The following is a 57,671-nucleotide window of genomic DNA, read 5'->3' on the forward strand; positions in this document are numbered from 1 at the left end:
GATGATGTCATCGATGTTAGCAATATGGCCGTACTGCAAATAGCTCGCATACGGAGAGGCGGTGTTTGGATTCGCCAGGCGCTGCCAGCTATACACGAAATCTTCAGCGGTAACCGGCGTGCCGTCAGACCACTTCGCATCTTTACGCAGATGGAAGGTCCAGACTTTGAAATCTTTGTTGTCCCATTTTTCCGCGACACCCGGAGCCGGGTGGCCGTCAACGTCGGTGACCAGCAGACCTTCAAAGAGGTCACGGTTTACGTTTGACTCAGGAACACCTTCAATTTTGTGCGGATCAAGAGACTGAACTTCCGCACCGTTGTTACGTACCAGCGTCTGTTTTTCAGCCAGCTGTACCCCTGCCGGAACGTCCGCAGCCATTGCAGCGTTGCCCGCGATTAGCGCTGTAAGAATTCCCGCAGCTACCAGACTTTTTTTTGTGATGATGGACATTGTGTTGATACTCCACTCATTATAATGACTGGCCTTCGCCAGCTGTGTATTCCCCTGTTGGGGCCTGTACAGCGCAGGAGTTTTTTTTGCTGCTGTCAGGTTCTTTTTTTACTTCTGCTATCACCGACTTTTTTATTACTGACCGCTCGTATGGCCGTCTTGCGTCGATTCTTTCCACGCCTCCCCTGTAATGAGGCATGTGATGAATTACTGAGATGAATCTATATGAAAATAATTATCATCTACTTGTTTACTGCCGCGAAATATAAGGCCGGAAAGTACCAAATGGTGCAAAGTCACGCCAATACATTTTGCAAATTTGTTAAGCAATTCTCTTTTACGGCGATTGCCGTGACTATGTGGGCTGCCCTGCCAGACATCGAATATCATTAAAAAATCATAATATTCAATGGGATAGACAAAAATTTCTCTCTGAGCACGTCGCTGCGCTCGCGATGACAGATTTTGTACGAAAATTTAACAATTGATTATTATTTAGCACATTCATCTAACGGAACGTTGAAATTACTAATATCATTTCAGTTATCTCTCAGCAAGCCCCAGAGTATCGTGTGATAAAAATAACAGATCGATTGCATGGTTTCTGTGCAGGCGCGCGCGCGAAGAAAAGCTAACTCGTTGAAATAAAAGCTATCGCGATTATTAGTAGAATTTATTATGGCTTATCCGCTATTCAACTTTATTTATATGATTTGCTGATAATGACGTAAAAAAAACGGAGCCACTGGCTCCGTTGTTTCATATGAAATCGTTAGTGTAATAATCCGGGGAAGATGCTCTTTATTCCCGTTACGATAAATTCAATCCCCAACGCCATCAACAACAGCCCCATGATACGGGTGATTACGTTGATGCCGGTCTGCCCCAGCAAACGCACCAGCCAGGGCGCCATGCGGAACACGCCCCAACAGCACAGCGCGAAGAGCGCAATCGCCACCGAAAAACCAATCAGGTGCATAATATTGTGATAGCGCGTACCCCATACAATGGTAGAACTGATGGCGCCGGGACCCGCCATCAGGGGCAATGCTAAAGGCACCACGCCGATGCTTTCGCGGATCGCCGTTTCTGATTTTTCCTGCTTGTTCTGTTTGTCTTCGCCAAGCTTACCGCTGATCATCGACATCGCGATAGTGACCACAAGGATCCCGCCCGCGATGCGGAATGAATCAATGGAGATCCCAAAGATTTGCAAAATCGCGTCACCCAGATAAAGCGACGTCAGCAAAATGATGGCAACCGAGAGGTTAGCCGTCAGGTTGGTTTTGTTTCTGGCAGCCGCCGTCTGGTAGCTGGTCATACTAATGAAGACAGGGATAATCCCTACCGGGTTAACTAAGGCAAACAGACCGATGAAAAACTTGAAATATGTGGGGAAATCAAAGAGCGACTGAATCACGTTTAGTTCCGCTTATAAGCATGGCCAGGGACAGATAATGAGTGATAATAAAACCGCGCTGAAGATACGCTTTTTATTAGCACACTTCACCAGAAATCTACGTCAAAACGACATCATTTCGCGATGTTAACCATTTGTGTATTCAATGATAGCGCCACTTCCAATAGTTACTTAATTATTTAACACTGGATAATTCTGAACGAAATAACCCCTGCTGAAAGGTATCAGCTTGGGGTAAAATTGACTCAGATCATGATTTTCGTACTCAGAAGTGAGTAATCTTGATTACGCCCCCAGGGGTGAACCTATCAAAAAAGGATGATGCTTAGGTAAGGCTCTTTTAGTAAATTAGTGCGCTGGAGTGTAAAGTAACCCGTTGTTTTACTGTATGTTACGCAAGTGGTATCGGCTCTGACTATACTGTCTGACGTATCGAGCGCTGGTTTACTAATAGAGTTTAAACATTATCAGGAGAGCATTATGGCTGTTACTAATATCGCTGAACTGAACGCACTCGTCGAGCGCGTGAAAAAAGCCCAGCGTGAATATGCCAATTTCACCCAAGAACAGGTTGATAAAATCTTCCGCGCGGCCGCTCTGGCTGCTGCAGATGCTCGAATCCCTCTCGCTAAAATGGCCGTTGCCGAATCCGGTATGGGTATCGTTGAAGATAAAGTGATCAAAAACCACTTTGCTTCTGAGTATATCTACAACGCCTATAAAGATGAGAAAACCTGTGGCGTGCTGTCTGAAGACGACACTTTTGGTACCATCACCATCGCTGAACCTATCGGTATTATCTGCGGTATCGTCCCAACCACTAACCCAACGTCTACTGCGATCTTCAAATCACTGATCAGCCTGAAGACCCGTAACGCAATCATCTTCTCCCCGCACCCACGTGCAAAAGATGCGACCAACAAAGCCGCAGATATCGTGTTGCAGGCAGCTATCGCTGCGGGCGCACCAAAAGATCTGATTGGCTGGATCGACCAACCTTCCGTTGAGCTGTCCAATGCGCTGATGCACCACCCGGACATTAACCTGATTCTGGCAACCGGTGGCCCTGGCATGGTTAAAGCAGCATACAGCTCCGGTAAACCAGCAATCGGCGTAGGCGCAGGTAACACCCCTGTAGTCATCGACGAAACCGCTGATATCAAACGTGCTGTTGCCTCTGTACTGATGTCCAAAACCTTCGATAACGGCGTAATTTGTGCTTCCGAGCAGTCCGTTGTTGTGGTTGATTCCGTCTACGACGCCGTTCGCGAACGTTTCGCAAGCCACGGCGGCTACATGCTGCAAGGCCACGAACTGAAAGCCGTTCAGGATATCATCCTGAAAAACGGCGCGCTGAACGCCGCTATCGTGGGTCAGCCAGCATACAAAATTGCTGAACTGGCAGGCTTTACCGTTCCGGCAACTACCAAAATTCTGATCGGTGAAGTGACCGTTGTTGACGAAAGCGAGCCGTTTGCTCACGAAAAACTGTCCCCTACTCTGGCAATGTACCGTGCGAAAGATTTCGAAGACGCGGTAGAGAAAGCAGAGAAACTGGTGGCCATGGGCGGTATCGGTCACACCTCTTGCCTGTACACTGACCAGGACAACCAGCCAGAACGTGTTGCTCACTTCGGTCAGATGATGAAAACAGCGCGTATCCTGATCAACACCCCTGCTTCTCAGGGTGGTATCGGTGACCTGTACAACTTTAAACTCGCACCTTCCCTGACTTTGGGTTGTGGTTCATGGGGTGGTAACTCCATCTCTGAGAACGTTGGTCCTAAGCACCTGATCAACAAGAAAACCGTTGCTAAGCGAGCTGAAAACATGTTGTGGCATAAACTTCCGAAATCTATCTACTTCCGCCGTGGCTCTCTGCCAATCGCGCTGGATGAAGTGATTACTGATGGCCACAAACGTGCGCTCATCGTGACTGACCGTTTCCTGTTCAACAACGGCTATGCTGACCAGATCACCTCTGTTCTGAAAGCGGCTGGCGTCGAGACTGAAGTCTTCTTCGAAGTTGAAGCTGACCCAACCCTGACCGTAGTGCGTAAAGGTGCGGAACTGGCGAACTCCTTCAAACCAGATGTGATCATCGCACTGGGTGGCGGTTCCCCAATGGACGCCGCGAAAATCATGTGGGTCATGTACGAGCACCCAGAAACCCACTTCGAAGAGCTGGCGCTGCGCTTTATGGACATCCGTAAACGTATCTACAAGTTCCCGAAAATGGGTGTGAAAGCGAAAATGATCGCCGTGACCACTACCTCCGGTACGGGTTCAGAAGTAACGCCGTTTGCGGTTGTGACCGACGATGCAACAGGTCAGAAATACCCACTGGCTGACTACGCGCTGACTCCAGATATGGCTATCGTTGACGCCAACCTGGTGATGGATATGCCTAAGTCCCTGTGTGCGTTCGGTGGTCTGGATGCCGTGACTCACGCACTGGAAGCCTATGTGTCTGTACTGGCTTCTGAGTTCTCTGACGGCCAGGCTCTGCAAGCGCTGAAACTGCTGAAAGAAAACCTGCCAGCGTCCTACAACGAAGGGTCTAAAAACCCGGTAGCGCGTGAGCGTGTACACAGTGCAGCGACCATCGCCGGTATCGCGTTTGCGAACGCCTTCCTGGGTGTTTGTCACTCAATGGCGCACAAACTGGGCTCTCAGTTCCACATTCCTCACGGTCTGGCGAACGCCCTGTTGATCAGCAACGTTATCCGCTATAACGCTAACGACAACCCAACCAAGCAGACTGCGTTCAGCCAGTACGACCGTCCACAAGCGCGTCGTCGTTATGCTGAAATCGCAGACCACCTGGGTCTGAGCGCACCGGGCGACCGTACTGCTGCGAAGATTGAGAAACTGCTGGCATGGCTGGACAGCATCAAAGCTGAACTGGGTATTCCTAAATCTATCCGTGAAGCAGGCGTTCAGGAAGCTGACTTCCTTGCTCACGTTGATAAGCTGTCTGAAGATGCATTCGATGACCAGTGTACTGGTGCGAACCCGCGCTACCCACTGATTGCCGAGCTGAAACAGATCCTGCTGGATACCTACTACGGACGCGAGTACACCGAAGGTGAAACAGCCGTAGCGAAAGTTGAAGCACCGATTGTTAAAGCTGATAAAAAAGCGAAGAAAAGCGCTTAATTGACGCTCTACTAAAAAACCCGCCTTTTGGCGGGTTTTTTTATGTTCTAAAGGGCAATAGTGAAAAGAATATAACCTTTGTTTATTTCCGGTTATCGTTTTGGATGGCGGTCAACGAGCCGACAACCAGCGCTTCTTTATAATGTTTACGACATACCGAAACATAACGCTCATTGCCTCCTATAACCACCTGTTCCCCGTCTGCATAAGGTTTACCTGACTGATCGAGGCGAAGCACCATGCTGGCTTTACGGCCGCAGAAGCAGATGGTTTTTAATTCGACCAGCTTATCTGACCATGCAAGCAAATACTGGCTACCGGGGAATAGCTCTCCGCGAAAATCGGTACGCAGCCCGTAGCAGAGAACCGGAATATCCAGCTCATCCACCACGTCTGACAGCGCATGTACCTGCTCGCGCGTCAGGAACTGGCTCTCGTCCACCAGAACGCAATGTACGGGCCGTGAAGCGTGTTCTGCACGGATATCTGCCAGCAGGTCCGTCTGCGGGTTATAGAGCTTTGCAGGGGACGAGAGCCCTATACGTGAACTGACCTTACCTGCACCGAAGCGATCGTCAATCTCAGCGGTGTAAACAAGGGTATGCATTCCCCGCTCCTGATAATTGTAAGAAGACTGGAGCAGCGCGGTAGATTTCCCTGCATTCATTGCCGAATAGTAGAAATAAAGTTGTGCCATTGGCCGTAAAACCCTAATCAATGTGTAATATTCCCAATGAGTCATTGTACCATATTTTGCCTGTTCATCCGCGATACACCGCGCAGAACAAGGGTTTTAGACACCGGGACATGAAGCTTAGATATAGTAAAATAATGCGTTAAAACATGAAGTAATGGCATTCAGGCACATAAAACAGTTATCAGTAAAGTCCTGGATAACACTTGTTTTTATACTGGAATGTCGCTCCGGGAAAATTCACTATTTATTAACTATTACCAATGTAACGCCCCGTTTTCGGAGTAATACAAAAGGCTGATATTTATCCGCCGCAACTATAATTCCTGCGGTAAATGTCACAAAAACAAACATGTGCTCGGCCTGTTTATGCGGGTAGATGTGATAACAGGCGGTGCTGAGAAGAGATGAAATTTAAGTTAGCGTAATTAATTATACCTTCCGATATTTAGTATTTTTTGAATTCCTTACATTCCCACCTATTGCACAACTGAATTTATCGCTCTATTATTAGGACAACAAACCACCCCCCATTATAAGTTTGAGATTACTACAATGAGCGAAGCACTTAAAATTCTGAACAACATCCGTACTCTTCGTGCGCAGGCAAGAGAATGCACCCTCGAAACGCTTGAAGAAATGCTGGAAAAATTAGAAGTTGTAGTTAATGAGCGTCGTGAAGAAGAAAGCGCAGCAGCGGCTGAAATCGAAGAACGTACTCGCAAACTGCAACAATACCGCGAAATGCTGATTGCTGATGGTATCGATCCAAACGAATTACTGAACAGCATGGCTGCCGCTAAAACGGGTACCAAAGCAAAACGCGCTGCCCGTCCTGCTAAATATAGCTACATCGATGAGAACGGCGAAGAGAAAACCTGGACCGGCCAGGGTCGTACTCCTGCTGTTATCAAGAAAGCAATGGATGAGCAAGGTAAACAACTGGATGACTTCCTGATTAAGGATTAATCCGAAGTTATTCTAAGAATCCCGCTAAAGGCGGGATTTTTTTTGCCCAAATTCTGCCTGAACATCCCCTTACACTCTGACATATAGCGACAACGCTCTATTTAAGCAGTCTTACAAAACTCGCACGAGTATCCCTACTATTTTTTATGGGTATAAAAAAAACCGGTGGGCAACGCCACACCGGTTTAGTTCAAACTACGAGCGGATTATTTTTTAATATCCAGGCTCTCCTGGAGCCAGGATTTAAATTCTTCACCCAGTGAGTTGTGACGAATGCCATATTCAACAAACGCCTGCATATAACCGAGTTTATTACCGCAGTCGTGGCTCTTACCTTTCATATGGTAGGCTTCAACGGTCTCTTTCTCGATCAGCATATCAATAGCGTCGGTCAGCTGGATCTCGTCACCCGCTCCTGGAGGGGTTTTCGCCAGCAGTGGCCAGATCTCTGCGCTCAGAACATAACGACCCACCACAGCGAGGTTAGACGGCGCTACGTCCGCTTTAGGCTTCTCTACGACGCCAACCATCGGAACGCTTTCACCGGGTTCCAGGTTTACGCCTTTGCAGTCTACAACGCCGTATGCGGTCACATCCGCAACGGGTTCAACCATGATCTGGCTGCTGCCGGTTTCGTCGAAGCGTTTAATCATATCCGCCAGGTTGTCCTGAGACAGGTCAGATTCATATTCGTCCAGAATAACGTCCGGCAGAATAACAGCCACTGGCTCATTGCCCACAACCGGGTGCGCGCACAGAACGGCGTGGCCCAGACCTTTCGCCAGGCCCTGACGAACCTGCATAATGGTGACGTGCGGCGGGCAAATAGACTGAACTTCAGCCAGCAGCTGACGCTTAACGCGTTTTTCCAGCATGGCTTCAAGTTCGAAACTTGTATCGAAGTGGTTTTCAATAGAGTTTTTAGATGAATGCGTTACGAGGACAATTTCGGTAATTCCTGCGGCGATACATTCATTAACAACGTACTGGATTAATGGCTTATCAACCAACGGCAGCATCTCTTTAGGGATTGCCTTAGTCGCGGGTAGCATCCTGGTTCCCAATCCCGCTACCGGGATAACGGCCTTTCTGACTTTCGAATTTAGGGCAGCCATTGAAATTCTCCTGAGCTGTTCAAGTTTTGAACTTATTCATTAAATAACGCGTTGAGTATATCAGCCTCACCGGACAGTCCGGGTCTGAAAAGGACGCGTTGCCGATCAATTAGGACAAATACGCATAAATCTGGCAGTGATACTAGCACCGCCAGCAAAACTGCGGAAAAGCAATCTGACGAATAAAATTCAACTGCTTATTCCGTGGACAACATTAAACGTAAGCGGCCCCCTGCCCCCCAAATTTGGCACTGCCAGGAGGCGCAACGGTGGCTAATTTGATTTAGATAAGCCGTTCCTAATGTCCCAAGCGGAACACCGTTACTGACCTGTATTTGATGCTCCCCCGTATTAAGCGATGCGTTAAGCCCGGCAGATACGAGGATAAGATTTTGCAGCCCGCTGTGGTAATAACCCACCAGCAGTGGAAACTGGCCGGGTAAATTTGCCTGGCGGAAAAGATGATTAACCTGTTTGAGCAAACTTCCCAATTCGGGAAGCCGTTGCCCCTGATGTGACAACTGCTCCTGTAATAATCCGTTAAATAGCGCCCGAAGTAATAACGCGGCTAAAACACCGTTATCCCCCGCACGCGTCACGTCCAGACAATAAAACGCCAGGTCTGAATCGGATAATGGCGCAATATCGAGCACCAGTCCGGGCTGGTCAGCGGCAACCAGCTGGCGATAATTTACGCGACAATGGGAAATTGACTGCTGAACAGGCGGCTGAAGCTCCTGTAATAATTTCGAGGCGGCAAGCGGATTACTGACTAACGCATCCCAGTCCTGAAAAAGACGTTCTTCTTCCTCGACGCGGGAATTAAACATATTGGGATAGAGACAGGCCAATACGGTTTCACGCAGACGATTCAGATCTTTGAGCGGTTTTAACAGAATATCCTGGACGCCCAGCCGTAATGCTTTTGCAATATCGGCCATATTTTCCGTCGCGGAAATGACCAGAATCGGCATCTGATCGCCCTCATTGCGCAAATGCTCCACCAGCTTAAGACCGTCCATGCGCGGCATGTCGATATCACAAATCATCAGATCCGGGGTGATATTGAGCATTTTTTCCAGCGCATCGACGCCGTCTTCGGCCAGCGACGTATTTGCGCCTAATGAGGTTAACCACGAATCCAGCAGCGATCGGAAAACCGGCTCGTCTTCAACTATCAAAATATGTTTTCCGGCCAATGGCTGCGTCATGGTTCCTCCCCTGGCTGACAGTTATTCAATAGTGGCATGGGATCGGCACTATCGCCTGTCAGATTTTGCTGAAGTAATCAAAAAAAAGCGTACTCAGGCTGATGTCCGCACAAACGGCATCAGCTCATCCATTTTTTTCTCTACGGCTAACGAACCTGCGGCAATCGCGGCTTCGGCGCGATGAAAATCCAGAGTCGCAATTTGTGGACAATACGGTTGAATCAGAATGTCAGGCGGGTCGCCGGCCATTCGATTGCGCTTTAGGCGGTTTTCGAGCACCTGAATGGAGGTCGTCATGATCTCCATTGCCGTTGGGGCCGTGACGGAACGACGAGCCGCCATGCGCCCTATCCGTCCGCGCAGTCTTTCGTGCCAGGCGAGTTTTTCACCTTCGGGATCGTCATTTTGCATATTGACGGGAAGAAGCTCCTGCTGCATAAGATGCGCGTCGTGCTGAAGATCGACCGCAATAACGATATCGGCACCCATCGCTCGGGTGAGTGAAATAGGGATAGGGTTAACCACGCCGCCGTCGACCAGCCAATAGCCGTTGTGCGGCACCGGCGCCATCAATCCCGGCATACTACAGGATGCACGCACGGCAAGGTGGATGTCGCCTTCGGTAAACCACAGCTCGCGCCCGGTACTAAGGTTGGTTGCGACGGCACCGAAAGGCATTTGGCAGTCTTTGAAATCGGCGAAAGGCATAACCTGGCGAAAATGGTTGAACACCCGTTCGCCGCGCAGCAGCCCGCCACGCTGCCAGGAGAGATCCATCAGGCGCAGCACGTCCCAGTAGCTAAAGGAGCGCACCCAGGTTTCAAGCTCAGGGAGTTTTCCGCACGCGTATGCAGACCCGACCAGCGAACCGATAGAACAACCAGCGACGATATCGACATCAATCCCCATCTGCTTAAGCGCATTGATTACGCCGATATGTGACCAGCCCCTGGCTGCACCTGAGCCCAGCGCCAGTCCAATTTTTACCTTTCTCATTAGCCCTGTTTTACTTCCCCTGGATTCCCGACATAGCGTCAACGCAACTGCTCAGTTAACATGGTGCTACCTTAAGCGTTTTTACGCCGTTAATTTTTTGTCCAGGAAGAGAATCGTGTCTCAACTCTGCCCCTGTGGTAGCGCTCTGGAGTATAGCCTATGTTGCCAGCGATATCTTACTGGCGAGCAGGTTGCACCAGACCCGTCACACCTTATGCGTTCGCGATATACTGCTTTTGTGATCAAGGACGCAGACTATCTGATTAAGACCTGGCATCCGTCTTGCCATGCCGCCGATTTTCGTCAGGACATCGAGTCCGGCTTTGCCAATACCCACTGGCTTGGCCTGACCGTGTATGACGCCGCACCAGGCAGCGATGCAAACGAAGGTTACGTCAGCTTCGCTGCCCGCTTTAAAGAGGGCGCTAAATCGGCGGCCATTATTGAACGTTCCCGTTTTTTACGGGAAAACGGGCAATGGTATTATATTGACGGCACGCGTCCGCAATTTGGCCGTAACGACCCCTGCCCGTGTGGTTCAGGTAAAAAATTTAAAAAGTGCTGCGGGCAGTAATGCCTGACAGCCCAGCTTTCGCAAATACAAAAACAGGATTTCCCGGCGATGCAATCATTACAACGTAAAGTTCTGCGCACCATTTGTCCCGACCAGAAAGGGCTTATCGCACGAATTACCAACATTTGTTACAAGCATGAACTGAATATCGTGCAGAACAATGAGTTCGTTGACCACCGTACCGGTCGCTTCTTCATGCGCACCGAGCTGGAAGGGATTTTCAACGACACCACCCTGCTTGCCGATCTGGACAGCGCCCTGCCGGAAGGTTCCGTTCGCGAGCTGACCCCTGCTGGTCGCCGTCGCGTGGTGATTCTGGTTACCAAAGAGGCCCACTGCCTGGGCGATCTGCTGATGAAAGCCAACTACGGTGGTCTGGATGTGGACATCGCAGCGGTCATTGGTAACCACGACACGCTGCGCTCGCTGGTCGAGCGCTTTGATATTCCATTTGAGCTGGTGAGCCACGAAGGCCATACCCGCGAAGAGCATGACGATCTGATGGCGCAGGCCATTGAAGCGCACAACCCGGATTACGTGGTGCTGGCGAAGTATATGCGCGTACTGACGCCGTCATTCGTGTCGCGCTTCCCGAACAAGATCATCAACATCCACCACTCGTTCCTGCCGGCCTTTATCGGCGCGCGCCCTTATCATCAGGCGTACGAGCGCGGCGTGAAGATTATCGGTGCTACCGCGCATTACGTTAACGACAACCTGGACGAAGGCCCAATCATTATGCAGGACGTGATCCACGTGGATCATACCTACACCGCAGAAGATATGATGCGCGCCGGGCGTGACGTCGAGAAGAACGTATTAAGCCGCGCGCTGTATCAGGTGCTGGCGCAGCGCGTGTTTGTTTACGGTAACAGAACGATTATTCTTTAATCCTTCGTAAAATGAATTGATTAGCTTTGCACCTTTACGGATAAAAAGCAGGCAAACAGCCGCGTTTACCGAAAGGAATGCTTTACAGGGGCGCATCATTTGATATGATGCGCCCCGCTTCCAACAGGAAGCAGGCCAGTAAAAGCATTACCCCGTGGTGGGGTTCCCGAGCGGCCAAAGGGAGCAGACTGTAAATCTGCCGTCATCGACTTCGAAGGTTCGAATCCTTCCCCCACCACCATCACTTCCTGATTCTTTCAAACTCATACTCCGCTCAGTGCGCCATATTATTCCGTGCGGGAAGGATGAGAAGCTTCGACTAAGGTTCGATTCGAGCGCAGCGAGAAAGCGTTGCCGCAGGCAACGACCCGAAGGGCGAGGCGCAACGCGCCGGGTAATCCTTCCCCCACCACCATCACTTTCATATCGTTCAAAAAACCTAACAACATTCCCATCCGGCTTTCGCGCACCTGTTTTCCCCGGTGGCGCTACGCTTACCGGGGCTACAAAACCATAATGCAGCCGCCACCCGGCAAAAAGCGGCTACATCGGCGGCAACCTGCGCTGAACCGGTGAACTCTTCACTATCGAGGTATTACACTGGGCGTGCTCCGCCAGGCCATCCAGCAGCTCATCAAGCTGCGCTATTGAGCGCACCACCAGCCGGATCACAAAACAATCCTCTCCGGTGACCTTATCGCTCTCAATACACTCGGGCATCGCCTGAATATACTTATCCACCTTATGCAACAGGCCCGGTAGCGGCCGCACCCGCACTAACGCCTGCAAGGTATAACCCAGCGCCGCTAAGTTCACCCGTGCGCCGTACCCCTGGATCACTCCGCGCTCTTCGAGCCGCTTTAAGCGCTCTGCCGTGCTGGGTGACGTCAGCCCTACCTGCCCGCTTAACGCTTTAAGCGACACCCGCGCATCCTCAACCAGACAGGCCAAAATACGTCGGTCGATATCATCGAGAAGGTATTCCATCGCTTTCACCTGATTTAAAAAAGTCATTTGTTCTTTTCACCTTATATCACCTCTGTAAAAGGCGACAGCCTTTATCGACAATAGAGCCATCAATCTGGAGGTGAACAATGCGTGATTTACAAACAGGCGTCTGGCAAATGAGCCTCGCCATGCTGATCTCAGGCTCCATCGGGGCGTTCGTTTTGCTCTCCGGTCTGCCGGTGACGGAGGTGGTGTTCTGGCGCTGCCTGATCGGTGCGGGTGCGCTCTTTGTGTTTATCCGGCTCGGCAAGCAGCCCTTTAGCCCGTTAACCAAAGCTACGCTGGGGCTGGCGATACTCGGCGGCGTGGCGCTGGTCGTGAACTGGCTGCTGCTGTTTGGTGCCTACGCGCGTATTTCCATTGGCCTGTCGACGGTGGTCTACAACACCCAGCCCTTTATGCTGGTCATGATGGGAATGCTGATGGGCGAACGCGTAAGCCTGGTCAAATGGGGCTGGCTGGTTCTCGCCTTCAGCGGCGTGGTGGTGTTGCTCTCAGGCGAAATGGCGGGCAGTCACCAGCAGGGCTGGCTTGCGGGTATCGGGCTTGCGCTGGGTGCAGCCTTCTTTTATGCCCTTACCGCTATCATCACCCGTAAACTTAAAAGCATCGCACCGCAGCATATCGCGTTTATCCAGGTCTTAACGGGCGTAGTGATGCTGCTGCCGCTGGCGAAGCTGCCCGCGTTCTCCGCCGATTTCCCGTGGGCGATACTGCTGACGCTGGGGATTTTGCACACCGGCATCATGTATCAGCTGTTATACAGCGCCATTCAGAAGCTCCCGACGCCGATTGTAGGCTCCCTCTCCTTTATCTACCCGGTGGTGGCGATCGTGGTGGATAGCCTGGCGTTTGGACACACGCTGACGGCAACGCAGCTGGCGGGCGGCGTGCTGATCCTGTTTGCCGCGGCGGGCAATAATCTGGGCTGGGGCGAAAAAAAACCCCGCGAGTGCGGGGTTAATGTCAAAACGGCCGATTAGCGACGAGCGCGTACAATCTGATATTTGCGCGTCAGGTACTCCACCGGCGCGCTCCAGATATGCACCAGGCGGGAGAACGGGAAGAGCACAAACAGGGTCATCCCCAGCACCAGGTGAACGCGGAAGATAAACGCCACGCCGTCCAGATGCGCAGACGCGCCACCGTGGAAAGTCACTACGGACTGCGCCCAGCCGACCAGCTTCATCATTTCGCTGCCGTCCATGTGCTGTGCAGAGAACGGAATAGTCAGCAGACCCAGCGCACACTGCACCATCAGCAGGGAGAGGATCAGGATATCCGCCCCGGTGGTGGTGGCACGCACGCGCGGGCTGAACAGACGACGTTTCAGCAGCAGCAGACCGCCCACCAGGCACAGCACGCCGCTGGCACCGCCCGCGAACATCGCCATCTTCTGCTTCACTTCGATCGGCAGCCAGGCTTCATACATCCAGTGCGGCGTCAGCATCCCGAGGAAGTGGCCGGCAAAAATACCGAGGATCCCCAGGTGGAACAGGTTAGACGCCAGGTTCATCCCCTTGCGATCCAGCATCTGGCTGGAGCCCGCGCGCCAGGTGTACTGGCCGTAGTCGTAGCGCAGCCAGCTTCCCACCAGGAACACGGTGCCCGCGATGTACGGGTAGATGTCAAAGAAGAACATATTCAGGAAGTGCATTAGTGCCGTCCTCCGTTAGAGATATTCAAATATTGCGGGGCAACAGCTCCGGCAAAACGACGCTGGTGAGCCGAAATTTCCGACTCGCCGCAGTTCCGATCGGCAAAGAACTTCACCTGCTCTTCTTCCCAGACCGCATCGAGCGCCTGCGGGGTATCATCGCGGGCTTCGTCCGCAATTTTCTCTGCCACTTTCACACTGTCGACCGAGGCGTTAGCGAACTTCACCAGCAGGTCGAACAGCATGGCATAGGGGCTTTCACGCTGTTGCAGACGCGCGCCGAGCAGCGCGAGGATCGGGGCGATATCCTGCAACCCGCCGAGCGCCTCTTCTTTTGGCAGCTGCGCCAGATACTCCAGGTACAGCGGCAGATGGTCCGGCAGTTCGCGGCTGTCGAGCTGTAGGCCGTGCTCCTCGTACTGGGCCATCAGATCCACCATCGCCTGACCGCGATCGCGGGATTCACCGTGAACGTGTTCAAACAGCAGCAGCGAGGTCGCGCGTCCACGGTCGAACAGCTGGCTGTATTCAGCCTGCACGTCCAGAAGATCGCGCGCTAAAAGGTCGCGCAGGAAAACGCCCAGCCGATGGGCATCTTCTTTGTCCAGGTTTTCAGATGACGCGAGTGCATCGAAAAATTCCTGCTGATGCTGCGCGAGCGCAGCATCCGGATATTCAAGCAGACGCGAAACAATGACGAGTTCAATCATTGGTGCGGCTCCGTTTTGCTGGTCACATCGAGCGCGTCGATGCGGCGGCTGTTGAACAGGTTGAATTTGGTGTCTGAACCGTGGCAACCGTCGCCAAAGGTAAAGCCACACCCGCTTTTTTCCGGGAAGGCGTCGCGCGCCTGCTCACGGTGGCTGCTCGGCACCACGAAACGATCTTCGTAGTTCGCAATCGCCAGATAGCGGTACATCTCCTGCGCCTGCGCTTCGGTCAGACCGACCTCTTCCAGCGCGCGGGTGTCGATCGTGCCGTCAACCGTTTCAGCGCGTTTGAAGTGACGCATCGCCAGCATACGCTTCAGCGCCAGCAGCACCGGCTGGGTATCGCCTGCGGTCAGCAGGTTTGCCAGGTACTGAACCGGAATGCGCAGGCTTTCCACGTCAGGCAGAATGCCGTTGCTGCCCAGCTCGCCCGCATCGGCGGCGGACTGAATCGGTGACAGCGGCGGCACGTACCAGACCATCGGCAGCGTGCGGTATTCCGGGTGCAGCGGCAGGGCCAGCTTCCAGTCCATCGCCATTTTGTACACCGGGGACTGCTGCGCCGCGTCGATCACGCTCTGCGGCACGCCGTCTTTCAGCGCCTGCTCAATCACTTTCGGATCGTTCGGATCGAGGAACACGTCCAGCTGACGCTGGTACAGATCTTTCTCGTTCTCGGTGCTTGCCGCCGTTTCAATCGCATCCGCGTCATACAGCAGCACGCCGAGGTAGCGAATACGGCCTACGCAGCTTTCGGAGCAGACGGTTGGCATCCCGGCTTCGATACGCGGATAGCAGAAGACGCACTTCTCGGACTTGCCGCTCTTCCAGTTGAAGTAGATTTTTTTGTACGGGCAGCCGGTGATGCACATACGCCAGCCGCGGCATTTGTCCTGGTCGATCAGCACGATGCCGTCTTCTTCACGCTTGTAGATGGCTCCGCTCGGGCAGGTCGCGACGCACGCCGGGTTCAGGCAGTGCTCGCACAGGCGCGGCAGATACATCATGAAGGTGTTTTCGAACTGGCCGTACATCGCCTTCTGCATGTTTTCGAAGTTTCGATCTTTCGACAGTTTTTCGAACTCACCGCCCAGATCGTCTTCCCAGTTCGGCCCTTTGGTGATTTTGTCCATGCGCTGCCCGGTAATGAGCGAGCGTGGACGGGCAATCGGCTGCGCCTTGCTGTCCGCCGGGGCGTTATGCAGCGTCTGATAGTCAAAATCAAACGGCTCGTAGTAGTCGTCGATGCCCGGCAGGTGCGGGTTAGCGAAGATCTTGCCCAGCAGCATCGCGCGGTTACCCATGCGCGGCTGAATTTTGCCGTTGATCTTGCGGATCCAGCCGCCCTTCCACTTCTCCTGGTTTTCCCAGTCGGTCGGGAAGCCGGTACCCGGCTTGGTTTCAACGTTGTTGAACCACGCGTACTCTGCACCTTCGCGGCTGGTCCAGACGTTTTTACAGGTGACCGAGCAGGTATGACAGCCGATGCATTTATCCAGATTCAGCACCATGCCGACTTGTGAACGAATTTTCATTTTACGCTCTCCTGTACCTGGTCATTACCTTCGCCATCTAACCAGTTGATATTCTTCATCTTACGTACCACTACGAACTCATCACGGTTTGACCCTACGGTGCCGTAGTAGTTAAAGCCGTAGGCCAGCTGCGCATAGCCACCGATCATGTGGGTCGGTTTTGGCGTAATGCGGGTCACGGAGTTGTGAATACCGCCGCGCTGCTCGGTGATTTCAGATCCCGGAATGTTCACGATACGTTCCTGGGCGTGATACATCATGGTCATCCCCGCCGGAACGCGCTGGCTCACCACCGCACGGGCGGTCAGGGAACCGTTGCTGTTGAACACTTCGATCCAGTCGTTATCGACGATGCCCAGCTCTTTGGCGTCCGCTTCGCTCATCCACACAATCGGGCCACCGCGTCCTAAGGTCAGCATCAGCAGGTTGTCGCTGTAGGTCGAGTGGATACCCCATTTCTGGTGCGGCGTCAGGAAGTTCAGCGCCTTCTCAGGGTTACCGTTGGACTTCTCGCCCATCACCTCTTTCACCGAACGGGTGTCGATTGGCGGACGGTAAACCAGCAGGCTTTCGCCGAAGTCGCGCATCCACTGGTGATCCTGGTACAGGGACTGACGGCCCGACAGGGTGCGCCACGGGATCAGCTCGTGAACGTTGGTGTAACCGGCGTTGTAGGAGACATGCTCGTCTTCCAGGCCAGACCAGGTCGGGCTGGAGATAATTTTGCGCGGCTGGGCCTGAATATCGCGGAAGCGAATTTTCTCGTCTTCTTTATTCAGCGCCAGATGCGTGTGGTCACGACCGGTAAACTCGCTCAGGGCGGCCCAGGCCTTCACGGCCACCTGACCGTTGGTTTCCGGCGCCAGAGTCAGGATCATCTCTGCGGCATCAATCGCGGTGTTCAGCATTGGCTGGCCTTTGGCCGGGCCGTCCGCTTTGGTGTAATTGAGCTTGCGCAGCAGATCCATTTCGCTCTGGGTGTTCCAGGCGATCCCTTTCCCGCCGTTACCGATTTTCTCCATCAGCGGGCCGATAGAGGTAAAGCGCTCCCAGGTCGCCGGATAATCACGTTCAACCGGAATGATGTGCGGTGCGGTTACGCCCGGGATCAGGTCGCATTCGCCTTTTTTCCAGTCCTTCACGTCCAGCGGCTGCGCCAGTTCGGCAGCGGAGTCGTGCTGGATAGGCAGCGTCACCACGTCGGTCTCTTTGCCGAGGTGCCCCACGCAGACTTCGGAGAATTTCTTCGCGATGCCTTTGTAGATCTCCCAGTCGCTTTTCGATTCCCACGCCGGGTCAACGGCGGCAGACAGCGGATGAATAAACGGATGCATATCCGAGGTATTCATGTCGTCTTTTTCATACCAGGTGGCGGTCGGCAGCACGATATCGGAGTACAGACAGGTGCTGGACAGACGGAAGTCGAGGGTCACGACCAGATCCAGCTTGCCGTCCAGGCCGTTGTCCTGCCATTCCACCTCTTCAGGCTTCACGCCGCCCTGCTTGCCGAGATCTTTCCCCTGAATACCGTGTTCGGTGCCCAGCAGATACTTCAGCATGTACTCGTGGCCTTTACCGGACGATCCGAGCAGGTTAGAGCGCCAGATAAACAGGTTGCGCGGGTGGTTTTTACCGTTTTCAGGCTGTTCAGCCGCAAAGCGGATAGAGCCGTCTTTCAGGGACTTCACGGTGTAATCCACCGGGGTCATGCCGGCTTTTTTCGCCGCGTCTGCGATGCGCAGCGGGTTGGTGCCCAGCTGTGGCGCAGACGGCAGCCAGCCCATACGCTCGGCGCGCACGTTGAAGTCAATCAGATGGCCGCTGTAGCGGGATTTATCCGCCATCGGCGAGAGCAGCTCCTGCGCGGTGACGGTTTCATAACGCCACTGGCTGGAGTGGTTATAGAAGTAGGAGGTGCTGTTCATGTGGCGCGCAGGACGCTGCCAGTCAAGGCCAAACGCCAGCGGCTGCCAGCCGGTCTGCGGACGCAGTTTTTCCTGGCCAACATAGTGTGCCCAGCCGCCGCCGCTCTGGCCGACGCAGCCGCAGAACACCAGCATGTTGATCAGACCACGATAGTTCATATCGAGGTGATACCAGTGGTTCAGACCGGCACCGACGATGATCATCGAACGGCCGTGGGTTTTGTCGGCGTTTTCGGCAAATTCACGCGCGATGCGGATGATTTGCGAACGGGATACGCCTGTGACTTCTTCTGCCCACGCCGGGGTATACGCTTTCACGTCGTCGTAGCTGGTTGCGCAGTTTTCGTCGTTCAGACCGCGTTCCAGGCCGTAGTTCGCCATGGTCAGGTCATAAACGGTGGTCACCAGCGCGGTGGAGCCATCCGCCAGTTGCAGGCGTTTCACCGGCAACTTGTGCAGTAAGACGTTTTCCAGCTCCACTTTTTTGAAGTGCTCGGAGCCTTCGCCGCCAAAGTACGGGAAGCCGACTTCTGCGATCTCGTCCTGGCTGCCCAACATGCTCAGACGCAGTTCGGTCTCTTCACCGGTTGTGCCGTTACGCTGCTCAAGGTTCCATTTGCCCTTCTCGCCCCAGCGGAAACCGATAGAACCGTTAGGAGCCACCAGCTCGCCGTTGCTGTTGCAGGCGACGGTTTTCCACTGCGGGTTGTTTTCCTGGCCCAGTGCATCCACCAGATCCGCCGCGCGCAGCATACGGCCCGCCGCGTAGTAGCCGTCACGCTCTTCCAGCATGACCAGCATCGGCATATCGGTGTAACGACGCACGTAGTCGGTAAAGTACTGGCTCGGTTTGTCGAGGTGGAATTCGCGCAGCATAACGTGGCCCATCGCCAGCGCCATTGCCGCATCGGTACCCTGTTTTGGTGCCAGCCACAGGTCGCAGAGTTTCGCGATTTCCGCGTAGTCAGGGGTGATCGCCACCGTTTTGGTGCCTTTGTAGCGCACTTCGGTAAAGAAGTGGGCGTCCGGCGTACGGGTCTGCGGTACGTTAGAGCCCCAGGCGATGATGTAGCTGGAGTTGTACCAGTCTGCGGATTCAGGGACGTCGGTCTGCTCACCCCAGGTCTGCGGTGACGCAGGCGGCAGGTCGCAGTACCAGTCGTAGAAGCTCAGGCAGGTGCCGCCGATAAGCGACAGATAGCGTGCGCCGGATGCGTAAGAAACCATCGACATCGCCGGGATCGGCGAGAAGCCCGCCACGCGGTCCGGGCCGTAGGTTTTGACGGTATAGACGTTAGAGGCAGCAATCAGCTCGTTCACTTCCTGCCAGGAGGAGCGCACAAAGCCGCCGCGCCCGCGCGCCTGCTTGAAGCTTTTGGCTTTATCCGCGTCTTCAATAATAGAAGCCCAGGCCTCAACCGGATCGCTGTGCTGCACTTTCGCTTCGCGCCACATTTTCATCAGGCGTTTGCGCATCAGCGGGTATTTCAGGCGGTTAGCGCTGTAGAGATACCAGGAGTAGCTCGCACCGCGCGGCCTGCCGCCGCTTGTCGGCAGCGGGACCACGCTCAAATGGCGTCTGACCGACAGCCACACCCAGTACGGCATTCTGCTGGCAACGCTGCCCGCCGGGCGGCATCTGAGCCACGATCAGCAGCAGCTGGTTGATACCCTGGTGGAACAGCTTACCGCCACGCTGGCGCTGGATCGCCATCAGGAAAAACAGCAGCAGCTGATCGTAATGGAAGAGCGCGCCACCATCGCCCGCGAGCTTCACGACTCCATCGCCCAGTCGCTCTCCTGTATGAAGATGCAGGTAAGCTGCCTGCAAATGCAGGGCGACGGGCTGCCCGAGAGCAGCAAGCAGCTTTTGGGCCAGATACGTAACGAGCTGAATACCTCCTGGATACAGCTTCGCGAACTGCTGACCACCTTCCGCTTGCAGCTGACCGAGCCGGGCCTGCGCCCTGCCCTGGAGTCCAGCTGTCAGGAATTTAGCGCCCGTCTGGGGTTCCCGGTGAAGCTGGATTACCAGCTGCCGCCGCGTTTTGTCCCCTCGCATCAGGCCATCCATTTACTGCAAATCGCCCGCGAAGCGCTGAGTAACGTGCTTAAACACGCGGGGGCGACGGCAGTGACCGTCACCGTCAGCTACCACGACAATCAGGTGAAGCTTCGGGTAACGGACAACGGCTGCGGCGTGCCGGAAAATGCCGAGAGAACTAACCACTATGGTTTAATTATCATGCGAGACCGCGCGCAAAGCCTGCGCGGAGATTGCCAGGTTCGCCGGGGAGAGTCTGGTGGCACTGAAGTAGTGGTCACCTTTATTCCCGAAAAGCCCCTCATAACTGCTCAAGGAGAAAACCATGACTAATCAGGAACCGGCATCCATCCTGTTGATTGACGACCATCCGATGCTGCGCACCGGCGTAAAACAGCTGGTCAGTATGGCACCGGATATCACCGTGGTTGGCGAAGCCAGCAACGGCGAACAGGGTATTGAACTTGCCGAAGCGCTCGATCCTGATTTGATCCTGCTCGATCTCAACATGCCCGGCATGAACGGTCTGGAAACCCTCGACAAGCTGCGCGAGAAGTCGCTGTCCGGTCGCGTGGTGGTCTTTAGCGTGTCCAACCATGAAGAGGATGTCGTTACCGCCCTCAAACGCGGCGCGGACGGCTATCTGCTGAAGGATATGGAGCCGGAAGATCTGCTCAAGGCGCTGCAACAGGCCGCCGCGGGTGAGATGGTGCTGAGCGAAGCCTTAACGCCGGTGCTTGCCGCCAGCCTGCGCGCCAACCGCGCCACCTCAGATCGTGACGTGAGCCAGTTAACCCCGCGCGAGCGCGATATTCTCAAGCTGATTGCCCAGGGTCTGCCGAACAAAATGATCGCCCGTCGTCTGGACATCACTGAAAGTACGGTGAAGGTTCACGTTAAGCACATGCTCAAGAAGATGAAGCTGAAATCCCGCGTCGAAGCGGCAGTGTGGGTTCATCAGGAACGTATTTTTTAACCTCACTCATCCGGCAGCAGCTTCCACCGCGGATCGTCGTCAGGTAAGGCGATAAGCGGTTGCACCACCGAGAGCGTGATCTCATTGGAAGAGACGCGCTGCCCGTCCTCGTCTTCGACCACCACCGACAGCTTCCAGCTATTCCTTGCCCCGTCGCCCTCGCTCCAGGCAGGCATAATCACGCTCCAGCCGTCGCTGCTGATACTCTTCGCGGGTGAGGTCAGGCTCAGCGCCTGGGTATCGCCCTGCCAGTGCAGCTGACGAATGCCGTGGGTACTGCGGATTTGCAGCTTAAGCATCACGGTTTCCCCGCCCTTCAGATCCCACGGCGGCGTCGCCAGGAAGGCAGAGAGAGTTTTGCGCTGGCGGAACTCGAACACCGGCAGGCTTTCCCGCTCCGGCGAGTCGTAACGGCTGCCGCGCAACGAGCGCGTAGCGGCCACCTCCGCCGAGGAGAGCTGCTTCGCCAGCGGCACGCCGAAGCGGTAGTTCACCTTCAGCCCGAGATTGTTCTGGCTGACGCCGCTCTCCCCCTGCTTGTGCGCCGCAGAAAGGGTTAACAGGGGGATCGGGGTGTAATTGAGCCCCAGATTCACCGCCATCGGGTTGTGGTATCCGGTGCCGCTGTTAAAGAGATCGACGCTGTCACCGAAATACTGCTCAAAGCTGACGCTGGTATTGAGATGGTGGAACCAGGGCAGCCAGGCTTTCGCCGTGACGTCGTAGCCGCGCGCCATGCGCTGCTCCTGCACGTCCGACTGCGCGCGCCAGCTGGCGAAGGGCTGATAGTAGTTGGCCGACAGGCGCAGGTTTTCGCCCCAGGCTTCCGCCCCCAGCCCGGCGCGCTGAAGATTTTCATCCAGCAGGTTGTCGTAGAAGGTGTTATAGCCGAGCAGCCACTTCCCGGCGACCCAGCGCTGGCCAACGCCCGCGTTGCTTACCAGGCCGTCCGTTTGCTGCGTCAGCCCAAGCTGGCTCCAGCTCAGATAGCGGGTATTGTCCTGCCAGGGGATAAACCAGCTTCCGCTGCTGCCGTTGAATTTGCCCTCCTCGTCCACCAGCAGATTAACGCTGGCGTTGCCCCAGGGCGAAAGCCAGGATTCAATCTGCTGATTCACCTCGCCGCTCACGACATCGCGCACCTGACCAAACGCGAACTGCCGCGCCTGCTCGCCGGTGGTGAGGCCATTATCGACCATGCTGGCTTCGCCAAAGGCTTTCGCCATCTCGGCAATATGCTTTTCTCTTTCGGAAGTCGGTGTTGTAAGGCCCAGATCGGGCAGATCCTGCGCACCCTGAACGGTTCCGCCGCAGCAGAGCAGAAGGAAAAACAGTGAACGAATGCGGGAAGAGACAACCATCAACGTCGTAAAAGGGAGCCTGAAATGAGAAGAATAATCTTAATACCTTAACGCGATTGGCAAAGAATTGCAGCCTGAGGGCAAATTTCAGGAATATCCTGAAAGCGGGGTTGGGTGCGCCGGCCCGCCAGCGCACGGGTCGGGCAAGCGCAGCGCCACCCGACGTTTATACCCGATGATTAAACATCCCTTTCAGCTCCGGCACGCACGATCCGCAGTTCGTCCCGCAGCGCAACGTTGCCCCCAGCGCGGCGGCGGAATCACAGCCTCCGGCGATCGCCTCGCGAATGGTATTTTCCCCGACGCTAAAACAGCTACAGATTATCCTCCCCGGATCGACCCGCACTCCCGGGCGTTGACCGTGAAGCAGCGCATGGCGCACGTCCGGCGCCATCGGCGGCGAACGAAACGCCTCGTCGATAAAATCATGGGACAGCCGGGGCTGCGCGATACCTTCCCAGAAGCCCAGCATTAACGCCCCCTGATGCCAGGCCAGCACGCTACTGCGTTCCCCGGCTTGCGCGATTTGCAGCTGCCAGCCCTGCGCGGTGCAGTGCGCCATCACCCACGCCACCAGCGGCGTGTCGCTTGCCAGCGTCAGGCGCGAGACTTTGCGCCACCAGTGAACGTAAGACGGCAGTTCCGGCAGCTCGCGGGCGTACAGTTCCCCCTGCCAGCCCGGCTGCCACGGCACTATCCTGACGGCGGTCTGTTTACTTTCAGGCTGCCCGGATAGGGGATCGCAGCGCCCTTCCACCAGCGCGTTGACCTTCCCCTGCCGTGCAAACAGCCCGTTCCAGTGCATCGGCACGAACAGCTCGCCTTTCCGCTGCCCGTCGTTAACGTTAACCCTGGCGACCATTACCCCGCGCGGGGAGCTGATCCGCGCCAGCTGACCGTCGCAGAGCGCAAAGCGCGCGGCGTCGTCGGTATGGATCTCGACGAACGGCTCGGCGTTGTGCTGCATCAGGCGCGGCACATACCCGGTGCGGGTCATGGTGTGCCACTGGTCGCGGATGCGGCCGCTGTTAAGCAGCAGCGGATAAAGGGCGTTCGTTACCGCCCCGTGCGGCTGCGGCTCGACGGGCACGATATTTCTGCGTGGAAATTTTCCTGCATCCCACTGATGGGGATCCATTTCATCCCACTGCTCGCGGGTCAGCGTGGCCAGCTCGCCGAGGTTAAAGGCGCGCTCGCCGTGGTTTTCAAACGCCGACAGCGCCGCATGTTCGCAAAAAATCTCCTGCGGATGGCGCCAGGCAAAAGCCTCGCCGTGTCCCAGTCGTTTTGCCACCCGGGCGATGATCCACCAGTCCGGTTTCGCCTCGCCCGGGGCAGGCAGAAACGCGCGCTGGCGCGAGATCCGCCGCTCGGAATTGGTGACGGTGCCGTCTTTCTCTCCCCAGCCGAGCGCCGGGAAGCGGATATGGGCAAAGCGGCTGGTGTCCGTATCGCGCATCACCTCTGAGACCATCACCAGCGGGCAATGTGCCAGCGCCTGGCTCACCGCGTGGCTGTCCGGGAGCGATACCGCCGGGTTGGTGCCCATGATCCACACCGCTTTTACCTCTCCCCGGGCGATAGCGTCGAACAGCTCCACCGCCATCAGTCCCGGCGTCCGGGCGAGGCGTTCGCTGCCCCAGAAGCGCGCCACCCGGTCGAGATCGTCCGGTTCAAAATTCATGTGCGCCGCCAGCTGGTTCGCCAGCCCGCCCACCTCGCGCCCGCCCATGGCGTTAGGCTGCCCGGTCAGGGAGAAGGGTCCGCAGCCCGGTCGGGCGAACTTCCCGCTCGCCAGGTGAACGTTAATAATCGCGTTGCATTTATCGCTGCCGCTCGTGGACTGGTTAATGCCCATGGTATAGAGCGTGACGGCACGCGGGGCGGTGATAAACCAGTCGTAAAAGGTGCCAACCTCCTCCGGCGCGAGCCCGCAAAAATCCGCCACCCGCGCAGCCGGCCACGCCGTCGCTCCCTGAATCAGGTTCAGCAGGCCGACAAACAGCCCCGCGTCGCTGCCGGGACGCAGCGGCAAATGCAGGTCCGCAATGTCGCAGGTGGCGGTTTTACGCGGGTCAATCACCACCACCTTCATGGACGGATTAGCCTGACGCGCCTGCACCAGCCGCTGATAAAGCACCGGATGGGTCCACGCCGCGTTAGAGCCCACCAGCACCACCAGATCGCTGTTCTCCACATCCTCATAGCTGCACGGCACAACGTCTTCACCAAACGCCCGCTTGTAGCCAGCCACCGCCGACGACATGCACAGCCGCGAGTTGGTATCGATATTCGCCGCGCCGATAAACCCCTTCATCAGCTTGTTGGCCGCGTAGTAGTCCTCGGTCAGCAGCTGGCCGGAGGCGTAAAAGGCCACCGCCTTTGGCCCCCATCTGTCGATAATCTCCTTAAGCCGTTCGCCCGCCGTATCGAGCGCCTGCTGCCAGCTCGCGGCCTGCCCGTCCACCTCGGGGCGCAATAATCGTCCCGCCAGACCGGTGGTTTCCCCGAGCGCCGAGCCTTTCACGCACAATCGTCCGCGGTTCGCGGGATGGGTTTCATCCCCGCGCACGCTCAGGTTTTCCCCCTCGACGGTGGCAATGACCCCGCAGCCAACGCCGCAGTAAGGGCATGTGGTACGCGTGACGGTCATGAGGCCTCCGCGCGCATCACCAGCGCGTCGTTGCCCACCCACACCTTGCCGTTCTCAATTTTCACCGGCCAGGCGCGCACCGCAGGCTCGCCGTTTTCCAGCGAGCGCCCGTCGCGCAGGCGAATGCGCTGCTTATACAGCGGTGAGATCACCATAGGTTCGCCCGCGGCATCCCCCAGAATGCCGCGCGACAGCACCCGGGCTCGGCTGCCCGGCTCAATATCGTCCAGGGCGTAGACGGTTTTGCCGAAGCGGAACAGCGCGATGGATTGACGTCCGAGCCGCGCGCCGATCCCGGCCTGCTCGGGAATGTCCTCGAGACCACAAATCTCCTGCCAGCGCTTATTGTCATCCCCGTGCACGCCGTTGACCTCGGTGCGAAACAGCGCGAGGCGATCCGGATCGGCGAGCGTGGTTTGCCACTCGCACTGGTAGGTCTCCACCACCCGCGCCATCTCCTGCTCCAGCTCGTGGGCGATACCCAGGCTGTCGTCGAGGATCACCTCGCGCAGATAGTCCAGCCCGCCCTCCAGATTATCCATCCAGGTGCTGGTGCGTTGCAGGCGATCGGCGGTGCGGATATAGAACATCAGGAAACGGTCGACGGTGCGGATCAGCGTTTCATCGTCCAGGTCGCTGGCGAACAGGTCCGCATGGCGCGGTTTCATGCCGCCGTTGCCGCACAGGTAGAGGTTCCAGCCCCTGTCGGTGGCGATGACCCCCACGTCCTTGCTCTGCGCCTCGGCGCATTCGCGGGTACAGCCGGACACCGCCATTTTGATCTTGTGCGGCGCGCGCAGCCCTTTGTAGCGATTCTCCAGCCTGACCGCCAGCCCGGTGGAGTCCTGCACCCCGTAGCGACACCAGGTCGAGCCCACGCAGGATTTCACCGTGCGCAGGGATTTCCCGTAGGCGTGGCCGGTTTCAAACCCGGCGTCCACCAGCGCCTGCCAGATTTCCGGCAGCTGCTCAAGCCGGGCACCGAACAGGTCGATACGCTGGCCGCCGGTGATTTTGCTGTACAGCTGGTAGCGTTTGGCGATCTGACCGATGGCGATCAGCCCGTCGGCGCTGACCTCACCTGCGGGCATACGCGGCACGATGGAGTAGGTCCCGTCCTTCTGGATATTGGCAAAATAGCGATCGTTGGTGTCCTGAAGCGGCAGATGCGCGGGCTTGAGCAGATATTCATTCCAGCAGGAGGCCAGCACCGAGCCGACCAGCGGCTTGCAGATCTCGCACCCGTGGCCCTGCCCGTAGCGGCTAATCAGCTGGTCGAAGGTGCGGATATGGTTCACGCGGACCAGGTGGTAGATCTCCTGGCGCGAGTACGGGAAGTGCTCGCAGATATCCTTTTTCACCTCCACGCCCTGCTCCGCCAGCTGGAACTCCATGACCTGCTTCACCAGCGCGCTACAGCCGCCGCAGCCGGTCGCCGCCCTGGTACACTGCTTAATGGCAGCGATGTCCGTAGCTCCAGCGCTCACCGCCTGGCAAATATCCCCCTTGCTGACGTTGTGGCACGAGCAAATCTGCGCGCTCTCCGGTAAGGCCGCCACCCCGAGCGCTTTCGGTGCGCTGCCCGCCAGAGCGGGCAGGATCAGCGTTTCAGGTGATGCTGGCAGACTGAGGCCGTTAAGCATCATCTGAACCAGAGTCGCGTATTCAGCCGCGTCACCCACCAGCACGCCGCCGAGCAGAGTTTTGCCGTCATGGCTGACGACGATTTTTTTGTAGATTTGCTGCGGGCCGTGGGTCCACTGGTAGCTCATCGCGCCCGGGGTTCGCCCGTGGGCATCACCAAAGGAGGCCACGTCCACTCCCAGCAGCTTCAGTTTGGTGCTCATGTCCGCCCCGGTAAAGCGCTGCTCTTCTCCTGCCAGACGCGCCGCCGCCACGCGCGCCATCTGATAGCCGGGAGCCACCAGGCCGAAGATTTTACCCTCCCACAGCGCACACTCTCCGATGGCGAACACGTTTTCGTCCGAGGTCTGGCAACGATCGTTGATGCAGATACCGCCGCGCTCACCCGTTACCAGCCCGCTGCTGCGCGCCAGCGCGTCCTGCGGGCGGATCCCGGCGGAGAAGACCACCATGTCTGTATCGAGATGGTCGCCATCGGCAAAGCGCAGCACCAGCCCGTCAGCGGTACGCTCTATTCCGGTTGTCGCTTTGCTGGTGTGAACGCCGACGCCCAGCGCCTCGATTTTCTTACGCAGCATCGCCGCGCCGTCGTTATCCAACTGCACCGCCATCAGGTTTGGCGCAAACTCCACGACATGCGTTTCAAGGCCAAGCTGCTTAAGGGCGTTTGCCGCCTCCAGCCCCAGCAGGCCACCGCCGATCACCACCCCGCGCCGCGCGCCCTTCGCGTGTGACGCGATGCTATCGAGGTCGTCCAGGGTGCGGTAGACAAAACAGCCCGGCAGATCGTTGCCCGGTACAGGCGGAACGAAAGGATACGAGCCGGTAGCCAGCACCAGCGTGTCCCAGTGGGTTTCGTGCCCGCTGGCGGTGCGCACCACCCGCGCCTCCCGGTCAATCGCAACGATCTTTTGGGATAAACGCAGCTCGATGCCGTTATCGGCAAAAAAGTCCCCCTCGACCAGCGAGAGCGAGTCCGCGCTGCGCCCGCCGAAGTATTCCGACAGATGTACGCGATCGTAGGCGGCGTAGCGCTCTTCGCCGAAAACGACAATCTGGTATTGCTGGTGAAGTTTACGGTTAACGCAATCTTCGAGAAAATGGTGGCCGACCATACCGTGTCCAGCCACCACCAGAGTAGGTTTTGTCATAGCGTTCTGTCCTGCAACCAGCGGTTGCGCAGTGAATGTATCGAACAGCCAGTCCGCGTGAGCCGGGACAGGCGTTGCCAGTAAGTCGGTAAACGTTGCCGCGCTGCGACAATCCCCCATCAGCAGCACCCCCGCGAGGGTGCCGTGTCGAATCAACAGGCGGCGATAGTGCCGGGTAAGCGGATCCCACGCGCGCCAGACCGCATCCCCCGGCCGTTCCGTGACGCATCCGGCGCTAAACAGCTCCACCCCCGTGACCTTGAGACGCATCCCGCTCTCCTGGCGGCTAAAGGGCGTCATCGCATCCCCTGCCAGCCGCGCGGCAAGCCTGTCGGCCTGCGCCAGACAGGGGGCGACCAGGCCGACGATCTGCCCTTCCAGCTCGCAGCACTCGCCGATGGCGCTGACGTGCGGGGCCGAGGTCTGCATCTGCGGGTCAACCAGAATGCCTCTGTCACAGGCGATCCCGCTCGCCCGCGCAAGCGCGGCGTTGGGCGTCACCCCCGTGGTCATCACCACCCTCGCGGCGGCCACCTGACGACCGCTCTGCAAGGTGACCGAATCGTCATTAATGGCCGCGATCCCCGATGCCAGCTCGCAGCGGACGCCGCGCGCGGCGAGCATCTCCTCCAGCAGCAGCCCCGCCTGCTGGTCGAGCTGCCGTTCCATCAGCCACTCACCGCGATGCACCAGCGTGACGTTGTCACCACTAAGCGCCAGCGCCGCGGCGGCCTCCACGCCGAGCACCCCGCCGCCGAGCACCACCGCCGGGCCCGCGGTGCGCTGAATCGCACGGGTGTCCGCAAGGGTGCGAAAGGTAAAAACGTGCGGCGCCTGGCTGCCGGGGATCGGCGGCACGCAGGGGGTGGATCCGGTCGCGAACACCAGCTCATCCCACTCAAGGGTGCGGCGGGCGGTGTGAAGCTCGCGCTTAAGCACGTCCACGCCGAGCACCTTTTCCCCCCTGAGCACCGTCACGCCGCGCTCGCGATACCAGTCTTCATCCTGCAAACCAATCGCCGCTGCGGGCTTTTCTCCGCCGAGCACCGGCGAGAGCTGAATGCGGTTATAGGCGTGCTCTGGCTCCTCACCGATTACGGTTATCGCGAAGCGCCCCGGCGCGCGCGCGGTGAGGGTAGAAATCAGACGCGTCGCCGCCATGCCGTTCCCGATAATCATCAGACGCATCGTCGCTCCCGTTACGCCGCTTTCGGCTGTTTTTCGTAGAGGAAGTGCAGGATCTGCTGACGCATATGGTGATAACGGCTGTCGTCAGCAAGCTGCACGCGGTTGCGCGGGCGCGGCAGATCCACGCGTAATATTTCCCCCACCGTCGCCGCCGGGCCGTTGGTCATCATCAGCACCCGGTCAGAAAGCAGCACCGCTTCGTCTACGTCGTGGGTGATCAGCACGATGGTGGTGTTCAGCTCTTGCTGGATTTTCATCACCGAGTCCTGCAAATGGGCGCGCGTCAGGGCGTCCAGCGCGCCGAAGGGCTCGTCCATCAGCAGCACTTTTGGCTTCATGGCCAGCGCGCGGGCAATACCGACGCGCTGCTTCATGCCGCCGGAGATCTCCCCGGGCCGTTTGTGCAGCGCATGGCCCATCTGCACCCGATCGAGGTTGTGCTCGATCCACTCCCTGCGCTCGGCTTTGCTCATGGTGCGGCGAAACACCCGATCCACCGCCAGCGCCACGTTGTCAAAACAGGTCAGCCACGGCAGCAGAGAATGGTTCTGGAACACCACCGCGCGCTCCGGTCCTGGCCCGGCGATTTCGCGGTTGTCGCAAATCAGGCCGCCCTCGGTAGGCAGCGTTATCCCGGCGATAAGGTTGAGCAGCGTCGACTTACCGCAGCCGGAGTGGCCTATCAGGCTCACGGTTTCGCCTTCGTGAATATCAAAAGAGACATCTTGCAGCGCCAGAAACTCGCCGCTGGCGGTGGAAAAACGCTGGCTCACGGCCTGTACCTGAATTAACGGTTTCATAGTCACTCCTTATTTTTCCTGCCAGCTAAAGCGGCGGGCGATCAGCATCAGCCCCTGCTCCAGCAGCAACCCGACCACGCCGATGATGACGATGGCGATGAGAATGTTTTCGACGTTGAGGTTGTTCCACTCGTTCCAGATCCAGAAGCCGATCCCAAGCCCCCCGGTGAGCATTTCGGCAGCGACAATCACCAGCCAGGCGATACCAATCGACAGGCGCACTCCGGTTAATACCGCCGGCAGCACCGCCGGAAACAGGATGCGGCGCAGAATGGTCCACTCGGAGAGCTGCAACACCCGGGCGACGTTGAGATAGTCCTGCGGAATACGGCGCACCCCTTCGGCGGTGTTAATCACCATCGGCCAGATGGAGCAGATAAAAATGGTCCAGCTCGACGCAGGCTCCGCCTTCTGGAACAGCAGCAGGCCGATGGGCAACCACGCCAGCGGGCTGACCGGGCGCAGCAGCGCAATCAGCGGGTTAAACATGCGCGCGAAAAAGGTGAAGCGGCCAATGAGAAAGCCCAGCGGAATACCCGCCAGCGCCGCCAGACCGAAACCCACCCCCACGCGTTGCAGCGAGGCCAGGACGTTCCAGCCGATGCCCATGTCGTTAGGCCCGTCGCGATAAAACGGATCGGCGAATAGCGTCAGCGCCGAATCAAGGGTGCTGAGCGGCGTGGGGAAGCCTTTGCTGTTTATGGCTGCCAGCTGCCAGAGCAACACCAGCAGCCCCAGCCCGAGCAGCGCCGGGATCGCGCGCTGTAAGAAGGCGTTGATCCTGCGGGCAAATACGGGCGCGCGTCGGCGCACCTGCACCGGCGGCAGCGTGATGACCTCGCCGCTCTGCGGCTTTTCCTCGACAGACTGGATGTTTTGCAGATGCGGCATAATCAGGCCCCTTTACGGTGAATGGCGAAGCGGTTGGCGTATCCTTCCGGGTCGGTGCCGTTCCAGACGGTGCCGTCCATCAGGGTGCTGCTGCGAAGCGGAGACGACGGCGTGGCGATCCCGCCGACGGCGGCGGCGGCGTCCTGCCAGACCGCGGTCTGGTTAATGCGCGACGCGATCGCGGCGTAATCCGGTGCGGTTTTCAGCAGGCCCCAGCGGCGAAACTGGGTTAAGAACCACATGCCGTCGGAGAGATACGGGTAGCTCACCGCCCCGTCGTTGAAGAAGCGGATCGGGTGCGCATCCTGCCAGCGCTGGCCCAGCCCGTTGTCGTATTCGCCGAGCATCCGCCCGGTAAGGTACTGCGCTTTGGTGTTCAGCCACGCGCGGCGCGAAAGGATCAGGGCGGTTTCGCGCTTGTTCTCCGGGGAGGCATCGATCCAGCGGGCGGCCTCCAGCACCGCGCTGACCAGCGCCCGGGCGGTATTGGGGTTTTTCTGAACCCAGTCGCGGCGCGTGCCGAGGATCTTTTCCGGATGCTCCGGCCAGATAGACTGAGAGGTCGCGGCGGTAAAGCCGATCCGGTCGTTAATTGCGCGGGCGTTCCACGGCTCGCCAACGCAAAAGCCGACCATATTGCCGATGCGCATGTTCATCACCATCTGCGGCGGCGGAACCACCACGGTGCGCACATCGTCGAACGGGTTGATGCCCGCACTCGCCAGCCAGTAGTAGAGCCACATGGCGTGAGTGCCGGTCGGAAAGGTATGGGCGAAGGTGTAAGTGCCCGGCGCCTGCTGGCCAATCAGTTTTTTTAGCCCGTCGGGATCGCGAACGCCCTTCTCTGCCAGATCCGTCGACAGCGTGATCGCCTGGCCGTTGTGGTTGAGGGTCATCAGGTTCGCCATCTGCTGCGGCTTTCCGGCGATGCCCAGCTCAAGCCCGTAAAGCAGGCCATAGAGTATGTGCGCCGCGTCCAGCTCTCCGGCGACGAGCTTGTCGCGCACCGCCGCCCAGCTCGCCTCCTTGGTGGGCACAATGGTGATGCCGTACTTCTTATCAAATCCCTTCAGCGCCGCCATTACCACCGGGGCGCAGTCGGTCAACGGGATAAAGCCAACGCGCACGCTCTCCTGTTCCGGTTTATCCGACCCCGCCGCCCACGCGGCCTGCATCACGCCAGGCAACAGCATGGCACTTCCCGCCAGCATACTGGCCTGTAAAAATCGCCGTCTGGTCACATCCGCCATGGCCCACTCCTGAAAAAAAGACAAAAAAAAGCGCCCCCGATGCCGAAGCACCGCTGGACGCCTTTATCCCGAAGACGCATGCACCGCCGTTGGCGCATCGTCAAAAATGGTGAATTTAATAATGCAAACGCAATGCCAGCTTTTAAATCCCCGTATTGCCGGCCTTTCTCTGGCATAACGCCGCCTGACGCACCTTAATCAGGCAGAAAATGCCCGCTGATTGTGCAGCTACTCCTTTGGGATGACCTGCCACAGATGCTTCACCGTCAGCAGCGCGCGGGCGATATCCACCATGCGCTGATTCGTGTCCATCGCCATTTTTCGCAGGGCAGACCAGGCCTGCTCTTCGCTGAGGTTCTGGTGGGTCATCAGCACGGTTTTGGCCTTATCGATGATCTTGCGCTCCTCCAGGGTGTCGCGCAGCGAGGCCAGCTGGCGCGAAAGCTGCTCAATCTCACGCGCCTGCTGGCGTACCAGCGGCAGCAGCGGTTTATCCGGGTAGTGCGCCAGCGGGTCGTCATGCTCCGGAACGCTCACCGGGACCGACTCTGCCATTTCCATGCGTTCATCAACGGCGACCATCAAGTCGGCAATCACGGTCTCTTCCAGCGTGCGCAGGTGCTCCAGCCGCGCCGTTTGCCGGGCGAACCAGGTCAGCGCGGTCTGGCCGCGATCCGCTGCGGGCTGGCGCGTACAGGCGACGCGGCGCAGCTGCTCCGTTTCCAGACAGGGCTGGCAGTTAAGCGTAAAGGTATGCTGAAGCTCCGCGGGGCTGCGGGAGAGGAAAACCTCAAAACAGGCCTGCTGGCCGTCGATGCGGTCGACCAGCTTCTGGCGAATATCGTCGCTGAACGTCCCCTGGGTAAAGCCTATCGCCCCCAGCGCCCGCTCCTGCCCCACCAGCTCTTTGCCCTGCATCAGGCTGTAGAGCGCGACAAATCGCCCGGCAATGTGCGGATCGTCAATGCTGTCATTGAGCTGCGGTACGATACTGAGCAGCTGACGCAGCATCCGGCTGTAGTGGTCCATCGCCATCGGCGCGGCAATATGCTGAGCGCTGACCCCGTCACGCAGGGCAACAAGCCCTTCCAGGCTTAACAGCGCGCTGGCGATACGTTCGCACACGGCGCTGCCGGGCAGAGGGGATTGCGCGTCGAGCAGGCGATACAGCACCGCCAGGTTTTCATCCACCAGCGCCCGGCTGGCTCTGCATTCCGGATCGTAAAGCTGCCCCTGCGAACAGAGCCAGACGTTTGACGCGCCGCGCTCGCACTGTAGCATATGCACCAGACGGCTGATGCCGTTCACCAGCTCGCCAAGCTGTACCAGCCTGCTGAGCTGCTGCTGACGCATCTGTTTTGCGCGCTGAAACCATGCGCCTGCGCCGCAAGAACGGCTTACCGTTAACGTCATACTGGGTCTCCCGGATAAAATCGCTTCACTGAGCAAAGCAATATCCGTGCCTTTTCACAGAACAGGAGTCAACATGCAGAAGATTGTCATCGTCGCCAACGGTGCGGCCTACGGAAGTGAATCCCTTTTCAACAGCCTGCGCCTGGCGATTGCCCTGCGCGAGCAGGAGAGCGAGCTGGAGTTGAAGCTCTTTCTGATGTCAGACGCGGTGACCGCCGGGCTGAAGGGGCAAAAACCGGCCGAGGGCTATAACATTCAGCAGATGCTGGAGATCCTCACCGCCCAGGACGTGCCGGTGAAGCTGTGCAAAACCTGCACCGACGGGCGCGGGATCACCGCCCTGCCGCTGATTGAGGGCGTGGAGATCGGCACGCTCGTTGAGCTGGCGCAGTGGACGCTGTCCGCCGATAAAGTATTAACCTTCTAATACTTAACCGCGAAAAATAGTATTTTCTTATGGACGCGGTTTCAGCATCAAGTTTACCTGCGCGCGTGCCGATAGGCATGGAAACAACACAGCAGGTATTTCACTTATGTTCAGATCGATTCGTGCCCGCATTATTGCCGCGACGACAGGCTGCCTGATCGTCGCCCTTCTTCTCAACACCGTGATTAACTTTCAGGTTACCCGTCAGGATAACCAGCAGTCGCAGCGCGATATCCTGAGCAGCACCAGCGCCAGCCACAATATGGCGATTGCCGACTGGGTAAACAGCAAGATGACGGTCATCAGCTCGGCGCAGACCGTGGCCCTGAGCGACGATCCGGTGCCGGTCTTTAAGCAGCTCGCCCAGGCGGGCGGCTTTACCAACGTCTACGTGGGCTACGCCAGCAAAACGGCGAAATTCTCCGACCCGGCGGGCGTACCGGCGGATTACGATCCGACCATCCGCCCGTGGTATCAGCAGGTGGTCAGCACCGACGGCCCGGTTGTCACCGCCCCTTACGTTGACGCGGGCACCGGGAAACTGGTGGTAACCTTTGCGGTGCCGGTCAAAGAGAACGGTACGCTGAAAGCGGTGGTTGCGGGCGACGTGGCGATGGACAGCGTGGTGGCGAACGTGCGCGGTATCCATCCAACGCCTGCGAGCAGCGGCCTGCTGGTGAACAGCGACGGTAGCGTCATTGCGGCTAACGATCCGGCGCTCACCTTAAAGCCCTTCACCGACGCCATCAAAGGCACCGATTTTGCGGCGCTCAAGCGCAGCGAGCCGGTTGAAGGCACGCTCAACGGCGCTGATAAAACCCTGCTTGCCACCGCCGTGCCGGGCACGCAGTGGATGCTGATTGTGGCGCTCGACAATAACGATGCCACCTCCGGGATGCGCGCCCTGCTGAAAGCCTCCGCGCTGTCGCTGGCGATCCTCGCCCTGCTGAGCGGTGCGATTGTCCACTTCCTGATTGCCCGCCTGCTCAGACGCCTGTCGGAGATCCGCGACGCGATGCATAACATCGCCAACGGCACCAACGATCTCTCCCAGCGCCTGCCGGACGGCGGCGAGGACGAAGTGGCGCAAATCGCCCAGGCCTTTAACGCCTTCAGCGACAAGCTGTCGGTGGTGATGGTGCAGCTTCGCGACGCCAGCTCGTCGGTGAAAAACGCGGCGCAGGAGATTGCGGCAGGCAACCAGGATCTCTCCGGGCGCACCGAACAGGCCGCATCGAGCCTGCGCGAAACCGCCAGCGCGGTTGAGGAGATCACCGCCTCCGTCACCCAGTCGAATGAATCCGCCGCAGAGGCCAACGATCAGGCGAGTAAAGCCTCTGCCGCCGCGTCGCGCGGGGGCGACGTGGTATCTCAGGCGATAACCACCATGCAGTCTATCGAAGTGGCGTCGGCCAAAATCGGTGATATCACCAGCGTGATTGACGGCATCGCCTTCCAGACCAACATTCTGGCGCTTAACGCCTCGGTTGAAGCCGCCCGCGCGGGCGAACAGGGGCGTGGCTTTGCGGTCGTGGCCGGCGAGGTGCGTAATCTGGCAAGCCGCAGCGCCCAGGCGGCGAAAGAGATCAAATCCCTTATCGACACCACTACCGAGAGCGTGGCAACCGGTTCACGCTACGTACATCTGGCCGGGGAGAGCATGAACGAGATCCGCGCCAGCATCGGCAGCGTGTCGGGAATTATGCGGGAAATTTCCATCGCCACCAGCGAGCAGATGAAGGGCATTCATGAGATTAACCATGCGGTGACTCATCTCGATCGCATGGTGCAGCAGAACGCCGAGCTGGTGGTGCAATCCGCCGCTGCCGCCAGCGCCCTGCAAAGCCAGGCGGGCGACCTTGCTGAAACGGCCGGGCATTTCCGCATTTAATTTTCTGTCGGCGCGCGTTTTCCGGGAGAAACGCGCGCTGGCTGAATGGTTTCAGGCATTTTGTCATTTTTGTTTAATCGTTATGCCATTTTTTGATCAAAATCAGCATCCGTTACCCTCCCCTTTGGTGTTATGCCATGAGTAATTTGTGAACAACATCACGTCCGGGATGGGCACTATTGACGGGGTAAACTATGGCACTGGTAAAAACAAGTTTGAAGCTGTTTGGCGGGGATACGGTGGTGGTGCGCTGCTCTGAGCGCTGCCGCATTCATCTCATGAGCGCGAAGGCGCATAAGCAGTCGCAGGCGGATATTCTGACCGTTCAGGATGATAACGCCTGGCTGACGGTGCCCTATACCGGCACCTGGGACGTGTTGATTGACAGCCACAGCCAGTCGCTTGAGCACTCGGTCAGCTACGTCGCCGCCTAAAACGAACGCCCGGTCAACCGGGCGTTTTCTCAGGCAAAGCCCGTGCGCAGCGGGTTAGTCCGCAGATTCCCTTCCAGCAGCGCTTTCACCTTCGTCACCAGCTCGTTAAGACAGTCATCCTTCATGCCGAGGCGCGTCAGCTCCTGGTCAAGGGAGAAGAGATACTGGGCGTTGGTGCCAAGCGGGCCGCTTGCCGCCGCGATTAACGGCGCAATCACCTGGGTACGGGTGTCGGCTTCATACAGCGGATGGCGCGGATCCATAATAAATACCAGCGCGTTAACGGTACGGCCGTCGTCGAGTTCCAGCTTGCACCAGGTCGGCATGTAGCAGCCGGTGATCATTTCGCGCTTCCACAGCAGCGTTAGCTCGTCCTGAAGCGTGGCATCCGGGAGCCGATAGGCCACCCCGGTGGTGCGCCCGCCCTCTTTTAGTGCAAGCATACGACCCGGCTGACACGCGCTGCCCCGCCCGGCGGTCAGGCGCAGACAAAATGCGCGATGCCAGCCAGGGAGGGTGCCCGTTGCTGATTCAACAAATTCGAGCGCCGGGTTCCACATCAGAGAACCGTAGCCAAAGATCCATACCGGGCCATCATCCGGGCGGCAGGCGAGCGTGGCCGCAAGCGACGCCGCACGTTGTTCAGCCGACCAGAGAAGCGATTCCTCAATAGCACCAAATGCCGTTTTACAATCTGCCTTCATTAAGAAATCACGCGTTAACACTTTCTACCTCCGCCACTGCGTGCTTCCCTGCGACAACTTTATTGCCCCTTCCCGGCATAGCCTGACTGCTCATTTTGCAAACAATTGAACAACGATAAGCAATTCACGGGCCAGTTGCAATACGTCGGAAGTTGAACCGCCTGAAAAGTCAAAATCAAGGCAGCTAATGATTTCAGCACTATTTCTTTTTATGCCATTTATCGTCGTCGCCTTTCTCATAGTCATGTTTTACTGCTGCCCAGGCCACCTTATGGGCGGTTTCTTCACGGCTGGCATCGTCCCGGCGATCGTCCTTATCTTTGTACTGATCCCAGGCGCTGTTAAAGGCTTCTTTATAGATATCCTGCGCGTGGGCGGGCAAGACGTGCTGGACGCTGTCGGGTAACTCCTGTTTCGTTTTGTAGGGCATGGCTAACCTCTCTTTTTGCTAAACAGTTAAGTGTGGTTGAGGATGCCGGACGGCGCCAGTATGTTTTGATATCTTCCAGAATCTTTAAATTAACCCAATGTAATATATGCATTAATTATGGATATAAGCCTTTTATACGCATTACAAACGAAATTTATCGCAAACAGTAAAATTAAGTAAACATTCATGGGTATTTAACCAGGATCTGTTAGTTTAATGGCCTGAAAATTCTATCTATAATTACAAGCACCTGCATTTATGGAGAAACACATGACAACAGCACATGAGGCGGTTAAGACCCGCCACAAGGAGACATCTCTCATTTTCCCGGTCCTTGCACTGGCAGTGCTGCTCTTCTGGGGAAGCAGTCAGTCAATGCCAGTGGTCATTGGTATCAACATCCTCGCCCTTGTGGGCATTTTAAGCAGCGCCTTTAGCGTTGTTCGCCATGCAGACGTGCTGGCACACCGTCTGGGTGAGCCGTACGGTTCGTTAATCTTAAGCCTGTCGGTGGTTATTCTTGAGGTCAGCCTGATCTCCGCGCTGATGGCAACCGGTGACGCCGCGCCAACGCTGATGCGCGATACGCTCTACTCCATCATCATGATTGTGACCGGCGGCCTGGTGGGCTTTTCACTGCTGCTGGGCGGACGTAAATTCGCCACTCAGTACATGAATCTTTTCGGCATTAAACAGTATCTGATTGCCCTGTTCCCGCTGGCCATTATCGTGCTGGTCTTCCCGATGGCGCTGCCGGGTGCGAACTTCACCACCGGCCAGGCGCTGCTGGTGGCGTTAATTTCTGCCGCGATGTACGGCGTGTTCCTGCTGATCCAGACCAAAACGCACCAGAGCCTGTTTGTTTATGAGCATGAAGATGAAGGCGACGACGACGACCCGCACCACGGCAAGCCGTCAGCGCACAGCAGCATCTGGCATACTATTTGGCTGATCGTGCATCTGATTGCGGTTATCGCGGTCACTAAAATGAACGCAAACCCGCTGGAAACGCTGCTCACAGAGCTGAACGCGCCCGTCGCATTTACCGGTTTCCTGGTGGCGCTGCTGATCCTGTCGCCGGAAGGCCTGGGTGCCCTGAAAGCGGTGCTGAACAATCAGGTGCAGCGCGCCATGAATCTGTTCTTCGGCTCGGTGCTGGCAACCATCTCCCTGACCGTGCCGGTAGTGACGCTTATTGCCTTTATGACGGGTAACGAGTTGCAGTTTGCGCTGGGTGCGCCAGAAATGATTGTGATGGTAGCTTCTCTGCTGCTGTGTCAGATCTCTTTCTCCACCGGACGCACAAACGTGCTTAACGGTGCCGCGCACATGGCGCTGTTCATTGCCTATCTGATGACTATCTTTGCCTGATTCAATTTCGGTGTGAGGGCTCTCCCTCACACCGCCCTTCAGAAAAAGCCTGCTTAAACGTGCAAAAATTTCATATGCGTCATGGAGAAAAAACCGTTAATTTTTGAGGTCGTTAACTCAAGGAATAACGATGAAAAGACGCTATGCAGTCGCCGATGTTTTTACCGACACCCCTTTTCTTGGCAACCCCGTCGCGGTGGTGTTAGATGCCGAAGGATTACACGCCGGGCAAATGCAGCAGATCGCCGCCGAATTTGGCTACAGTGAAACCACCTTCGTACTCCCTCCTCAGGACGATAAAAATACCGCGCAGGTTCGCATTTTCACCCCAACGCGTGAAATCCCCTTCGCCGGGCATCCAAACGTCGGCACCGCGTTTGTGCTGGCCCGTTTAGCCACGACAAACGGGCATTTGCTTCCCGACACCCTGGTCTTCGAAGAGATCGCAGGACAGGTTCCCGTCAGGCTTCTTCAGGAAAAGGGAGATGTGACGGGTGCAGAGATTCAGGTTCCTGAAGCGTTATCATGCCGCTCCGAAGTCTCTCCTGAAAAAGTCGCTGCGTGTTTGTCATTGCACGGTGAAGATATTCAAACCGACAATCACCTGCCCGTTGTCGCCTCTGTTGGCTTGCCTTTTCTGGTCGTTGAACTCGCTTCCCGGGAGGCACTCCGCCGCTGTGTTCCCAACCTACAGGGCTTCCGTGCGGTTTTGCCGCTTGACGGCGCGGTCTCTGTTTACGCCTACACCAGGGAAACCGATCCCACCCGGCAGTGCGATCTGCATGCGCGTATGTTCACGCCAAGAATGACGGAAGATCCGGCCACGGGCAGCGCAACCGCAGCCGTCACGGCGCTTCTGGCCCAGCTGAACAATGTTTCAAATCTGGATTTGCGAGTCAGCCAGGGCGTCGATATGGGGCGGGCAAGCGTGCTGCATTCTGGCTACGATGCCTCATCCGGTACGCCCATTGTCCGTGTCGGCGGTCACAGCGTTATTACCCTGCAAGGGACGTTTGACCTCTGATCTGGCTCTACAGGCGTAAAAAAACCCGCCGAAGCGGGTTTTGAGAAACACATCGTGCTTAGTTGCTGGTATCCAGCTCGTCGAAGCTCTTCACCAGATCGTCGATAGCTTTGATCTGCTTCAGGAACGGCTCCAGCTTGTCCAGCGGCAGCGCGGACGGGCCGTCGCATTTCGCGTTTGCCGGATCCGGGTGCGCTTCGATAAACAGGCCGGCCAGACCGGTCGCCATACCCGCACGCGCCAGTTCGGTAACCTGCGCACGACGACCGCCAGAGGCCGCGCCGAACGGGTCACGGCATTGCAGCGCGTGGGTCACGTCGAAGATAACCGGAGACTGGTTAGACACGTTTTTCATCACGCTGAAGCCCAGCATGTCCACAACCAGGTTGTCATAACCGAAGTTCGCGCCACGGTCGCACAGGATAACCTTGTCGTTACCGCCTTCGATAAACTTATCGACGATATTGCCCATCTGGCCTGGGCTCACGAACTGCGGTTTTTTCACGTTGATAACGGCACCGGTTTTCGCCATTGCGGCCACCAGGTCGGTCTGGCGAGCCAGGAACGCCGGAAGCTGGATAACGTCAACCACGTCCGCCACAGGCTGCGCCTGAGAGGCTTCGTGCACGTCGGTGATCACTTTCACGCCAAAGGTCTGCTTCAGCTCCTGGAAAATTTTCATCCCCTCTTCCAGGCCCGGGCCACGGTAAGAGTTAATAGAGGAGCGGTTGGCTTTATCAAAAGAGGCTTTAAACACGTACGGGATCCCCAGCTTCTGGGTGACGGTCACGTAGTGCTCACAGATACGCATAGCGAGATCGCGGGACTCCAGCACGTTCATACCGCCAAACAGTACGAACGGCAGGTCGTTTGCCACGTTGATATCACCAATGCTAACCACTTTTTGTTTCATAGGATCGCCTTATTCAGGTGTGAATCGGAAAGATTAATGCAGTGTAATTTGTTTATGCGCGATCGCGTTAATCTGCGCGCGGATCATTTCGCTAATCGGATCTTCCGGGCACTGCTCAACGAAATAGCTTAAATCGTTCAGCGCCACGTGCTCACAGTCGAGCTGCGCATAGATAAGGCCACGGTCGCGAATTTCGTAAGGATCTTCCGGATTAAATTGCAGTAACACTTCACTGGCGCGCAGGGCCAGCTCCATCTGCCGCTCTTCCATCAGCGCCGCTTTCAGCGTATCCAGCAGCTTGCGGATCACCTCCGCGTTATCGGCTTCGTCCAGATCTTCATTGAACAGCTCGGCAACCGGGCTGATGTTGCCTTTGAGCCACACGTCCAGCGTGTGCTCATCCAGCGTGTCGCCGTTGAACGGGTTGATTAACCACATTTCGCCGTCGAGCCACTCAGCGCGCAGGATCATCTGCGTCGGGAAAATGACGGGCACCAGCGGAATATCCAGACGGTGCGCAATCCACAGCAAAATCGCCCCCAGCGCCACCGCGCTGCCCTGACGATTTTTTAAAACCTGATCCAGCCAGAGTGCGTCAGAAAGGCGGTACACGCCGCGCGTATCGCAAAAGCCCCATTCGCCGTAGAAAAGCTCAACCAGCTTTTCTAACTGCCAGTCCTGTTCGCGCGCCATATTGATCTCTTCTCGCGCCAGGCTGACCAGGCTTTCCAGCTCATCGTAGACGTACTGCGACGAAAAATCGTCACGGATCATCTCCGAAATCAGTACCATCCCATCGCAAAGCGGCACTTTATTAAATTCGAAATCGGCTAAGGACCTCATACTTACCCCAGTAACGGTATTCTAGTGGTGGCGAGTTTAATGATGATGTACAGCACCACCAGACCCAGCAGAAAGGCGATAAAACCGGTCTGCTGGCTGCGCGGACGACGACGTCCAAGCGCGATAAAACCCAAAACGATGTAGATGATAACGCCAAACAGCTTTTCAGTCAGCCATGTGCCTTTATCAGTAAATGGCAGATAGCCGGTCTTCCACATCAATCCTGCCCCGGAAAGGAACAGCAGCGTATCAATGCAGTGCGGCGCAACGCGCACCCAGCGGGCGTCAATCAACGGATTATTGTGATAGCGCCACCAGTAACGGATGATGAAAAATCCGATTGTCAGGGCAACGGAAATCAGATGCACCCACAGCAACACGCTAAACAGACTCATCGCCACTGGCCCAGCGTCAGGCGCTCGTTATCGCCGTAGTCACGACAGGTTTCCACCGCGTGATAGCCGGCGGCGGTAAACAGCGCGCGAACCGCTTCGCCCTGCGTCCAGCCGTGCTCCACCAGCAGCCAGCCGTTCGGCTCTAAATGCTGACGTGACACTGTCACGATATGCTCAAGATCTGCCAGGCCTTCGTTGGCGGCCACCAGCGCCGTCAGCGGCTCGAAACGCACGTCGCCCTGTGCCAGGTGCGGATCGCGCTCGTCGATGTAGGGCGGATTGCTGACGATCATCCCGAAGGTGCGCTGTTCGAGCGCATCGAACCAGCTGCTTTGCAGCACGGTGACGTTATCAAAACCAAGACGCGCCAGGTTACGCTGCGCCAGAGCCACGGCATCGGGCATTAGATCCACCGCCGTGACCTGGCAATCCGGTCGCTCGCTCGCCAGCGCCAGGGCAATCGCCCCGGTGCCGGTGCCTAAATCGAGTATTGAACAGCCGTTCGCAGGCAGCCGCGCCAGGGCCTGCTCCACCAGACACTCGGTGTCCGGGCGCGGAATAAGCGTGGCAGCAGAGACATACAGCGGCAGCGACCAGAACTCGCGCTCGCCCACCAGATGCGCCACCGGCTCGCCGGTTTTACGTCGAGAGAGCAATTCCGCGAGCTGATGCTCCTGCGCCTGGCTCAGCGGCGTTTCGCCGAAGGCCAGCAGGAAGGTACGGCTTTTGCCCGTGACAAATCCCAGCAGAATTTCGGCGTCGCGCCTGGGGCTTTCGCTTGCCGAAAGTTCTCCGGCGGCATGGCGTAACCAGTGCTGAAAATCCATTATTCCTGCTCGGACAGCGCCGCCAGCTGGTCGGCCTGGTATTCCTGCACGATCGGCTCAATCAGCATATCGAGCTTGCCTTCCATCGCCTCGTCCAGACGGTACAGAGTAAGGTTGATGCGGTGATCGGTTACACGGCCCTGCGGGAAGTTATAGGTACGGTTACGGTCGCTGCGATCGCCGCTGCCCAGCAGGTTGCGGCGGGTAGAGGCTTCCGCCTGCTGACGCTTCGCCACTTCGGCGGCGCGAATACGCGCGCCCAGCACCGAAAGCGCTTTGGCTTTGTTTTTGTGCTGCGAACGTTCGTCCTGACACTCCACCACAATGCCGGTTGGCAGGTGGGTAATACGGATAGCGGAGTCGGTGGTGTTAACGTGCTGACCGCCCGCGCCCGAGGAGCGGAAGGTATCAATACGCAGATCCGCCGGGTTGATGTCCGGCAGTTCGGCTTCAGGCAGTTCAGGCATCACCGCCACCGTACAGGCGGAGGTGTGGATACGGCCCTGAGATTCGGTTGCCGGAACGCGCTGCACGCGATGGCCGCCGGACTCAAACTTCAGACGGCCATAAACGCCGTCGCCGCTGATCTTGGCAATGACTTCTTTGAAACCACCGTGCTCGCCCTCGTTGGCGCTCATGATTTCGACACGCCAGCGGCGCGATTCGGCGTAGCGGCTGTACATGCGGAACAGATCGCCCGCGAACAGCGCGGCCTCGTCGCCGCCGGTGCCGGCGCGCACTTCCACAAAGGCGTTGCGTTCATCGTCCGGATCTTTTGGCAGCAGCAGCACCTGGAGCTGTTGCTCCATCTCTTCGGAACGCGCTTTGGCATCCTGCAACTCTTCCTGCGCCATTTCGCGCATTTCAGGGTCGTCGAGCATCATCTGCGCGGTTTCGATATCCTCCTGGACCTGTCGCCAGTCGGTAAAGCATTTAGAGACATCACTGAGCTGCGCATATTCACGCGACAGCGCGCGAAAACGTTCCTGGTCTGCAATGGTCCCGGCATCGCCGAGCAGCGCCTGGACTTCTTCATGGCGCTCGTGCAGAGCTTCCAGTTTAGCGACGATAGAAGGCTTCATAGGCGTAAGTGCACCTTGTAATAGAAAATGGGTGTAGGGCGCTATTCCAGCCCGAGGCTGTTGCGCAGAATAGTCAGGCGTTCATCATCGCCGTTTCGGGCTGCCTGTTGAAGAGATTTGGTTGGTGCATGGATCAGGCGATTGGTCAGTTTCCAGGCCAGATCCTGCATAATTGCCTGTGCGTCGCCACCCTGTTCAAGGGCCGCCAACGCTTTGGCAGTCAGGTCATCACGCACCTGCTCTGCCTGTCCGCGATACTCGCGGATGGTCTCGCTGACGCTTTGCGCGCGCAGCCAGGCCATAAACTCGCTGGTTTCCTGCTCGACAATCGTTTCAGCCTGAACCGCCGCCGCTTTACGCTGCGCAAGGTTGTGCGAAATGATGCTTTGCAGATCGTCCACGCTGTAGAGATAGGCGTTGGCCAGTTTGCCCACTTCCGGCTCGACATCGCGCGGAACGGCGATATCCACCAGCAGCATCGGCTGATTACGGCGGGATTTTAATGCGCGCTCTACCATCCCTTTGCCGATAATCGGCAGCGGGCTGGCGGTAGAGCTGATAATGATATCCGCCTCTTTCAGGCGTTCATCGATGTCGCTGAGCGCAATCACCTCTGCACCCACTTCGTCTGCCAGCACCTGCGCACGCTCGCGGGTACGGTTGGCGATAATCATCTTCTTCACCTTGTGCTCGCGCAGATGGCGCGCCACAAGCTCGATGGTTTCACCCGCACCGACCAGCAGCACCGTAACGGTGGCTAAGGATTCAAAGATTTGACGAGCAAGGGTACAGGCCGCGAACGCAACCGAAACCGCACTGGCACCAATGTCGGTTTCGGTTCGCACACGCTTTGCCACGGAGAAGGATTTCTGGAACATGCGCTCCAGCTCGCTGGCCTTAAGATGGCCTTTGTGGGAATCCGCGAAGGCTTTTTTCACCTGACCGAGAATTTGCGGTTCGCCGAGCACCAGCGAATCGAGGCCGCTGGCGACGCGCATCAGGTGGCTGACCGCATCGTTGTCCTGATGCCAGTAGAGGCTTTTACGCAGCTCTTCTTCGTTCAGATTGTGGTAGTCGCATAACCAGCGGATCAGCGCTTCGTGCAGGTTATCCTGCTCTTCGACGCTCAGGTAAAGTTCGGTACGGTTGCACGTCGACAGCACCACTCCGCCCTGCACCATCGGCTGTGCAAGCAGGCTATCCAGCGCCAGGTCGAGCTTGTCCGGCGAAAACGTAACGCGTTCTCGCAGTGAAACCGGGGCCGTTTTGTGGTTAATACCGAGTGCTAAAAGGGTCATGTGAGCGGGAGTAGTACCAGCGTTAATAAGGTTAGCAGGACGCATCATACAGGATGCGCGAGATCAATAAAAGAGACAGCCCCTTTCGGAGTAATAGCTTATCTCCGTCATACTTCACGCTAAATATGCGTTGGCGGCATGAAGTAATCACGACAGTCGGTTCGCTTTGAGATAATTTGAACGTAGACGCTGGCAAGCATCGACGCTAGCATTAACCACTATAACTCTAACGTATCTCAAGGATTTGTCCTCATTATGACCCGACTGATTCGCCTGCTGCCGCTGGCAGCCCTGGTTCTGACCGCATGTACCGTCACCCAGCCAAAAGGCCCGGGCAAAAGCCCTGATTCACCGCAGTGGCGTCAGCACCAGCAGGACGTCCGTAATTTAAGCCAGTACCAGACCCGCGGCGCGTTTGCTTACCTCTCCGACGAACAAAAAGTTTATGCGCGCTTCTTCTGGCAGCAAACGGGTCAGGATAACTATCGCCTGCTGCTGCTGAACCCGCTGGGCAGCACCGAGCTGGAGCTTATCGCCAAACCGGGCGAAGCGCAGATCACCGATAATAAAGGGAAACACTACACGGCTACCGACGCGGAAGAGATGATTGGCAAACTGACCGGAATGCCTATCCCGCTGAACAGCCTGCGCCAGTGGATCCTCGGCCTGCCGGGCGATGCCACCGACTACACCCTTGACGACCAGTACCGCCTGAGCCAGGTAAGCTACGCCCAGAACGGCAAAACCTGGAAAGTGGTCTACAACGGCTACGACAGCAGCAGCAAGCCGTCGCTGCCTTCCAACATGGAACTCACCCAGGGCAGCCAGCGCATCAAGCTGAAAATGGACAACTGGATCGTTAAATGATGACCCAATGGCCCTCTCCGGCAAAACTGAACCTGTTTTTATACATCACCGGGCAGCGTGCTGACGGCTATCACACCCTGCAAACGCTGTTTCAGTTCCTTGATTACGGCGACACGATGTCGATAGAACCGCGTAGTGACGGTCAGATTCACCTGCTTACGCCCGTTGAGGGCGTCGAGCAGGAAGATAACCTGATCGTTCGCGCCGCGCGTTTGCTGATGAAGGCCGCTTCCGACAGCGGACGGCTCCCCGCCGGAAGCGGCGCTGACATCAGCATCGATAAACGCCTGCCGATGGGCGGCGGTCTGGGCGGCGGATCGTCTAACGCGGCCACCGTGCTGGTTGCGCTGAACCACCTGTGGGGCTGCGGGCTGTCGAAGGATGAACTGGCGGCGCTGGGCTTATCGCTCGGGGCAGACGTGCCGGTGTTTGTGCGCGGTCACGCCGCGTTTGCGGAGGGCGTTGGGGAGATCCTCTCGCCGGTCGAGCCGCCGGAAAAATGGTACCTGGTCGCCCATCCGGGCGTCAGCATTCCGACCCCGGTCATCTTTAAAGATCCTGACCTGAAAAGAAATACCCCGGTGCGGTCAATAGAAACGTTATTAAATTGTGAATTCAGCAACGATTGCGAGGATATCGCAAGAAAACGTTTTCGCGAGGTTGATGCGGTGCTTTCCTGGCTGTTAGAATACGCGCCGTCGCGCCTGACTGGCACAGGAGCCTGTGTTTTTGCTGAATTTGACACCGAATCCGCCGCTCGTCAGGTGCTTGAGCAAGCGCCGGTTTGGCTGCATGGTTTTGTAGCGCGAGGGATGAACACGTCCCCCCTACAGCACGCCATTCTGGCGCAGACTGAGTTTCGGTGACAACGTCACCCTGTTCCAGACGTTGCATCGCGCTCTTTAATACACCGCCTGGATAGCATTTGCTTAGGCCCCGCAGTTTGCGGCAAACGCTATCCACCACTGGACGCATGCCTGAGGTTCTTCTCGTGCCTGATATGAAGCTTTTTGCTGGTAACGCCACCCCGGAACTAGCACAACGTATTGCCAACCGCCTGTACACTTCCCTCGGCGACGCCGCTGTAGGTCGCTTTAGCGACGGCGAAGTCAGCGTACAAATCAATGAAAATGTACGCGGTGGTGATATTTTCATCATCCAGTCCACCTGTGCTCCAACGAACGACAACCTGATGGAATTGGTTGTTATGGTCGATGCTCTGCGTCGCGCTTCCGCAGGCCGTATCACCGCTGTAATCCCTTACTTTGGCTATGCCCGTCAGGACCGTCGCGTGCGTTCCGCGCGTGTTCCTATCACCGCAAAAGTTGTTGCAGATTTCCTGTCAAGCGTCGGCGTTGACCGCGTGCTGACCGTTGACCTGCACGCTGAGCAGATCCAGGGCTTCTTCGACGTTCCGGTTGATAACGTATTCGGCAGCCCAATCCTGCTGGAAGACATGCTGCAACTGAATCTGGATAACCCAATCGTGGTGTCTCCGGACATCGGCGGCGTGGTTCGTGCTCGTGCAATTGCAAAACTGCTGAACGATACCGACATGGCTATCATCGACAAGCGTCGTCCACGCGCTAACGTTTCACAGGTGATGCACATCATCGGTGACGTGGCTGGCCGTGACTGCGTGCTGGTTGACGACATGATCGATACCGGCGGCACCCTGTGTAAAGCTGCTGAAGCGCTGAAAGAGCGCGGTGCCAAGCGCGTGTTTGCTTACGCGACTCACCCGATCTTCTCCGGTAATGCGGTAAATAATCTCCGCAACTCCGTTATCGACGAAGTTGTGGTTTGCGATACCATCCCACTGAGTGATGAAATCAAAGCGCTGCCAAACGTGCGTACTTTGACCCTGTCCGGGATGCTGGCCGAAGCGATTCGTCGTATCAGCAACGAAGAATCTATCTCTGCAATGTTCGAACACTAATCGAACACGGCCAAAAAACCCGCTGCGGCGGGTTTTTTTGTCTCTGATGCTTATTTGTATGATTTATTAAGTTATCACCTGCCATTCACATGACAGATGATGCGCACACGGATGATAGATTATTGTGAAAAACCTAAACCTCTCACAAGTTCTGCCCTTTCGCGCCCTCATCGACGCCTGCTGGAAAGAGAAATACACCTCGTCGCGCTTCCTGCGTGACGTTATCGCCGGAATAACCGTCGGCATTATCGCCATTCCGCTGGCGATGGCGCTGGCGATTGGCAGCGGCGTTGCGCCGCAGTATGGCCTTTATACCTCTGCGGTGGCGGGGATTGTCATTGCCCTGACCGGCGGCTCGCGCTTCAGCGTGTCCGGCCCGACCGCTGCCTTTGTGGTGATCCTCTACCCCGTTTCTCAGCAGTTTGGCCTGGCAGGGCTGCTGGTTGCCACCCTGATGTCCGGCGTCTTTTTGATTCTGTTCGGGCTGGCCCGTTTTGGTCGGCTGATTGAATATATCCCCCTTTCCGTGACGCTGGGGTTCACTTCCGGGATTGGTATCACCATCGGGACGATGCAGATTAAAGATTTTCTCGGCCTGCAAATGCCCCACGTGCCGGAACATTATCTGCAAAAAGTGGGCGCGCTGTTTATGGCGCTGCCTACCGCTAACGTCGGCGACGCGGCTATCGGGATTGTCACGCTCGGTACGCTGATCCTCTGGCCGCGTTTAGGCATTCGCCTGCCGGGCCATCTGCCCGCGCTGCTGTTGGGCTGTGCGGTGATGGGGATCGTAAACCTGATGGGCGGCAGCGTGGCGACCATCGGCTCCCAGTTCCACTACGTGCTGGCCGACGGGTCGCAGGGCAGCGGCATTCCACAGCTTTTACCCCAGCTGGTGCTGCCGTGGGAGCTGCCTGGTTCTAACTTCACCCTGAGCTGGGATTCGCTTCAGGCGCTGCTGCCTGCGGCATTCTCAATGGCGATGCTGGGGGCGATTGAGTCCCTGCTCTGCGCCGTGGTGCTCGACGGCATGACCGGCACGAAGCATAAGGCCAACAACGAGCTAATTGGTCAAGGGCTGGGTAATATCGTCGCGCCGTTCTTCGGCGGTATTACCGCAACGGCTGCGATTGCCCGCTCTGCGGCGAACGTCCGCGCGGGGGCAACGTCACCGATTTCTGCCGTGGTCCACGCGCTGCTGGTGATCCTCGCCCTGCTGATCCTCGCCCCGCTGCTCTCCTGGCTGCCGCTCTCCGCCATGGCGGCCCTGCTGCTGATGGTGGCGTGGAATATGAGCGAAGCGCATAAGGTGGTGTATCTGCTGCGAAAAGCGCCAAAAGACGACATCATCGTGATGCTGATCTGCATGTCGCTCACCGTGCTGTTCGATATGGTGATCGCCATCAGCGTCGGGATCGTGCTGGCCTCGCTGCTGTTTATGCGCCGCATTGCGCGGATGACCCGCCTTGCCCCGGTCAATGTCGACACCCCCGACGACGTGCTGGTGCTGCGCGTAATCGGCCCGCTGTTCTTTGCCGCCGCCGAAGGGTTGTTCACCGCTCTGGAGTCGCGCATCGCAGGGAAACGGATCGTGGTGCTGAAGTGGGATGCGGTGCCGGTGCTGGATGCGGGCGGTCTGGATGCCTTCCAGCGTTTCGTGAAGCGCCTGCCGGAAGGCTGCGAGCTGCGGGTGAGTAATCTTGAGTTTCAGCCGCTGCGCACCATGGCGCGAGCGGGCGTGCAGCCTATTCCGGGTCGCCTCGCGTTTTATCCTAATCGGGAGGCGGCGTTAGCTGACCTGTAACCGGCGAAAAAAAAACGGCTCTGAAAAGAGCCGTTTCTCTGTAACCGTCACGCTGTTAGCCGTGTTTATGCTGATCCCGGCGGCAACGTTTGTCGTAGTGGCGTACCCACCAGTATCTGTCGCTAACCTGCTCATGGCCGCTTACGCGCGCCCCGGCGAGCCACAAAACGGCCCCGAGGAAGATACTTAACACCGCGCCGTGCGCGAAGTACTGTGGGAGGTCAAGTTGAGGCAACTGGTTTAAAATGGAATAACCGACACCGCCCACCATCACAAACAGTCCCAACCCCATAAGCACGTTACCGAGTATCGAAGCGTTTTTGCGTTTCATATATCACCTCCGGAACTTTGGGTCGCAGGGGAAAAGCCCCTAATCCTTGTGTGTAAAGTATAGACAACGGTGCTTTTGTGAGTTGCGCGGGCGATCACAATAATGGCCACCGTTCGTACAAAAGTTTACAAATAAGCAACTGAAGCGCTTGAAATTCTAATGGTTCAGGGCGGGAATTATTCCGCTTTCGCGGTAGTTGTCGCAGAATTTTGTCAACCGGCTCGCCAGACAGTAAACTACGCGCCAGATCTGGAACCCATTAGGAATGAAAACGTGACGATTAAACTGATTGTCGGTCTTGCCAACCCGGGCGCTGAATATGCCGCAACGCGCCACAACGCGGGCGCCTGGTATGTCGATCTGCTGGCCGAACGGTTACGTGCTCCCCTGCGTGAAGAACCTAAGTTTTACGGCTATACCTCACGTATTAACCTGGCCGGTGCCGACGTGCGCCTGCTGGTGCCGACCACCTTTATGAACCTGAGCGGCAAAGCCGTCGCCGCGATGGCGACGTTTTATCGTATTAACCCTGACGAGATCCTCGTCGCCCACGATGAGCTCGATCTGCCGCCGGGCGTGGCAAAATTCAAACTGGGCGGCGGTCACGGCGGTCATAACGGCCTGAAGGACATCATCAGCAAGCTGGGGAATAACCCGAATTTCCACCGTTTGCGCGTGGGAATCGGCCATCCGGGCGATAAAAACAAAGTTGTCGGTTTTGTGCTGGGTAAGCCCCCGGTTTCTGAGCAGAAACTGATAGACGAAGCCGTAGACGAAGCGGCGAGTTGCACCGAAATCTGGCTCAAAGACGGTTTAACGAAGGCGACAAATCGCCTGCACGCTTTCAAAGCGCAATAATCAGCACGTAACGGCTTTTTTGCCGCGCGGCATCCGGGTTACGTGTATAATAGGCGTAGTTATTTACTTTTCTTCAATCGGTTAATGCTAACGGATTGATAATCAAGATATTAAGGTGATTTAGAAATGGGATTCAAATGCGGTATCGTTGGTCTGCCTAACGTTGGCAAATCCACCCTGTTTAACGCGCTGACCAAAGCGGGCATCGAAGCAGCAAACTTCCCGTTCTGTACCATCGAACCCAACACCGGCGTCGTACCGATGCCCGATCCTCGTCTGGACCAGCTGGCTGAAATCGTGAAGCCACAGCGCATCCTGCCGACCACCATGGAGTTCGTGGACATCGCGGGACTGGTAAAAGGCGCATCCAAAGGTGAAGGCCTGGGCAACCAGTTCCTGACCAATATTCGTGAAACCGAAGCGATCGGCCACGTTGTGCGTTGCTTTGAAAACGACAACATCATCCACGTTAACAACAAAGTGGATCCGGCTGACGATATCGACGTCATCAACACCGAGCTGGCCCTGTCTGACCTCGACACCTGCGAGCGCGCCATTCATCGCGTGCAGAAACGCGCCAAAGGCGGCGACAAAGATGCAAAAGCCGAGCTGGCCGCGCTGGAAAAATGTCTGCCGCAGCTCGAAAACGCGGGCATGCTGCGCGCGCTGAAAAACCTGACCGAAGAAGATAAAGCGGCGATCAAATACCTGAGCTTCCTGACGCTGAAACCAACCATGTATATCGCGAACGTAAACGAAGACGGTTTTGAAAATAACCCGTACCTCGACAAAGTGCGTGAAATCGCAGCGGCGGAAGGCTCTGTGGTGGTTGCGGTATGTGCTGCCGTTGAATCTGACATCGCCGAGCTGGACGACGCAGACCGTGAAGAGTTCATGGCCGAGCTGGGTCTGGAAGAGCCTGGCCTGAACCGCGTGATCCGCGCGGGCTATGAGCTGCTGAATCTGCAAACCTACTTCACCGCTGGCGTGAAAGAAGTGCGTGCGTGGACCATCCCGGTAGGGGCGACCGCGCCTCAGGCGGCAGGTAAAATCCATACCGACTTCGAGAAAGGCTTCATCCGTGCGCAAACCATCGCGTTCGAAGACTTCATCACCTACAAAGGTGAGCAGGGCGCGAAAGAGGCCGGCAAAATGCGTGCAGAAGGTAAAGACTACATCGTTAAAGATGGCGACGTGATGAACTTCCTGTTCAACGTCTAAGTCCCCTTCCCCATTTAAAAATCCACGCATCGCGTGGATTTTTTTACCCGTTAGAAATACATTCTGGCCCAGCGTGCGCAGAGTACTCGCTGGGCCAGCTGACATGCTTCGTCAGCCCGGAATTCCTTACTTCAGCTTATCTATCCACTGGGTTATTTTGCTTTTAGGCTGCTCGTCACAAATCTTCAACAGCAGCGGAACCGAGATGGTTTCCACTTCATTCCAGTCAACAAAATCTCCGCCTTTATAATCAGTATCTTTGTTAACGACCCAAAATGCTACGGGAGTCATCGCTCGCGGATTAAGATCGACATATTCATGACAGGTCATGTTTTCTGGAGTGGATTCACCGAGCGATGGCGTGCTGTTGGCGAATGCCACATTGCACAGGCATAATGCAGACATGGAACCTAAAATAGCCTTAGTGAAGTATTTCATTATGATATCCTCATTAATAGTGAGACAAGAGTGTATGTAAACCCGTTATTGTGCGCGGCTGAATTCGCCAGACACATTTTTTAACGCAAATGACGTTATCAGCGAAAACCATGCGCAGAAAAGAAGCTCGAGACCAATGACCATTGTGGTAATAGAGAAGTTGGCATGTGAACTCGCACTTAACCATATATAGGCTATCGCTAAATCCAGTAATCCAATGAATATAAACCAGTAGCGACCTGCCATGTTCCTGTCTTTAATCCCTGCGGTTATGCGGCACAGGCCGCCAACAATGAACAGGAAGCAAAACAGTAATGAGAGGATATTCACTCCCATTACGGGATTGATAATAATTTTATATCCTAACAATATATAAATAAGACTAAAAATAAAAACAGATAATGTCGAGACAAAAGTACATCTTTTAACGGAACCTAAACTGATTAGCATATAAATGCCGCAGGCTATGAATATAGCCCCTGTTAAGTTACCAAGCGCAAGACCTGCGTAAAAGGGAAATAGCAAGCAAGCAACACTGCAAATAAAGAATACCCCACCCATTATTAGCGTCATTCTTCTGTATTTTAAAAATAAATTCATGCTCAAATTTTTTATATTTGAGCTGTTAATTAGCAGCATGTCGACTCCCTTGATGAATGTTAACCATTTAACCTTAAATAAGATTCTAATAGCGATAGAAGCGTTTTATCTATAGGATTAGCGGTGCGCGTTAATCATCTGCGTCTTACAACTGTCAGACCTTTAGCTATCGTGTGGCCTGGCGGTATTGAAAGGCGGCTTAGCCAGCCAGACTAAAAGCGTTAATCCCAGAAATACGATCGCAGAAAGATAAAAAATATCGTTGGCAGCCATCAACAAACTTTGCGAGGTAGTTATGTCATTGATATATACCTCCGCCTGACGTTGATCGATACCCAGACTATGTAATTTTTCATAAAGCGTAATTCTGAAGGGGTTATAAGCATTGATCGTTTCCGTCAGGTGGGCATGATGGAACGACTCTCGTCGACTCCATAGCGTCATAGTTATGCTGGTGCCTATTGACCCCGACAGAGTGCGGAAAAAATTACTCAGGCTGGTCGCCGAGGCAAATTTTTCGGGTGACAAACCTGATAACGAAATCGTCGTAAGTGGTAAGAAAAAGCAGGCCACGGCAATGCCCTGGATAAATTGCGGCATCACAACCCAAAAGAAATCCAGTTCAGGATTGAAAGTGAGAGTACGCCAATAGTAACAGATCGCATAAACCATAAAGCTACAGGTAACTAACACGCGCATGTCTATATTCGCGCCATATCGGCCAATTAGCGGGGCGATGATTAGCGGCATGATCCCGATAGGGGCATAGGCAAGGCCAGCGTATATTGACGTGTAGTTGAAGACGATTTGCAGCAACTGGGGCATCAGGACGATGGCTCCCGCATAGATTAAATACGCGCTGGCAATGCAAATCATACCGATGGAGAAGTTTCGCGATCTGAACAGGCTGAGATCTATTATCGGGTTATCATTATTCGCTTCCCAGATAATCAGCAGACCGATACCGAACACAGCCATAGTTGTTAATATAATGATTATGTTCGAATTGAACCAGTCGAGATCTTTCCCTTTATCCAGCATAATTTGCAGGCTGCCAACGCCAAGCGTAAGGAAGCTCAGGGCAACCAAGTTTATCTTCACCGTCGTCGTTGGCGTTTCTCTGCCCTTGAGAAGATAAGCCGTTAATGACAGAACAATCCCGCCAACAGGCACGTTGATTAAAAATATCCAACCCCAATCGTAGTTTTCGCATATATATCCTCCGATAATCGGCCCGAATATCGGTGCAATAATTACCGTCATGGACCACATAGCTAACGCCAGGTTGCGTTTGTTTGGCGGATAATTACGCAGGAGCAAACTTTGCGACAACGGGATCAGTGGGCCAGCAACCAGCCCCTGCATCACCCTGAAGCATATCAACATTTCCAGTTTGGTTGAAAGCCCGCAACACAAAGAGCAAAGAGCGAATAAAGCCACGGAAAATAAAAATAGCCGGCATTCGCCAAAACGCTGGGCAAGACGACCGGTAACAGGAATTGAAATGGCATTTGCCACCCCAAACGAGGTGATGACCCAGGTACCTTCATCCGTTGAAGCGCCCAGAAAACCCGAAATAGTGGGAATAGCGACATTCGAGATTGTGGAATCCAGCATCTGCATAAAGGTGGCCATTGAAAGCGAAAGCGTCACCAGCAGTAATCGGACACCCTTCAGAGGCTCCAGCGCTGTTGTGTTTTTCATAGGTCACCTTGCGTTGGCGTGGAGGATTGCAAGGATCTCGTTATCAATGCTCGTGGTATCAATCACCAGGGCATCACTATGCCAGGCTGGCGATATACGCTGAGCGGTTGCCAGAGACTCTCCGCCAATTTGCGTTTCGTGCAGTGTAACTGTCGCTGATAAGCCGATGCGCAATGGATGCGCGTTAACTTGCTGAGGATCGAGTCTGATGCGTACGGGAAGACGCTGTACCACCTTGATCCAGTTACCGGTGGCGTTTTGCGCGGGGAGTATGGAAAAGGCGCTCCCGGTCCCCATGCTTATGCCTTCCACCTTGCCGTTAAACACAACTTTACTGCCATACAAATCGGTGACAACCGACACGTCTTGTCCAATTTTGATGCCGCTCAGCTGCGTTTCTTTAAAGTTAGCCTCTACCCACATGTCGTCAGCAGGAACCACCGACAACACCGACTGACCTCTGGTGAGCGTTTCGCCAACCTGCACATTGCGCTGAGCAACGTAGCCCGTCACCGGGCTAAGTACCCGGGTTCTCTGGAGGGAAATCCACGCCTCCCTCACGCTGTCGGCAGCCTGCAAAATTTCGTGATGTTTTTCCAGCACAGTGCCCGCTACCAAAGCATGGTTGCTGCGCAATGCTTCTCTGGCGACGTCCAGGGCAGCTTCGCTTTCGATAACCGCATTCCTGGCGTGCTGCAACTCTTCTTTAGAAATCGCCGCCACGCCGGCCAGGCTTTTTCGACGCTGAAAATCAGCTAACGTTTGCTGGTAAACAATGGTGCTCTTGCGAACGGCTGCGGCATATTGATCGTCGTTAATATAGAGCTGCTTGATTTTCCTGACGCTATCTGCAAGGTTGTGTATCGCTTTCCGGTAATTAATTCGGGCATCGGTATCGTCCAGCGTAACGAGAACATCCCCTTTAAGTACTCGATCGGTTTCCTTGTAATGAACACTTATGACGCTGCCTGCAACCTGCGATGAGATAGCTATGTTGTTACCCATAATATAAGCATCATCAGTCGACTGGACAGCGCGAAAAAGATATAACCAACAGCCTGAGGCAACTGCTGCTATGATGAAAACTGAGCAGAAAATAAACATCATTTTCTTTCGTGTCTTTTGACGCAACGTTATGATGTTTTTTTCCTGTTGGGGAGCATTCATATCAAAAACCCTTTCTCATTATTTGTAAATATGAGAGATAAATAATGTAATGCAATTTACACATTGGTGTAATTAACTTTCGCAATTCGGTCAGGCGAAAATATTTTTTGAGGCAGTGTGTTTTCTTAAGTCATATAAAACATAGAATTGACTCGCATTTTGGCATAGCCAATGATGATGATAATAAAATAGGGTCATGGTAAAGAACAGCAGACGCATCGGAAATTGGTGCCAGCCAGGTCCTACACTTGTCATCCAGAAGGGAAAATAATTCGGAATATAAAAATCCTGTTTAGATAAATAATAGGATCCGGAGGATAAACTCACTTTATTACAGAACACTTAATAGGCAAATTGACACGGCCAATTTACGTCAGTGCGTGATTGATCATGTGAGGAACCCATAATGAATGAACATCTTAATCTCAAGGCCGTTATCATCGATGATCATCCATTGGCGCGTTTAGCAATTCGTAATGTACTGGAAAATGACGGCATTAACATTCTTGCGGAAGCGGGAGACGGGGTTGAGGCCTTACGCAAGATCAACCAACTCCATCCGGACATTGTGATTATTGACGTAGATATACCCTTAATCAGCGGCATTGAAGTGGTTGAGAAGTTACGTAAAATGCAATTTACCAAAAGTATAATTGTGGTATCAGCCAAGAACGATTTTTTCTATGGGAAACGCAGTGCTGAAGCTGGCGCTAACGGATTTATAAGTAAAAAAGAGGGAATGGCCAATATTCTTTATGCCATTCATGCCGCGCAGAGTGGCTACAGTTATTTTCCCTTTTCACTGAACGGGTTCGTCGGCAACATATCTAATGAACAAGAAATGTTGCTATCCCTTTCAAGCCAGGAGATAAAGGTAATGCGTGCCATCTTAAATGGTGCAGATAATATGCAGATTGCTTCCGACATGCATATCAGCAACAAAACGGTTAGCACCTATAAAAAACGCTTTATGGAAAAATTGGGATGTCATTCACTGATGGAGCTCTTTTCTTTTGCCAGCCGCAATAAAATTGGATAGAAGCATGCGGTGTAAACTGGCATACCTTTTATTAACGCTATGTTACTTATTCGCCTCCGTTTATTCGGCGAGCGCAGCTCCTGTCTCGCTAAAGCTGTTCAGTAATAACGACATTATTGTTCCGCCGGTACCGTTAAATGATGAGGACTCGCTATGGCTGGTACGCAAGCGTTCAATCAGCATTGCCATTTACGGGCCGGAAAAAGCGCCATTAAGTACCAGCGATATCACCGGACGGTATCGGGGCATGAACGCTGATTATCTGCAATTAATGAAAAACGCACTCGGCGTTGCGCTCACGCTTAAATGTTACCCTGACCGCCAAAGCGCCGTAGAGGCGCTGCGGGGCGGTAAGGTTGATCTGGTGTTGACTGAC

At 56.0% G+C, this 57,671-nt stretch carries 49 protein-coding genes, 1 tRNA gene, 1 other RNA gene and 2 pseudogenes (2 of these 53 running past the window's edge); 22 read left to right on the plus strand and 31 right to left on the minus strand.

What is annotated here, in order from left to right; translation table 11 throughout:
• Together oppA and ACSVHP_RS04970 are read right to left on the minus strand one after the other, a co-directional pair.
• On the minus strand, window positions 1-453 hold the start of the coding sequence (oppA, locus tag ACSVHP_RS04965) for an oligopeptide ABC transporter substrate-binding protein OppA (protein ID WP_234672051.1). The gene continues 1,179 nt to the left of window position 1, outside the view; only the first 453 of its 1,632 coding nucleotides appear in the window; its start codon is at window positions 451-453; its stop codon lies off the left edge, out of view.
• A gap of 772 nt (window positions 454-1,225) precedes the next feature.
• A complete protein-coding gene (locus ACSVHP_RS04970) occupies window positions 1,226-1,873 on the minus strand; it encodes a YchE family NAAT transporter (RefSeq protein ID WP_234672048.1) in 648 nt (215 codons plus the stop codon).
• Between the two features lie 480 nt (window positions 1,874-2,353).
• Here ACSVHP_RS04970 and adhE point away from each other — a divergent pair, with 480 nt between their 5' ends.
• The gene (gene adhE / locus ACSVHP_RS04975; protein ID WP_234672046.1) at window positions 2,354-5,032 is read left to right on the plus strand and encodes a bifunctional acetaldehyde-CoA/alcohol dehydrogenase; all 2,679 of its coding nucleotides are present in this window, start codon (window positions 2,354-2,356) and stop codon (window positions 5,030-5,032) included.
• An 82-nt stretch (window positions 5,033-5,114) separates the two neighbouring features.
• Here the strand turns inward: adhE and tdk are convergent, their stop codons facing one another.
• The gene (tdk, locus tag ACSVHP_RS04980) at window positions 5,115-5,729 is read right to left on the minus strand and encodes a thymidine kinase (RefSeq protein WP_234672045.1); all 615 of its coding nucleotides are present in this window, start codon (window positions 5,727-5,729) and stop codon (window positions 5,115-5,117) included.
• A gap of 552 nt (window positions 5,730-6,281) precedes the next feature.
• Between tdk and hns the strand changes: the two genes are divergently transcribed.
• Entirely contained in the window at window positions 6,282-6,695 is a 414-nt protein-coding gene (gene hns / locus ACSVHP_RS04985; protein WP_003856724.1) for a histone-like nucleoid-structuring protein H-NS, read from the plus strand.
• Between the two features lie 206 nt (window positions 6,696-6,901).
• Here the strand turns inward: hns and galU are convergent, their stop codons facing one another.
• From galU to rssA, 3 genes are all read right to left on the minus strand, one after another.
• Window positions 6,902-7,810: a UTP--glucose-1-phosphate uridylyltransferase GalU gene (gene galU, locus ACSVHP_RS04990; protein WP_234672043.1), complete on the minus strand. Its 909-nt coding sequence runs from the start codon at window positions 7,808-7,810 to the stop codon at window positions 6,902-6,904.
• A gap of 197 nt (window positions 7,811-8,007) precedes the next feature.
• Complete coding sequence (gene rssB, locus ACSVHP_RS04995; RefSeq protein ID WP_447551160.1) at window positions 8,008-9,021, minus strand: two-component system response regulator RssB; 1,014 nt, start codon at window positions 9,019-9,021, stop codon at window positions 8,008-8,010.
• A gap of 93 nt (window positions 9,022-9,114) precedes the next feature.
• On the minus strand, window positions 9,115-10,017 hold the full coding sequence (gene rssA / locus ACSVHP_RS05000) for a patatin-like phospholipase RssA (protein WP_417316251.1): 903 nt from the start codon (window positions 10,015-10,017) through the stop codon (window positions 9,115-9,117).
• Between the two features lie 115 nt (window positions 10,018-10,132).
• Here rssA and ACSVHP_RS05005 point away from each other — a divergent pair, with 115 nt between their 5' ends.
• The 4 genes from ACSVHP_RS05005 to ACSVHP_RS05020 all read left to right on the plus strand — a co-directional run bounded on the left by ACSVHP_RS05005 (window position 10,133) and on the right by ACSVHP_RS05020 (window position 11,897).
• Window positions 10,133-10,591 carry a YchJ family protein gene (locus ACSVHP_RS05005; RefSeq protein WP_447551161.1) on the plus strand — a complete coding sequence of 153 codons (459 nt, stop codon included), beginning with the start codon at window positions 10,133-10,135 and terminating at the stop codon, window positions 10,589-10,591.
• Between the two features lie 48 nt (window positions 10,592-10,639).
• Window positions 10,640-11,482 carry a formyltetrahydrofolate deformylase gene (gene purU, locus ACSVHP_RS05010; RefSeq protein WP_234672035.1) on the plus strand — a complete coding sequence of 281 codons (843 nt, stop codon included), beginning with the start codon at window positions 10,640-10,642 and terminating at the stop codon, window positions 11,480-11,482.
• A 156-nt stretch (window positions 11,483-11,638) separates the two neighbouring features.
• Window positions 11,639-11,723 (plus strand) — tRNA-Tyr (locus tag ACSVHP_RS05015).
• Window positions 11,724-11,766: 43 nt separating this feature from the next.
• Window positions 11,767-11,897, plus strand: a non-coding RNA gene (locus ACSVHP_RS05020) — RtT sRNA.
• Window positions 11,898-12,025: 128 nt separating this feature from the next.
• Here ACSVHP_RS05020 and ACSVHP_RS05025 read toward each other — a convergent pair.
• Window positions 12,026-12,469 carry an Lrp/AsnC family transcriptional regulator gene (locus ACSVHP_RS05025; RefSeq protein WP_417316261.1) on the minus strand — a complete coding sequence of 148 codons (444 nt, stop codon included), beginning with the start codon at window positions 12,467-12,469 and terminating at the stop codon, window positions 12,026-12,028.
• A gap of 107 nt (window positions 12,470-12,576) precedes the next feature.
• On the opposite strand from ACSVHP_RS05025, the gene ACSVHP_RS05030 reads away from it, so the two are divergent.
• Window positions 12,577-13,473: a DMT family transporter gene (locus ACSVHP_RS05030; RefSeq protein ID WP_447551162.1), complete on the plus strand. Its 897-nt coding sequence runs from the start codon at window positions 12,577-12,579 to the stop codon at window positions 13,471-13,473.
• Here the strand turns inward: ACSVHP_RS05030 and narI are convergent.
• The 4 genes and pseudogenes from narI to ACSVHP_RS05050 all read right to left on the minus strand — a co-directional run.
• Window positions 13,470-14,147, minus strand: coding sequence for a respiratory nitrate reductase subunit gamma (narI, locus tag ACSVHP_RS05035; RefSeq protein WP_234674508.1), 678 nt, complete (start codon window positions 14,145-14,147; stop codon window positions 13,470-13,472). The genes ACSVHP_RS05030 and narI overlap by 4 nt on opposite strands.
• Window positions 14,147-14,857 (minus strand): nitrate reductase molybdenum cofactor assembly chaperone, encoded by a 711-nt coding sequence (gene narJ / locus ACSVHP_RS05040; RefSeq protein WP_447551163.1) that lies wholly within the window; start codon window positions 14,855-14,857, stop codon window positions 14,147-14,149. Before narJ ends, narI begins: the two co-directional genes overlap by 1 nt.
• On the minus strand, window positions 14,854-16,392 hold the full coding sequence (gene narH / locus ACSVHP_RS05045) for a nitrate reductase subunit beta (RefSeq protein WP_234674510.1): 1,539 nt from the start codon (window positions 16,390-16,392) through the stop codon (window positions 14,854-14,856). The genes narJ and narH overlap by 4 nt, the downstream gene beginning before the upstream one ends.
• Window positions 16,389-19,859, minus strand: a pseudogene (locus ACSVHP_RS05050) (nitrate reductase subunit alpha); the annotation flags it as partial. The pseudogene ACSVHP_RS05050 and the gene narH, both read right to left, overlap by 4 nt.
• On the opposite strand from ACSVHP_RS05050, the pseudogene ACSVHP_RS05055 reads away from it, so the two are divergent.
• Window positions 19,840-20,694, plus strand: a pseudogene (locus ACSVHP_RS05055) (histidine kinase); the annotation flags it as partial. The pseudogenes ACSVHP_RS05050 and ACSVHP_RS05055 sit on opposite strands and share 20 nt — an antisense overlap.
• Window positions 20,687-21,337, plus strand: a complete 651-nt coding sequence (gene narL, locus ACSVHP_RS05060; RefSeq protein WP_028018756.1) for a two-component system response regulator NarL — start codon at window positions 20,687-20,689, stop codon at window positions 21,335-21,337. The pseudogene ACSVHP_RS05055 and the gene narL, both read left to right, overlap by 8 nt.
• Window positions 21,338-21,339: 2 nt before the next feature.
• Here narL and ACSVHP_RS05065 read toward each other — a convergent pair whose 3' ends face one another.
• From ACSVHP_RS05065 to nasR, 7 genes are all read right to left on the minus strand, one after another.
• A complete protein-coding gene (locus tag ACSVHP_RS05065) occupies window positions 21,340-22,698 on the minus strand; it encodes a YchO/YchP family invasin (protein ID WP_447551164.1) in 1,359 nt (452 codons plus the stop codon).
• Between the two features lie 166 nt (window positions 22,699-22,864).
• Window positions 22,865-25,351 carry a nitrate reductase gene (locus ACSVHP_RS05070; RefSeq protein WP_447551165.1) on the minus strand — a complete coding sequence of 829 codons (2,487 nt, stop codon included), beginning with the start codon at window positions 25,349-25,351 and terminating at the stop codon, window positions 22,865-22,867.
• Window positions 25,348-29,334, minus strand: coding sequence for a nitrite reductase large subunit NirB (gene nirB / locus ACSVHP_RS05075; RefSeq protein ID WP_447551166.1), 3,987 nt, complete (start codon window positions 29,332-29,334; stop codon window positions 25,348-25,350). The genes ACSVHP_RS05070 and nirB overlap by 4 nt, the downstream gene beginning before the upstream one ends.
• Before the next feature lie 11 nt (window positions 29,335-29,345).
• Window positions 29,346-30,134 carry an ABC transporter ATP-binding protein gene (locus ACSVHP_RS05080; RefSeq protein ID WP_447551167.1) on the minus strand — a complete coding sequence of 263 codons (789 nt, stop codon included), beginning with the start codon at window positions 30,132-30,134 and terminating at the stop codon, window positions 29,346-29,348.
• A gap of 9 nt (window positions 30,135-30,143) precedes the next feature.
• Window positions 30,144-31,025, minus strand: coding sequence for a nitrate ABC transporter permease (ntrB, locus tag ACSVHP_RS05085; protein ID WP_417314314.1), 882 nt, complete (start codon window positions 31,023-31,025; stop codon window positions 30,144-30,146).
• Between the two features lie 2 nt (window positions 31,026-31,027).
• Window positions 31,028-32,275, minus strand: a complete 1,248-nt coding sequence (locus ACSVHP_RS05090) for a CmpA/NrtA family ABC transporter substrate-binding protein (RefSeq protein WP_447551168.1) — start codon at window positions 32,273-32,275, stop codon at window positions 31,028-31,030.
• A gap of 228 nt (window positions 32,276-32,503) precedes the next feature.
• Window positions 32,504-33,688, minus strand: a complete 1,185-nt coding sequence (nasR, locus tag ACSVHP_RS05095) for a nitrate regulatory protein NasR (protein ID WP_447551169.1) — start codon at window positions 33,686-33,688, stop codon at window positions 32,504-32,506.
• Between the two features lie 73 nt (window positions 33,689-33,761).
• Here nasR and ACSVHP_RS05100 point away from each other — a divergent pair, with 73 nt between their 5' ends.
• The 3 genes from ACSVHP_RS05100 (at window position 33,762) to ACSVHP_RS05110 (ending at window position 36,440) form a co-directional block, all read left to right on the plus strand.
• The gene (locus ACSVHP_RS05100) at window positions 33,762-34,115 is read left to right on the plus strand and encodes a DsrE/DsrF/TusD sulfur relay family protein (RefSeq protein WP_447551170.1); all 354 of its coding nucleotides are present in this window, start codon (window positions 33,762-33,764) and stop codon (window positions 34,113-34,115) included.
• A 106-nt stretch (window positions 34,116-34,221) separates the two neighbouring features.
• Complete coding sequence (locus ACSVHP_RS05105) at window positions 34,222-36,006, plus strand: methyl-accepting chemotaxis protein (RefSeq protein ID WP_447551171.1); 1,785 nt, start codon at window positions 34,222-34,224, stop codon at window positions 36,004-36,006.
• Between the two features lie 194 nt (window positions 36,007-36,200).
• Window positions 36,201-36,440: a DUF1883 domain-containing protein gene (locus ACSVHP_RS05110; protein WP_234674524.1), complete on the plus strand. Its 240-nt coding sequence runs from the start codon at window positions 36,201-36,203 to the stop codon at window positions 36,438-36,440.
• 29 nt (window positions 36,441-36,469) lie between these two features.
• Here ACSVHP_RS05110 and ACSVHP_RS05115 read toward each other — a convergent pair whose 3' ends face one another.
• Together ACSVHP_RS05115 and chaB are read right to left on the minus strand one after the other, a co-directional pair.
• Window positions 36,470-37,165, minus strand: coding sequence for a gamma-glutamylcyclotransferase (locus ACSVHP_RS05115; protein WP_447551172.1), 696 nt, complete (start codon window positions 37,163-37,165; stop codon window positions 36,470-36,472).
• 178 nt (window positions 37,166-37,343) lie between these two features.
• A complete protein-coding gene (gene chaB / locus ACSVHP_RS05120; RefSeq protein ID WP_234674526.1) occupies window positions 37,344-37,574 on the minus strand; it encodes a putative cation transport regulator ChaB in 231 nt (76 codons plus the stop codon).
• A gap of 270 nt (window positions 37,575-37,844) precedes the next feature.
• Between chaB and chaA the strand changes: the two genes are divergently transcribed.
• Both chaA and ACSVHP_RS05130 read left to right on the plus strand, forming a co-directional pair.
• On the plus strand, window positions 37,845-38,945 hold the full coding sequence (gene chaA / locus ACSVHP_RS05125; RefSeq protein WP_234674527.1) for a sodium-potassium/proton antiporter ChaA: 1,101 nt from the start codon (window positions 37,845-37,847) through the stop codon (window positions 38,943-38,945).
• A 130-nt stretch (window positions 38,946-39,075) separates the two neighbouring features.
• Entirely contained in the window at window positions 39,076-39,969 is an 894-nt protein-coding gene (locus ACSVHP_RS05130; RefSeq protein ID WP_447551173.1) for a PhzF family phenazine biosynthesis protein, read from the plus strand.
• 58 nt (window positions 39,970-40,027) lie between these two features.
• Here the strand turns inward: ACSVHP_RS05130 and kdsA are convergent, their stop codons facing one another.
• Genes kdsA through hemA form a run of 6 tightly spaced genes read right to left on the minus strand, consistent with a single transcriptional unit; the run spans window position 40,028 to window position 45,327 of the window.
• Window positions 40,028-40,882 carry a 3-deoxy-8-phosphooctulonate synthase gene (kdsA, locus tag ACSVHP_RS05135; RefSeq protein WP_006175888.1) on the minus strand — a complete coding sequence of 285 codons (855 nt, stop codon included), beginning with the start codon at window positions 40,880-40,882 and terminating at the stop codon, window positions 40,028-40,030.
• 33 nt (window positions 40,883-40,915) lie between these two features.
• The gene (gene sirB1 / locus ACSVHP_RS05140; protein ID WP_234674529.1) at window positions 40,916-41,725 is read right to left on the minus strand and encodes an invasion regulator SirB1; all 810 of its coding nucleotides are present in this window, start codon (window positions 41,723-41,725) and stop codon (window positions 40,916-40,918) included.
• A 2-nt stretch (window positions 41,726-41,727) separates the two neighbouring features.
• A complete protein-coding gene (sirB2, locus tag ACSVHP_RS05145) occupies window positions 41,728-42,120 on the minus strand; it encodes an invasion regulator SirB2 (protein WP_447551174.1) in 393 nt (130 codons plus the stop codon).
• Window positions 42,117-42,947: a peptide chain release factor N(5)-glutamine methyltransferase gene (gene prmC / locus ACSVHP_RS05150; protein ID WP_234674531.1), complete on the minus strand. Its 831-nt coding sequence runs from the start codon at window positions 42,945-42,947 to the stop codon at window positions 42,117-42,119. The genes sirB2 and prmC overlap by 4 nt, the downstream gene beginning before the upstream one ends.
• Window positions 42,947-44,029 (minus strand): peptide chain release factor 1, encoded by a 1,083-nt coding sequence (gene prfA / locus ACSVHP_RS05155; RefSeq protein ID WP_234674532.1) that lies wholly within the window; start codon window positions 44,027-44,029, stop codon window positions 42,947-42,949. Before prfA ends, prmC begins: the two co-directional genes overlap by 1 nt.
• 41 nt (window positions 44,030-44,070) lie before the next feature.
• Window positions 44,071-45,327, minus strand: a complete 1,257-nt coding sequence (hemA, locus tag ACSVHP_RS05160) for a glutamyl-tRNA reductase (protein WP_447551175.1) — start codon at window positions 45,325-45,327, stop codon at window positions 44,071-44,073.
• A gap of 255 nt (window positions 45,328-45,582) precedes the next feature.
• On the opposite strand from hemA, the gene lolB reads away from it, so the two are divergent.
• From lolB to dauA, 4 genes are all read left to right on the plus strand, one after another.
• On the plus strand, window positions 45,583-46,194 hold the full coding sequence (gene lolB, locus ACSVHP_RS05165; protein WP_234674534.1) for a lipoprotein insertase outer membrane protein LolB: 612 nt from the start codon (window positions 45,583-45,585) through the stop codon (window positions 46,192-46,194).
• Window positions 46,191-47,060 (plus strand): 4-(cytidine 5'-diphospho)-2-C-methyl-D-erythritol kinase, encoded by an 870-nt coding sequence (gene ispE, locus ACSVHP_RS05170; protein ID WP_447551176.1) that lies wholly within the window; start codon window positions 46,191-46,193, stop codon window positions 47,058-47,060. The genes lolB and ispE overlap by 4 nt, the downstream gene beginning before the upstream one ends.
• Window positions 47,061-47,185: 125 nt before the next feature.
• Complete coding sequence (gene prs, locus ACSVHP_RS05175) at window positions 47,186-48,133, plus strand: ribose-phosphate diphosphokinase (protein ID WP_003856663.1); 948 nt, start codon at window positions 47,186-47,188, stop codon at window positions 48,131-48,133.
• Between the two features lie 124 nt (window positions 48,134-48,257).
• On the plus strand, window positions 48,258-49,937 hold the full coding sequence (dauA, locus tag ACSVHP_RS05180; protein ID WP_447551177.1) for a C4-dicarboxylic acid transporter DauA: 1,680 nt from the start codon (window positions 48,258-48,260) through the stop codon (window positions 49,935-49,937).
• Window positions 49,938-49,992: 55 nt separating this feature from the next.
• On the opposite strand, the gene ychH is transcribed toward dauA, so the two are convergent.
• Entirely contained in the window at window positions 49,993-50,268 is a 276-nt protein-coding gene (gene ychH / locus ACSVHP_RS05185; protein WP_234674537.1) for a stress-induced protein YchH, read from the minus strand.
• A 273-nt stretch (window positions 50,269-50,541) separates the two neighbouring features.
• Between ychH and pth the strand changes: the two genes are divergently transcribed.
• Window positions 50,542-51,126 carry an aminoacyl-tRNA hydrolase gene (pth, locus tag ACSVHP_RS05190; RefSeq protein WP_447551178.1) on the plus strand — a complete coding sequence of 195 codons (585 nt, stop codon included), beginning with the start codon at window positions 50,542-50,544 and terminating at the stop codon, window positions 51,124-51,126.
• A 126-nt stretch (window positions 51,127-51,252) separates the two neighbouring features.
• Window positions 51,253-52,347, plus strand: coding sequence for a redox-regulated ATPase YchF (gene ychF, locus ACSVHP_RS05195; RefSeq protein ID WP_234674538.1), 1,095 nt, complete (start codon window positions 51,253-51,255; stop codon window positions 52,345-52,347).
• A 126-nt stretch (window positions 52,348-52,473) separates the two neighbouring features.
• Here the strand turns inward: ychF and ACSVHP_RS05200 are convergent, their stop codons facing one another.
• From ACSVHP_RS05200 to ACSVHP_RS05215, 4 genes are all read right to left on the minus strand, one after another.
• The gene (locus ACSVHP_RS05200) at window positions 52,474-52,785 is read right to left on the minus strand and encodes an HdeA/HdeB family chaperone (protein WP_447551179.1); all 312 of its coding nucleotides are present in this window, start codon (window positions 52,783-52,785) and stop codon (window positions 52,474-52,476) included.
• Between the two features lie 45 nt (window positions 52,786-52,830).
• On the minus strand, window positions 52,831-53,424 hold the full coding sequence (locus ACSVHP_RS05205) for a DUF308 domain-containing protein (RefSeq protein ID WP_447551180.1): 594 nt from the start codon (window positions 53,422-53,424) through the stop codon (window positions 52,831-52,833).
• 123 nt (window positions 53,425-53,547) lie between these two features.
• The gene (locus ACSVHP_RS05210; RefSeq protein ID WP_447551181.1) at window positions 53,548-55,089 is read right to left on the minus strand and encodes a DHA2 family efflux MFS transporter permease subunit; all 1,542 of its coding nucleotides are present in this window, start codon (window positions 55,087-55,089) and stop codon (window positions 53,548-53,550) included.
• Between the two features lie 3 nt (window positions 55,090-55,092).
• On the minus strand, window positions 55,093-56,256 hold the full coding sequence (locus tag ACSVHP_RS05215; RefSeq protein ID WP_447551182.1) for an HlyD family secretion protein: 1,164 nt from the start codon (window positions 56,254-56,256) through the stop codon (window positions 55,093-55,095).
• 406 nt (window positions 56,257-56,662) lie between these two features.
• On the opposite strand from ACSVHP_RS05215, the gene evgA reads away from it, so the two are divergent.
• Together evgA and ACSVHP_RS05225 are read left to right on the plus strand one after the other, a co-directional pair.
• Window positions 56,663-57,295 (plus strand): acid-sensing system DNA-binding response regulator EvgA, encoded by a 633-nt coding sequence (evgA, locus tag ACSVHP_RS05220; RefSeq protein WP_447551183.1) that lies wholly within the window; start codon window positions 56,663-56,665, stop codon window positions 57,293-57,295.
• A gap of 4 nt (window positions 57,296-57,299) precedes the next feature.
• A protein-coding gene (locus ACSVHP_RS05225; RefSeq protein WP_447551184.1) for a response regulator crosses the window boundary here: on the plus strand, window positions 57,300-57,671 show its beginning. The gene runs 3,231 nt beyond the window's last position; 372 of the gene's 3,603 nt are visible here — the first part of the coding sequence; it begins with the start codon at window positions 57,300-57,302; its stop codon lies beyond the right edge, outside the window.

It is taken from the genome of Enterobacter sp. 186315 (assembly GCF_053290175.1).

Excerpts from the sequence above, each read along its gene's own strand:
- adhE (WP_234672046.1), top strand. The coding sequence starts at position 2,354 with ATGGCTGTTACTAATATCGCTGAACTGAACGCACTCGTCGAGCGCGTG.
- tdk (WP_234672045.1), bottom strand. The coding sequence starts at position 5,729 with ATGGCACAACTTTATTTCTACTATTCGGCAATGAATGCAGGGAAATCT.
- hns (WP_003856724.1), top strand. The coding sequence starts at position 6,282 with ATGAGCGAAGCACTTAAAATTCTGAACAACATCCGTACTCTTCGTGCG.
- galU (WP_234672043.1), bottom strand. The coding sequence starts at position 7,810 with ATGGCTGCCCTAAATTCGAAAGTCAGAAAGGCCGTTATCCCGGTAGCG.
- rssB (WP_447551160.1), bottom strand. The coding sequence starts at position 9,021 with ATGACGCAGCCATTGGCCGGAAAACATATTTTGATAGTTGAAGACGAG.
- rssA (WP_417316251.1), bottom strand. The coding sequence starts at position 10,017 with ATGAGAAAGGTAAAAATTGGACTGGCGCTGGGCTCAGGTGCAGCCAGG.
- purU (WP_234672035.1), top strand. The coding sequence starts at position 10,640 with ATGCAATCATTACAACGTAAAGTTCTGCGCACCATTTGTCCCGACCAG.
- ACSVHP_RS05025 (WP_417316261.1), bottom strand. The coding sequence starts at position 12,469 with ATGGAATACCTTCTCGATGATATCGACCGACGTATTTTGGCCTGTCTG.
- ACSVHP_RS05030 (WP_447551162.1), top strand. The coding sequence starts at position 12,577 with ATGCGTGATTTACAAACAGGCGTCTGGCAAATGAGCCTCGCCATGCTG.
- narI (WP_234674508.1), bottom strand. The coding sequence starts at position 14,147 with ATGCACTTCCTGAATATGTTCTTCTTTGACATCTACCCGTACATCGCG.
- narJ (WP_447551163.1), bottom strand. The coding sequence starts at position 14,857 with ATGATTGAACTCGTCATTGTTTCGCGTCTGCTTGAATATCCGGATGCT.
- narH (WP_234674510.1), bottom strand. The coding sequence starts at position 16,392 with ATGAAAATTCGTTCACAAGTCGGCATGGTGCTGAATCTGGATAAATGC.
- narL (WP_028018756.1), top strand. The coding sequence starts at position 20,687 with ATGACTAATCAGGAACCGGCATCCATCCTGTTGATTGACGACCATCCG.
- ACSVHP_RS05065 (WP_447551164.1), bottom strand. The coding sequence starts at position 22,698 with ATGGTTGTCTCTTCCCGCATTCGTTCACTGTTTTTCCTTCTGCTCTGC.
- ACSVHP_RS05070 (WP_447551165.1), bottom strand. The coding sequence starts at position 25,351 with ATGACCGTCACGCGTACCACATGCCCTTACTGCGGCGTTGGCTGCGGG.
- nirB (WP_447551166.1), bottom strand. The coding sequence starts at position 29,334 with ATGCGTCTGATGATTATCGGGAACGGCATGGCGGCGACGCGTCTGATT.
- ACSVHP_RS05080 (WP_447551167.1), bottom strand. The coding sequence starts at position 30,134 with ATGAAACCGTTAATTCAGGTACAGGCCGTGAGCCAGCGTTTTTCCACC.
- ntrB (WP_417314314.1), bottom strand. The coding sequence starts at position 31,025 with ATGCCGCATCTGCAAAACATCCAGTCTGTCGAGGAAAAGCCGCAGAGC.
- ACSVHP_RS05090 (WP_447551168.1), bottom strand. The coding sequence starts at position 32,275 with ATGGCGGATGTGACCAGACGGCGATTTTTACAGGCCAGTATGCTGGCG.
- nasR (WP_447551169.1), bottom strand. The coding sequence starts at position 33,688 with ATGACGTTAACGGTAAGCCGTTCTTGCGGCGCAGGCGCATGGTTTCAG.
- ACSVHP_RS05100 (WP_447551170.1), top strand. The coding sequence starts at position 33,762 with ATGCAGAAGATTGTCATCGTCGCCAACGGTGCGGCCTACGGAAGTGAA.
- ACSVHP_RS05105 (WP_447551171.1), top strand. The coding sequence starts at position 34,222 with ATGTTCAGATCGATTCGTGCCCGCATTATTGCCGCGACGACAGGCTGC.
- ACSVHP_RS05110 (WP_234674524.1), top strand. The coding sequence starts at position 36,201 with ATGGCACTGGTAAAAACAAGTTTGAAGCTGTTTGGCGGGGATACGGTG.
- chaB (WP_234674526.1), bottom strand. The coding sequence starts at position 37,574 with ATGCCCTACAAAACGAAACAGGAGTTACCCGACAGCGTCCAGCACGTC.
- chaA (WP_234674527.1), top strand. The coding sequence starts at position 37,845 with ATGACAACAGCACATGAGGCGGTTAAGACCCGCCACAAGGAGACATCT.
- ACSVHP_RS05130 (WP_447551173.1), top strand. The coding sequence starts at position 39,076 with ATGAAAAGACGCTATGCAGTCGCCGATGTTTTTACCGACACCCCTTTT.
- kdsA (WP_006175888.1), bottom strand. The coding sequence starts at position 40,882 with ATGAAACAAAAAGTGGTTAGCATTGGTGATATCAACGTGGCAAACGAC.
- sirB1 (WP_234674529.1), bottom strand. The coding sequence starts at position 41,725 with ATGAGGTCCTTAGCCGATTTCGAATTTAATAAAGTGCCGCTTTGCGAT.
- sirB2 (WP_447551174.1), bottom strand. The coding sequence starts at position 42,120 with ATGAGTCTGTTTAGCGTGTTGCTGTGGGTGCATCTGATTTCCGTTGCC.
- prmC (WP_234674531.1), bottom strand. The coding sequence starts at position 42,947 with ATGGATTTTCAGCACTGGTTACGCCATGCCGCCGGAGAACTTTCGGCA.
- prfA (WP_234674532.1), bottom strand. The coding sequence starts at position 44,029 with ATGAAGCCTTCTATCGTCGCTAAACTGGAAGCTCTGCACGAGCGCCAT.
- hemA (WP_447551175.1), bottom strand. The coding sequence starts at position 45,327 with ATGACCCTTTTAGCACTCGGTATTAACCACAAAACGGCCCCGGTTTCA.
- lolB (WP_234674534.1), top strand. The coding sequence starts at position 45,583 with ATGACCCGACTGATTCGCCTGCTGCCGCTGGCAGCCCTGGTTCTGACC.
- ispE (WP_447551176.1), top strand. The coding sequence starts at position 46,191 with ATGATGACCCAATGGCCCTCTCCGGCAAAACTGAACCTGTTTTTATAC.
- ychH (WP_234674537.1), bottom strand. The coding sequence starts at position 50,268 with ATGAAACGCAAAAACGCTTCGATACTCGGTAACGTGCTTATGGGGTTG.
- ychF (WP_234674538.1), top strand. The coding sequence starts at position 51,253 with ATGGGATTCAAATGCGGTATCGTTGGTCTGCCTAACGTTGGCAAATCC.
- ACSVHP_RS05200 (WP_447551179.1), bottom strand. The coding sequence starts at position 52,785 with ATGAAATACTTCACTAAGGCTATTTTAGGTTCCATGTCTGCATTATGC.
- ACSVHP_RS05205 (WP_447551180.1), bottom strand. The coding sequence starts at position 53,424 with ATGCTGCTAATTAACAGCTCAAATATAAAAAATTTGAGCATGAATTTA.
- ACSVHP_RS05210 (WP_447551181.1), bottom strand. The coding sequence starts at position 55,089 with ATGAAAAACACAACAGCGCTGGAGCCTCTGAAGGGTGTCCGATTACTG.
- ACSVHP_RS05215 (WP_447551182.1), bottom strand. The coding sequence starts at position 56,256 with ATGAATGCTCCCCAACAGGAAAAAAACATCATAACGTTGCGTCAAAAG.
- evgA (WP_447551183.1), top strand. The coding sequence starts at position 56,663 with ATGAATGAACATCTTAATCTCAAGGCCGTTATCATCGATGATCATCCA.